General features: G+C 54.5%; 52 protein-coding genes, 1 other RNA gene and 2 pseudogenes (2 of these 55 only partly in view). 17 read left to right on the top strand and 38 right to left on the bottom strand.

Annotated features, from left to right (window positions below):
• Positions 1 to 704, bottom strand: the 5' end (the start) of a protein-coding gene (locus tag R3F50_13950) for a hypothetical protein (protein MEZ5491405.1). The gene continues 1,246 nt to the left of window position 1, outside the view; only the first 704 of its 1,950 coding nucleotides appear in the window; it begins with the start codon at positions 702 to 704; the stop codon falls past the left edge of the window.
• 596 nt (positions 705 to 1,300) lie between these two features.
• On the opposite strand from R3F50_13950, the gene R3F50_13945 reads away from it, so the two are divergent.
• Together R3F50_13945 and R3F50_13940 are read left to right on the top strand one after the other, a co-directional pair.
• Positions 1,301 to 1,714, top strand: a complete 414-nt coding sequence (locus tag R3F50_13945) for a prepilin-type N-terminal cleavage/methylation domain-containing protein (GenBank protein MEZ5491404.1) — start codon at positions 1,301 to 1,303, stop codon at positions 1,712 to 1,714.
• A gap of 185 nt (positions 1,715 to 1,899) precedes the next feature.
• Complete coding sequence (locus tag R3F50_13940; protein MEZ5491403.1) at positions 1,900 to 2,328, top strand: pilin; 429 nt, start codon at positions 1,900 to 1,902, stop codon at positions 2,326 to 2,328.
• A gap of 92 nt (positions 2,329 to 2,420) precedes the next feature.
• Here R3F50_13940 and R3F50_13935 read toward each other — a convergent pair whose 3' ends face one another.
• On the bottom strand, positions 2,421 to 3,128 hold the full coding sequence (locus tag R3F50_13935) for a hypothetical protein (GenBank protein ID MEZ5491402.1): 708 nt from the start codon (positions 3,126 to 3,128) through the stop codon (positions 2,421 to 2,423).
• 155 nt (positions 3,129 to 3,283) lie between these two features.
• Here R3F50_13935 and pilB point away from each other — a divergent pair, with 155 nt between their 5' ends.
• From pilB to R3F50_13910, 5 genes are all read left to right on the top strand, one after another.
• Entirely contained in the window at positions 3,284 to 5,068 is a 1,785-nt protein-coding gene (pilB, locus tag R3F50_13930; protein MEZ5491401.1) for a type IV-A pilus assembly ATPase PilB, read from the top strand.
• Between the two features lie 107 nt (positions 5,069 to 5,175).
• On the top strand, positions 5,176 to 6,393 hold the full coding sequence (locus R3F50_13925) for a type II secretion system F family protein (protein ID MEZ5491400.1): 1,218 nt from the start codon (positions 5,176 to 5,178) through the stop codon (positions 6,391 to 6,393).
• A 31-nt stretch (positions 6,394 to 6,424) separates the two neighbouring features.
• Entirely contained in the window at positions 6,425 to 7,327 is a 903-nt protein-coding gene (locus R3F50_13920) for an A24 family peptidase (GenBank protein MEZ5491399.1), read from the top strand.
• Positions 7,328 to 7,381: 54 nt separating this feature from the next.
• Positions 7,382 to 8,002 carry a dephospho-CoA kinase gene (coaE, locus tag R3F50_13915; GenBank protein ID MEZ5491398.1) on the top strand — a complete coding sequence of 207 codons (621 nt, stop codon included), beginning with the start codon at positions 7,382 to 7,384 and terminating at the stop codon, positions 8,000 to 8,002.
• Positions 7,999 to 8,208 (top strand): DNA gyrase inhibitor YacG, encoded by a 210-nt coding sequence (locus R3F50_13910; GenBank protein MEZ5491397.1) that lies wholly within the window; start codon positions 7,999 to 8,001, stop codon positions 8,206 to 8,208. The genes coaE and R3F50_13910 overlap by 4 nt, the downstream gene beginning before the upstream one ends.
• 67 nt (positions 8,209 to 8,275) lie before the next feature.
• On the opposite strand, the gene R3F50_13905 is transcribed toward R3F50_13910, so the two are convergent.
• The 23 genes from R3F50_13905 to rsmI all read right to left on the bottom strand — a co-directional run bounded on the left by R3F50_13905 (position 8,276) and on the right by rsmI (position 36,741).
• The gene (locus tag R3F50_13905; protein MEZ5491396.1) at positions 8,276 to 10,261 is read right to left on the bottom strand and encodes a hypothetical protein; all 1,986 of its coding nucleotides are present in this window, start codon (positions 10,259 to 10,261) and stop codon (positions 8,276 to 8,278) included.
• A gap of 397 nt (positions 10,262 to 10,658) precedes the next feature.
• A complete protein-coding gene (locus tag R3F50_13900) occupies positions 10,659 to 11,603 on the bottom strand; it encodes a Nudix family hydrolase (GenBank protein ID MEZ5491395.1) in 945 nt (314 codons plus the stop codon).
• Between the two features lie 26 nt (positions 11,604 to 11,629).
• The gene (argJ, locus tag R3F50_13895) at positions 11,630 to 12,868 is read right to left on the bottom strand and encodes a bifunctional glutamate N-acetyltransferase/amino-acid acetyltransferase ArgJ (protein ID MEZ5491394.1); all 1,239 of its coding nucleotides are present in this window, start codon (positions 12,866 to 12,868) and stop codon (positions 11,630 to 11,632) included.
• 2 nt (positions 12,869 to 12,870) lie between these two features.
• A complete protein-coding gene (gene secA / locus R3F50_13890; GenBank protein ID MEZ5491393.1) occupies positions 12,871 to 15,645 on the bottom strand; it encodes a preprotein translocase subunit SecA in 2,775 nt (924 codons plus the stop codon).
• Between the two features lie 111 nt (positions 15,646 to 15,756).
• Positions 15,757 to 16,683, bottom strand: coding sequence for a M23 family metallopeptidase (locus tag R3F50_13885; GenBank protein ID MEZ5491392.1), 927 nt, complete (start codon positions 16,681 to 16,683; stop codon positions 15,757 to 15,759).
• Between the two features lie 138 nt (positions 16,684 to 16,821).
• Entirely contained in the window at positions 16,822 to 17,733 is a 912-nt protein-coding gene (lpxC, locus tag R3F50_13880) for a UDP-3-O-acyl-N-acetylglucosamine deacetylase (protein ID MEZ5491391.1), read from the bottom strand.
• Positions 17,734 to 17,960: 227 nt separating this feature from the next.
• Positions 17,961 to 19,118 carry a cell division protein FtsZ gene (gene ftsZ / locus R3F50_13875; GenBank protein MEZ5491390.1) on the bottom strand — a complete coding sequence of 386 codons (1,158 nt, stop codon included), beginning with the start codon at positions 19,116 to 19,118 and terminating at the stop codon, positions 17,961 to 17,963.
• 118 nt (positions 19,119 to 19,236) lie between these two features.
• A complete protein-coding gene (ftsA, locus tag R3F50_13870) occupies positions 19,237 to 20,472 on the bottom strand; it encodes a cell division protein FtsA (GenBank protein ID MEZ5491389.1) in 1,236 nt (411 codons plus the stop codon).
• A 67-nt stretch (positions 20,473 to 20,539) separates the two neighbouring features.
• A complete protein-coding gene (locus R3F50_13865) occupies positions 20,540 to 21,205 on the bottom strand; it encodes a cell division protein FtsQ/DivIB (protein ID MEZ5491388.1) in 666 nt (221 codons plus the stop codon).
• Positions 21,206 to 21,363: 158 nt separating this feature from the next.
• Positions 21,364 to 22,305 (bottom strand): D-alanine--D-alanine ligase, encoded by a 942-nt coding sequence (locus R3F50_13860; protein MEZ5491387.1) that lies wholly within the window; start codon positions 22,303 to 22,305, stop codon positions 21,364 to 21,366.
• Between the two features lie 61 nt (positions 22,306 to 22,366).
• Entirely contained in the window at positions 22,367 to 23,809 is a 1,443-nt protein-coding gene (gene murC / locus R3F50_13855) for a UDP-N-acetylmuramate--L-alanine ligase (GenBank protein MEZ5491386.1), read from the bottom strand.
• The gene (murG, locus tag R3F50_13850) at positions 23,802 to 24,896 is read right to left on the bottom strand and encodes an undecaprenyldiphospho-muramoylpentapeptide beta-N-acetylglucosaminyltransferase (GenBank protein MEZ5491385.1); all 1,095 of its coding nucleotides are present in this window, start codon (positions 24,894 to 24,896) and stop codon (positions 23,802 to 23,804) included. Before murG ends, murC begins: the two co-directional genes overlap by 8 nt.
• A 12-nt stretch (positions 24,897 to 24,908) precedes the next feature.
• Positions 24,909 to 26,090 (bottom strand): putative lipid II flippase FtsW, encoded by a 1,182-nt coding sequence (ftsW, locus tag R3F50_13845; GenBank protein ID MEZ5491384.1) that lies wholly within the window; start codon positions 26,088 to 26,090, stop codon positions 24,909 to 24,911.
• The gene (gene murD / locus R3F50_13840; GenBank protein ID MEZ5491383.1) at positions 26,087 to 27,457 is read right to left on the bottom strand and encodes a UDP-N-acetylmuramoyl-L-alanine--D-glutamate ligase; all 1,371 of its coding nucleotides are present in this window, start codon (positions 27,455 to 27,457) and stop codon (positions 26,087 to 26,089) included. The genes ftsW and murD overlap by 4 nt, the downstream gene beginning before the upstream one ends.
• Before the next feature lie 17 nt (positions 27,458 to 27,474).
• Positions 27,475 to 28,557 (bottom strand): phospho-N-acetylmuramoyl-pentapeptide-transferase, encoded by a 1,083-nt coding sequence (mraY, locus tag R3F50_13835; protein ID MEZ5491382.1) that lies wholly within the window; start codon positions 28,555 to 28,557, stop codon positions 27,475 to 27,477.
• 21 nt (positions 28,558 to 28,578) lie between these two features.
• On the bottom strand, positions 28,579 to 29,928 hold the full coding sequence (gene murF / locus R3F50_13830) for a UDP-N-acetylmuramoyl-tripeptide--D-alanyl-D-alanine ligase (protein MEZ5491381.1): 1,350 nt from the start codon (positions 29,926 to 29,928) through the stop codon (positions 28,579 to 28,581).
• Between the two features lie 29 nt (positions 29,929 to 29,957).
• Positions 29,958 to 31,472 (bottom strand): UDP-N-acetylmuramoyl-L-alanyl-D-glutamate--2,6-diaminopimelate ligase, encoded by a 1,515-nt coding sequence (locus tag R3F50_13825; GenBank protein MEZ5491380.1) that lies wholly within the window; start codon positions 31,470 to 31,472, stop codon positions 29,958 to 29,960.
• 30 nt (positions 31,473 to 31,502) lie between these two features.
• Positions 31,503 to 33,224: a penicillin-binding protein 2 gene (locus tag R3F50_13820; protein MEZ5491379.1), complete on the bottom strand. Its 1,722-nt coding sequence runs from the start codon at positions 33,222 to 33,224 to the stop codon at positions 31,503 to 31,505.
• Complete coding sequence (gene ftsL, locus R3F50_13815) at positions 33,205 to 33,570, bottom strand: cell division protein FtsL (GenBank protein MEZ5491378.1); 366 nt, start codon at positions 33,568 to 33,570, stop codon at positions 33,205 to 33,207. Before ftsL ends, R3F50_13820 begins: the two co-directional genes overlap by 20 nt.
• A 21-nt stretch (positions 33,571 to 33,591) precedes the next feature.
• Complete coding sequence (gene rsmH, locus R3F50_13810; GenBank protein ID MEZ5491377.1) at positions 33,592 to 34,527, bottom strand: 16S rRNA (cytosine(1402)-N(4))-methyltransferase RsmH; 936 nt, start codon at positions 34,525 to 34,527, stop codon at positions 33,592 to 33,594.
• Positions 34,528 to 34,543: 16 nt separating this feature from the next.
• The gene (mraZ, locus tag R3F50_13805) at positions 34,544 to 35,002 is read right to left on the bottom strand and encodes a division/cell wall cluster transcriptional repressor MraZ (GenBank protein MEZ5491376.1); all 459 of its coding nucleotides are present in this window, start codon (positions 35,000 to 35,002) and stop codon (positions 34,544 to 34,546) included.
• A gap of 441 nt (positions 35,003 to 35,443) precedes the next feature.
• Positions 35,444 to 35,809, bottom strand: an RNA gene (gene rnpB / locus R3F50_13800) — RNase P RNA component class A.
• 53 nt (positions 35,810 to 35,862) lie between these two features.
• Positions 35,863 to 36,741 carry a 16S rRNA (cytidine(1402)-2'-O)-methyltransferase gene (rsmI, locus tag R3F50_13795; protein ID MEZ5491375.1) on the bottom strand — a complete coding sequence of 293 codons (879 nt, stop codon included), beginning with the start codon at positions 36,739 to 36,741 and terminating at the stop codon, positions 35,863 to 35,865.
• A 277-nt stretch (positions 36,742 to 37,018) separates the two neighbouring features.
• Between rsmI and R3F50_13790 the strand changes: the two genes are divergently transcribed.
• The 4 genes from R3F50_13790 to R3F50_13775 all read left to right on the top strand — a co-directional run bounded on the left by R3F50_13790 (position 37,019) and on the right by R3F50_13775 (position 40,774).
• Positions 37,019 to 38,866, top strand: coding sequence for a penicillin-binding protein activator (locus R3F50_13790; GenBank protein MEZ5491374.1), 1,848 nt, complete (start codon positions 37,019 to 37,021; stop codon positions 38,864 to 38,866).
• A 41-nt stretch (positions 38,867 to 38,907) separates the two neighbouring features.
• On the top strand, positions 38,908 to 39,294 hold the full coding sequence (locus tag R3F50_13785) for a YraN family protein (GenBank protein ID MEZ5491373.1): 387 nt from the start codon (positions 38,908 to 38,910) through the stop codon (positions 39,292 to 39,294).
• Positions 39,295 to 39,602: 308 nt separating this feature from the next.
• Entirely contained in the window at positions 39,603 to 40,196 is a 594-nt protein-coding gene (locus tag R3F50_13780) for a phosphoheptose isomerase (GenBank protein ID MEZ5491372.1), read from the top strand.
• Entirely contained in the window at positions 40,196 to 40,774 is a 579-nt protein-coding gene (locus R3F50_13775; protein MEZ5491371.1) for a BON domain-containing protein, read from the top strand. The genes R3F50_13780 and R3F50_13775 overlap by 1 nt, the downstream gene beginning before the upstream one ends.
• A 36-nt stretch (positions 40,775 to 40,810) precedes the next feature.
• Here the strand turns inward: R3F50_13775 and R3F50_13770 are convergent, their stop codons facing one another.
• The 7 genes from R3F50_13770 to zapE form a co-directional block, all read right to left on the bottom strand.
• Positions 40,811 to 41,206 carry a ClpXP protease specificity-enhancing factor gene (locus R3F50_13770; GenBank protein MEZ5491370.1) on the bottom strand — a complete coding sequence of 132 codons (396 nt, stop codon included), beginning with the start codon at positions 41,204 to 41,206 and terminating at the stop codon, positions 40,811 to 40,813.
• Between the two features lie 89 nt (positions 41,207 to 41,295).
• The gene (locus R3F50_13765) at positions 41,296 to 41,928 is read right to left on the bottom strand and encodes a glutathione S-transferase N-terminal domain-containing protein (protein ID MEZ5491369.1); all 633 of its coding nucleotides are present in this window, start codon (positions 41,926 to 41,928) and stop codon (positions 41,296 to 41,298) included.
• Positions 41,929 to 41,952: 24 nt separating this feature from the next.
• On the bottom strand, positions 41,953 to 44,004 hold the full coding sequence (locus R3F50_13760; protein MEZ5491368.1) for a cytochrome b N-terminal domain-containing protein: 2,052 nt from the start codon (positions 44,002 to 44,004) through the stop codon (positions 41,953 to 41,955).
• Between the two features lie 26 nt (positions 44,005 to 44,030).
• Positions 44,031 to 44,633: a ubiquinol-cytochrome c reductase iron-sulfur subunit gene (gene petA / locus R3F50_13755; GenBank protein ID MEZ5491367.1), complete on the bottom strand. Its 603-nt coding sequence runs from the start codon at positions 44,631 to 44,633 to the stop codon at positions 44,031 to 44,033.
• A 326-nt stretch (positions 44,634 to 44,959) separates the two neighbouring features.
• Positions 44,960 to 45,352: a 30S ribosomal protein S9 gene (gene rpsI, locus R3F50_13750; GenBank protein ID MEZ5491366.1), complete on the bottom strand. Its 393-nt coding sequence runs from the start codon at positions 45,350 to 45,352 to the stop codon at positions 44,960 to 44,962.
• Positions 45,353 to 45,370: 18 nt separating this feature from the next.
• Complete coding sequence (gene rplM, locus R3F50_13745; GenBank protein ID MEZ5491365.1) at positions 45,371 to 45,799, bottom strand: 50S ribosomal protein L13; 429 nt, start codon at positions 45,797 to 45,799, stop codon at positions 45,371 to 45,373.
• Between the two features lie 200 nt (positions 45,800 to 45,999).
• On the bottom strand, positions 46,000 to 47,124 hold the full coding sequence (gene zapE / locus R3F50_13740; protein MEZ5491364.1) for a cell division protein ZapE: 1,125 nt from the start codon (positions 47,122 to 47,124) through the stop codon (positions 46,000 to 46,002).
• A 167-nt stretch (positions 47,125 to 47,291) separates the two neighbouring features.
• On the opposite strand from zapE, the gene R3F50_13735 reads away from it, so the two are divergent.
• The 3 genes and pseudogenes from R3F50_13735 (at position 47,292) to R3F50_13725 (ending at position 49,638) form a co-directional block, all read left to right on the top strand.
• A complete protein-coding gene (locus tag R3F50_13735; protein ID MEZ5491363.1) occupies positions 47,292 to 48,113 on the top strand; it encodes a DUF1043 family protein in 822 nt (273 codons plus the stop codon).
• 125 nt (positions 48,114 to 48,238) lie between these two features.
• Positions 48,239 to 48,974: pseudogene (gene cysD / locus R3F50_13730) on the top strand (sulfate adenylyltransferase subunit CysD).
• A 154-nt stretch (positions 48,975 to 49,128) separates the two neighbouring features.
• Positions 49,129 to 49,638, top strand: a pseudogene (locus R3F50_13725) (adenylyl-sulfate kinase).
• 23 nt (positions 49,639 to 49,661) lie between these two features.
• On the opposite strand, the gene R3F50_13720 reads toward R3F50_13725, so the two are convergent.
• The gene (locus R3F50_13720) at positions 49,662 to 50,423 is read right to left on the bottom strand and encodes a Nif3-like dinuclear metal center hexameric protein (GenBank protein ID MEZ5491362.1); all 762 of its coding nucleotides are present in this window, start codon (positions 50,421 to 50,423) and stop codon (positions 49,662 to 49,664) included.
• 125 nt (positions 50,424 to 50,548) lie between these two features.
• Between R3F50_13720 and R3F50_13715 the strand changes: the two genes are divergently transcribed.
• A complete protein-coding gene (locus tag R3F50_13715; GenBank protein MEZ5491361.1) occupies positions 50,549 to 51,694 on the top strand; it encodes a trypsin-like peptidase domain-containing protein in 1,146 nt (381 codons plus the stop codon).
• Positions 51,695 to 51,702: 8 nt separating this feature from the next.
• On the opposite strand, the gene hisD is transcribed toward R3F50_13715, so the two are convergent.
• Genes hisD through R3F50_13690 form a run of 5 tightly spaced genes read right to left on the bottom strand, consistent with a single transcriptional unit; the run spans position 51,703 to position 55,940 of the window.
• Entirely contained in the window at positions 51,703 to 53,034 is a 1,332-nt protein-coding gene (gene hisD, locus R3F50_13710) for a histidinol dehydrogenase (GenBank protein MEZ5491360.1), read from the bottom strand.
• A gap of 59 nt (positions 53,035 to 53,093) precedes the next feature.
• Positions 53,094 to 53,744 (bottom strand): ATP phosphoribosyltransferase, encoded by a 651-nt coding sequence (hisG, locus tag R3F50_13705; protein ID MEZ5491359.1) that lies wholly within the window; start codon positions 53,742 to 53,744, stop codon positions 53,094 to 53,096.
• A 24-nt stretch (positions 53,745 to 53,768) separates the two neighbouring features.
• Positions 53,769 to 55,031 (bottom strand): UDP-N-acetylglucosamine 1-carboxyvinyltransferase, encoded by a 1,263-nt coding sequence (gene murA / locus R3F50_13700; protein ID MEZ5491358.1) that lies wholly within the window; start codon positions 55,029 to 55,031, stop codon positions 53,769 to 53,771.
• A 28-nt stretch (positions 55,032 to 55,059) separates the two neighbouring features.
• Positions 55,060 to 55,299 (bottom strand): BolA/IbaG family iron-sulfur metabolism protein, encoded by a 240-nt coding sequence (locus tag R3F50_13695; protein ID MEZ5491357.1) that lies wholly within the window; start codon positions 55,297 to 55,299, stop codon positions 55,060 to 55,062.
• Between the two features lie 17 nt (positions 55,300 to 55,316).
• Positions 55,317 to 55,940, bottom strand: a complete 624-nt coding sequence (locus R3F50_13690) for an ABC transporter substrate-binding protein (GenBank protein MEZ5491356.1) — start codon at positions 55,938 to 55,940, stop codon at positions 55,317 to 55,319.
• Between the two features lie 209 nt (positions 55,941 to 56,149).
• On the opposite strand from R3F50_13690, the gene R3F50_13685 reads away from it, so the two are divergent.
• Together R3F50_13685 and R3F50_13680 are read left to right on the top strand one after the other, a co-directional pair.
• Entirely contained in the window at positions 56,150 to 57,103 is a 954-nt protein-coding gene (locus R3F50_13685) for a calcium/sodium antiporter (GenBank protein ID MEZ5491355.1), read from the top strand.
• A 15-nt stretch (positions 57,104 to 57,118) separates the two neighbouring features.
• Positions 57,119 to 57,671, top strand: partial view of a KpsF/GutQ family sugar-phosphate isomerase gene (locus R3F50_13680; protein ID MEZ5491354.1) — the 5' portion only. Its footprint extends 422 nt past the window's final position; the window shows 553 of its 975 coding nt (coding positions 1-553); its start codon is at positions 57,119 to 57,121; its stop codon lies off the right edge, out of view.

Genomic DNA, 57,671 nt, shown 5'->3' with positions numbered 1-57,671 from the left:
CGATGCTGGTTGAACACTGTGATTTCCAGTGTCAGGATCGCCGCCAGCAGCAATGCCCCGTTTTCCTTGCTCAGCACTGCAAGCAATCCAAACGGGAATAGACACAGGCTCATCAACAGCAACCCCCGGTGAGATTGCTGGTCAACAGCGGCCCTGCCTTTCATATAGCAGATCAGGCCGGCCAATGAAAACAGCGCCATCAACTGCGTCATTCGCTGAACCACGTACAGCGTGGTCGAAACGTTAAGCGGGTGCAGCAGCCAGAGCGCTGCAACTCCAACAGCCAGTATGCGTGCCCTGGCCTCCCTGACTCCTGATACTCTGAATAACAGCAGGCCGAACCAGGCGGTCAACAACCCGGTCAGGATGTGCAGAAAGAGGTTCACCGCCTTGAACCCTAACGAGGCAGCAGGCCAGTCTCTCGCATTGAGCAAAAAGCTGGCTGTAGCTACCGGTCGGCCCGCCGGGCCGCTTCGGTTGCCAAAGATATAGTTCACAGCCGACTGCAGATCGGTCACTCCTTCGCCATCGCCTATCTGCTGAAGATTCACCAGATCATCCAGCAGAAAGGGGCCGTTCAGGCCCGGCAGGTAAACGAGCAGCGTCACAAGCGTGACTAAACCAAGTGTTGCACCCGTCAGAAGAGAGCCCGAAAACCTGCCATGGTTGCCAGTAGGGGAAATGCTGGTATTAGTTTTGTCCATCCGTGAGAGTCCCAGGTAAGGCGTTAGCTCGCCAGACAAAAATCAGTTGAGAAAACCCTGACCAATATCCGCAGGACATCACTGCGTCGTTGTCGTGCCTGGCAGGGGAGTGACAATTGCCTTCGCACGACGCCTGGCAGGAGCGCCCAACAGTCTGCCGCAGCACTTTGCGGTAAATAATCAGAAGTCCCTTAAGTATTCGGCCGTCTCCTTTAAGACTTGCCCTTGGGAGCGCAACATTTCCTATCACATTCCGACTTTCTCGATGGGGGGCGAAGGGTCATTGTCCGGGTTGCGCCTGACAGTGCGTTGCGGCAAATCACAGGCTGACTGAAAGTGACGTTTTTTGTCAGTGACTAACAATGGTTTACACCCGTCATACCGATCCTGAGCTTCTGGATTTATCCCAAAGAATTCTATTTATCGCTTACATATCAACTAGTTAACAAATTCTTTCAAAACCTGGCACGGAAACTGTAATCACGTGTGTAACCGTTATGGAAACTAAACGGAATTTATTGTTCTCAAAGCATCCTGCAAGAGCTTTTGGAATAACTCTAAAACTTTAAGTTAACTTGATAGATCGGAGTATTGAAATGAAGAACTCTCAACAAGGTTTTACCCTTATCGAATTAATGATCGTGGTAGCTATCATCGGCATCCTCGCCGCTGTGGCCCTGCCAGCGTATCAGAACTACTCTAACCGTGCCCGCTTCTCTGAAGCTGTTCTGTCCGTAACTCCGCGCAAGACAGCAATGGAACTGGCTATTCAGACTCGTCAGCCAGCCAACCTCGCGGCCCTCAATGCCGGCACCATGGGTATCCCGGCTAACCAGGCTCAGTCTACAACTCTGCACGGTATTGCTGTTGCTGGTGGCACCGTTACCGTCACCTGGCGCAACGACGGTTCCGACCTGGCTGGTGTGACATACACACTGACTGCCGGTGGAATCACTCCTCCAGTCTCCTGGACTGAGGGTGGCACCTGCCTGACCAGCGGTTTCTGCTAGAAACCGGTTTTCCGAGGCAGCCGCGAATCATCGCGGCTGCCGAGGAAACAGTAGGACCTGAACCCCCCAGGATAAGGCTTTTCACATCAACCGACAGATTTCTCCCTGCTTCAGTATCACGCCGGTTAATTTGAACAGCTCGAAACCAGACCCCTAGGATCAACACTGTAAGGTTTAGCGACGACATGAATCCCATGCAATCAAAACACTCTCAAGGCGGCTTCACTCTTATCGAGCTCATGATTGTGGTCGCTATTTTAGGCATTCTTGCCGCCGTAGCACTTCCCGCCTATAGGCTCTACACCGACAGAGCCCGGTTCTCCGAAGCCATGCTGCAAATCGATGACTTTCGCAACATGATAGTCGTTCACGCACAGATGAATCGCTTCGGCTCAATTGCAGATGTTGACGCAGGGACCAACGGCCTGCCCAACCCGATCCCCAGAACCGTCACACTCCATGGCCTCGATCTTGTGGACGGTCTTGTGACAGTCACCTGGAAGAACGACGGCACCGATCTGGACGGCGTCACCTTTACCCTGCAGGCCTCAGGAGTTATACCACCAGTGAACTGGACCGAAGGTGGTACCTGCAAGCCACTGGGCTATTGCTAACACTCACTCCATTGTTAAGGAACCTCTGACTAGATACCTTAAAGCATTGCGGTATCTAGTCACTCTCTCCCCTGTTCACACATGACACAAACTTATGACTGGAGCGGATAAAACCGCGTGAGCTTGCGCTTATCCGGGCTGTAACAGACAAACCCGCTGGCGTGAGCTGAAGCAAAGCGACTCAGGACACAACCCTGCCCGCCCAAGTCCGCCGTGCTACCGAGCAGACTTTCCGCCTCTTTTCGTACCGTTTCTTCCCGTTCGAACAAGGCTGCGCTTTCAAGCGGAATAGAGTTGAACTTGTCTGTCTGCATGAACAGCGGATCGTCGACAAACTGACTGCGGAGATTGGCAATTTCCGCCCCGAACTCGGTGTCCGGCAGCTCAGTGTAAAGCAACTTGGGCCAAGGACCCGAAAATTCCGCAATCACGCCAGGGTCTTTGCCATAGGCCTCAAACTCATTGGCGGCCAGGCTGTAGAAGGTGTCGTAGGCAAATACCAGGGCAATTGGGCGAGACTGGTAGACTATCCAAACGCCTGCCGCCATACAGGCAATCTGTAATGCGGCAATACAACCGAGGTCAAATTTCAGACCAGGCTTCCCTGCCCTGAAAACTATCAAGGTAAGCAATGGGCCAAGAATAACGTCAACCCCCATGACCAGCTTTAATCCAGACCAGCCACCGTCAATATTGAACAATACACCTGGATACCAGAGCATCATGATGATACCAAGCAGGCCCGTGAAAACGGCGATACTGACAGCAAAATGCAGCGTAAAGGCTTCCCACCTGTTCATAGAAACTTCCTCCTTCTGGAACGTTCGTGAATTCGTGTTTCAGGAAAAATCGACATATTAATCTATACTGGATTTACCAATAAGTTATCGAGTTCAAATTTTGCAATTTGAATCCGGCTACGAATCCAGCGATAAATCCAGAAATAAACCCTGAAATGAACTCCGATATCAAAGGTCTGGCACGGCACCTGGTAAATCTGGGAGAAATGTCTGAATCCCAGGCTCGCAGCGCGATCCTTTCCTCCCGGCGCCATAAGAACTCCTTCGTCAGACACTGTATCGAGAACAAACTTGTCGATCAGGGAAGGCTGGCCTCAGCTATCTCGACAACTTTTAATCTGCCCCTGATGGACCTGTCTTCCTATCGGCCTTTGCAGGACCCGGCGGTACTCGCAATCTGCCAGCTGATGGAGAAGCACAGAATTCTTCCCCTTGCCTTTCGTAGCAACAGGCTGGTGCTGGCGGTTACTGATCCGACCCAGACCGGAGCGATCCGGGAGTTCGAATTTCACAGCGGCAAAACCGCGGATCTTGTCATTGCTCCACATTCTCAGATTCGGGCCACTATCCATAACCTGTCCGGTCAGCGCCGCGTAGCGATCCCTGCCAAGGATTCTGAGAAACACCCTGCATCACCTCTGGAAACTTCACGGGGTCAGGATGGTAACCGGAGGCGGAGGGTTTACCGAAAGAGCAACCTTGAGGATGACCACGAGAATTTTCCCACCGGCTTCCGTGATAGTTTCCTGCAGGATGGCATCGGCATAAGAGATGACGATGATAACGAGGCCCCGGTAATCAGCGCAGTCAATCGCCTGCTACTGGAAGCCGTCAGCCTCAAAGCGTCGGACATACACATTGAGCCCTACGAAAAAATCTTCAGAGTAAGAGTCAGGATCGATGGTGTGCTGAGAGAATTGGCCACGCCGCCGATTCACCTGGCCGGCCGACTGATTTCCCGCCTCAAGATCATGGCCCAGCTGGATATATCCGAACGCCGCCTACCCCAGGACGGTCGCATCAGGCTGCCGCGCAGCGGCCAGCAGGCGGTGGACTTCCGAATCAGCACACTACCAACCCTATGGGGAGAGAAGACAGTACTCAGGATCATGGACCCCCAGCGCACCCGGCTTGATATCGATCAGCTTGGCTTGAGCGCTCAACAGCAAATCCACGTCATAGAAGCCCTCAGCAGGCCCCAGGGAATGATCCTTGTTACCGGCCCGACGGGCAGTGGCAAGACCGTGACCTTATACAGCGTGCTGGCCCGGCTCAACGACTGCACACGCAACATTTCCACCGCGGAAGATCCGGTCGAATTCAACCTGTCCGGGATAAACCAGGTACAGGTCAAGCCGGCTATCGGGTTGAGCTTCGTCACCGCGCTGAGAGCATTTCTCCGGCAGGATCCTGACGTGATCATGGTTGGGGAAATCCGCGACCAGGAAACCGTGCAAATAGCCATCAAGGCGGCTCAGACCGGACACCTTGTACTATCCACTCTGCATACGAACAGTGCCCCGGAGACGCTCAACAGATTACTCAATATGGGTATTGAGCCCTACAACGTCGCGTCATCGGTAACACTGATCATCGCGCAGCGCCTGGCCAGAAAACTTTGCCGCCATTGCAAAAAACCAGCGCCTGACTTACGCAGACGCCTGGCACGGCTATATCCCGATGAGTCCCTGACGATTCAGGGGGAGCTCTATCAGGCCAGAGGATGCGACCGCTGTCATGGCGGATATCAGGGCAGAGTCGGGATTTATGAAGTGGTTCCCATTTCCGAACCGATGACCCGTACTATCATTGCTGGTGGAAATTCCATGAACATTGCTGCGCAGGCGCGCAAGGCAGGCTACTTTAGCCTGCGTCAGTCAGCACTGGCAAGGATGACGGAGGGACTGATAAGTCTCGATGAAGTCAACAGGATAACCTAGGAAGGAATTATCGCCAACAACAGTCAACAACAGCGCTGAACCGGGCAGCCGCGGAGCCAGACAATCCTCCACGCCTGCCTGATTAAACCAAAGACTCGAGGTATTCCATGGCAACTGAAGCCGTACAACCAATTTACATCTGGCATGGCACTGACAAGAACGGCAAAAAGACCAATGGGGAAACCCCCGGCGCCAGCCAGGCGCTAGTCAAGGCGCAACTCCGAAAACAGGGCATCGTGGCGACCCGGGTCAAGCGCAAACCCAAGGCTCTGCTGAAAAAGCGGCAGCAGAAAATCAAGCCCATGGATGTTGCCATCTTCACGCGACAACTGGCAACCATGATGAAAGCCGGCATCCCTCTTGTACAGGCTTTCGAAATCGTCGGCGAAAGTCTGGATAATGCCTCGATGCGCGATCTGGTCTGGAAAATACGCGACGACGTGGCAGGTGGACACAACTTCGCCGACAGTATCCGCAAACATCCACGCTACTTCGATGACCTGTTCTGCAACCTCATCGATTCAGGCGAGCAGTCAGGCGCCCTGGAAACCATGCTGGACCGGCTCGCGACTTACAAAGAAAAATCGGAAGCATTGAAAGCAAAGATCAAGAAAGCCATGAACTACCCGATCGCAGTCGTGCTGGTGGCGATTATTGTTACCGGCATCCTGCTGGTCAAGGTAGTGCCTCAGTTTGCTGAAACGTTCTCAAGCTTCGGAGCTGATCTGCCAGCCTTCACCCTCTTCGTCCTCGGGCTTTCCGATCTGGCCATCGCTCACTGGTGGAAAATGTTAATCCTTGGAATTGGCCTGGGTTTCTTCTACAAGGAAGCCATGATCCGGTCCCGAAAATTCAGGGAGGCAGTCGAGCGACTGTCCCTTAAGTTGCCGATCATTGGCCCCATCCTCAATAACTCCTGTTTTGCCCGCTTCACAAGAACCCTGTCCACAACTTTTGCCGCCGGTGTCCCTCTGGTTGATGCGCTCGAATCAGTGGCGGGTGCCGCTGGCAACGTTGTTTACTACAAGGCCACCAGGCGTATTAAGGACGACGTGTCCACAGGACAACAACTGGCCTTCTCGATCCGGAACACTGGCCTGTTCCCGATCATGGTGATTCAAATGATCGGAATAGGTGAAGAGTCCGGCTCTTTGGACGATATGCTCGATAAGTGCGCCAACTATTACGAGGCAGAAGTCGATAATGCCGTAAGCGGACTGACTGCGCTGATGGAACCGATCATCATGGCCGTACTTGGCGTTCTGGTGGGAGGCTTGATGATTGCAATGTATCTGCCTATCTTTCAGCTTGGTCAAGTGGTGTAATTCGACTCCTACCAGGGCCAGATAACACACAATGACCTTCTTTGAACTCCTGTCGACCAGCACACCGCTGCTGGTCGTCTCCTGCTTGATACTTGGGCTGCTGGTTGGCAGTTTTCTCAACGTAGTGGTCTATCGCGTCCCTATCATGCTGTACCGGGAATGGACTGCACAGTGCCGGGAAATGCTGGCAAGTGACGACGCCGAGCCTGCCTTTGCCGACAGGACGGCTGCAGAATTTTCGACCTTTAACCTGATGAAGCCTGACTCACACTGCCCTGTGTGTAAGCATAAAATAACCGCGCTGGAAAATATCCCTGTGCTCAGTTACCTGTTCCTTAGAGGCAAGTGCTCACAGTGCAAAACCGGGATTTCCGCAAGATACCCGGGTGTTGAGCTGACGACCGGGCTCATGTCCGCGCTGATCGCCTGGTCATTTGGCGCCAATTGGCTGACCGTGGTTCTTCTATTGTTTACGTGGTACCTGATCGTACTGACTCTGATCGACTACGATGAACAGCTACTGCCGGACAACATCACCCTGCCGCTGCTGTGGGCGGGTTTACTGATCAACACAGTGGATCTGGGGATGGGTGTGTCGCTGCGGGATGCAGTAATCGGCGCCATGGCCGGCTATCTGTCACTCTGGTGTTTCTACTGGTCTTTCAAGCTGCTTACCGGCAAGGAGGGCATGGGCTATGGGGATTTCAAACTGCTGGCGGCTCTTGGCGCCTGGCTGGGCTGGCAAAGCCTGTTGCCCATAATTATTCTCTCGTCCGTTGTAGGCGCCGCTTTCGGCATTCTGAATGTCCTGGTAGTAAAGCGAGATAAAACCGCACCCATGCCATTCGGCCCATTTCTTGCCGGAGCCGGCTTCATCATGCTGATCTGGGGAAAGCAGTTGATTGCTTTCTACCAGCAGACTTTCCTGCTCTGAGTCTGCTAGGATACCCTTCAACCAAACGAAACTTCTGATTAATTGGTGTATTACATGCTGGTTATCGGCCTGACCGGTGGTATCGGCAGTGGCAAGAGCACAGTAGCAGAACTGTTTCAGCGCCACGGCATCGATGTGATTGATGCCGACTTGATTTCCCGGGAAGTGGTAGAACCCCCAGAGCCGGCCCTGCAGGCTATCGCCACTCATTTTGGTCAACAGATTCTAGACGAAGAAGGCAGACTCCGACGCAGTGCCCTGCGTAAGCTGGTCTTTTCGGATCAGGCCCAACGCCAGTGGCTGGAGCAGCTTCTGCATCCCCTGATAAACGAACGAATCCGGCAACGCATCATCGACAGCCGTTCCCCGTACTGTATCCTGATGTCTCCTCTGCTGCTGGAGACCCACCAGAGGGCGCTGACGGCCCGTATCCTGGTGGTGGACGTCAGCCGTGAAACCCAGCTGCAACGAACCATGCGACGCGATGAGAGCCCGAGGGCAACTATCGAGGCGATTATTGCGGCCCAGGTCCCCAGAGAAGTGCGTATCTCGGCAGCCGACGACATTATCGATAACAACGGAGAAGCCAGTGAGCTGATAGAACAGGTGGATGCGCTGCATGCCAGATACCTGTCGATGGCAGTCACTGGCAGAGGCAACGAGGTGACGACATGAGTAAGGTGAAATCGGTCAATTGCCCGAGTTGCCTGAAGCAGGTACCCTGGGATTCTTCGAATCCTTATCGCCCTTTCTGTTCCGAGCGCTGCAAATTACTGGACCTGGGCGACTGGGCCAGCGGCAGGCATGCCATTGTCGGAGAGCCTGCTGAATTCAAGGATCAGGATGAGGCCGGTACCGACGCCGAGGACATGCTTGACTGATGTCACCGTCGGCGGCGCCGAATCTCAGTCCACCATCAACTGCTCAACGGCGCGCTTCAGGTATTTTTCAGAGGAGCGGCGTCCCCTGGAGATCGGGCATCGGCATCCACAGCATTTTGCCATTCTCTGAATCCAGGTCATTTTCCAGAAATACCAGCAGCAGTTGCCCATCCCGTGACAGGCGGATTTTCTTGACTACGTCGCCGGCCGCTATGCCAAGATCGTATTTTTCCAGTAACAGGTGTGTGACCACATCGAAGAAGAACAGCTGATTACCATCAGTGGCAATCAACATATCGCCTGCCTCGCTGAAAGTGGCGCTGACCGGAGAAGACCCCAGGTACCACTCACCATCCGGGTTATGGTAATCAACGGGATCAAGATCGTGAATGGCAAATGGCGTAACGGTTTCGTTGTTGCCGTTCGGGCAGGCATAAGCAAGGCGGTTGCCATCAGGAGACACGGCGAAGTCCGTGCAGCCGCTGCCCACCGGGATGTCGGTTCCGTCCACAAAGGCAACTTCATTGCTGTCCGGGAAAAAATTGAAGGTCGCCAGATTTGACTCCGTGGTGAGGTACACCCGCTGCTGTATCTGATCGTAAACTACGCGAACAGGTGAATCGAGTGACAGACTGGGAACGACCGGATCAGCATTACCATCGAGAATTCCCAGCCACAATCCGTTTGCCGCCGGCGAATCCCCCGTCGATCTGTCATGCAGCAGGACAAAGAGGTTCCCATCTTCTCCCGGTACGATATCCAGTGGTGAGAATTGTCTCTCGCCTTCTATGATCCGGTTGTAGCTGACAATTCCATTGTTCAGATTCAGCTTGTACAGTCGCTCTGTTTCTGGATGGGTGGAGAAATACACAATATTGTTTTCGTCATCCAGAGTGAGCTGATCGGGTTGTGTATTGAAAAGGTAAGAGCCCGCAGTCTCACCGGTGATGACATTCCTTTCCACCAGGCGGTTTTTAGACGAATCACCTATCAACACCCAACCGTGGCACAGCGGTATGAAATCCTGGGTCGGCTCAATAATCGCTGTACCACCCAATGAAGATACCGTATTGAGGGGCGGTGTAGGCGACGAGATCTCAAGAGAAACAAGCCTGAAGAGAACCGATTGACTGTTATCGACCAGCGTAAACACCATGTCATATTGCTGGCCCTGAAAGCTTACGTTGGGCGCCCGCATCAACCCTGAAGAAAATGAAAAAGTCGCCGGGTCGACAGACGTTCCAGGCACCATGGGAGGACTGAAAGCCTCACAATTAAGCAACTCAACTCCCGAAAGCGCCTCGGTTGTTCCACTTTGAATCGGATAAACATCAGCCGCCACCAGCGTGAAAATACTGTTGTCCAGATCGGTCAGATTAAACTCAGCGTCAACCAAACCAAGATCGTCAATGCTGATTCCCGGTACGCTCAGACTAAATCCATCAAACACAGAGGCATCAGCACCATGGCGCGGCGCCTGACCCGGCGTGAATTCAAGGTTCGCCGCTAATGTATCAAACCTGGCTCCTCGAAATGCAGGAAACGAATCGCCCGGGATATCCGCCGGCTCCCAACCTGTGACTATCCTAAAACCTGCATAGCGACTACTTTGCAGTATAGCGTTCACGACTCCCGTAACATCGAGAACAACCTCGGTAAGGCTGGCGGCATCAACAGCCAAGACCGGGATAGTAAAACCGGCTTTGTAATCAAAAAGATCGATTCTTCCGTCATCAGCAAATGCGTAAATCTCTATGGGTATACTGCCACCCAGGGAATAGTACTCAGCAATCGGCAAGCGCAAGGTCGCCTGAGCGACGCTGCCGATTGCTCCAAGATCGAAAGAAATGCCGACAGCATCGATATATTCAGCACTGGTTACGACATAACCACCACTGCTCAAATAGGTAGCTCGGAATGCCGTTTCCTGTTCTTGTATGTCTCTGCTGACCATCACGGCGTCATCAACGAGTTTTGCCGTATCTGCCTGAACAGGAATCGCTCCTGTTAAGGTCAGAATGGCTGCTAGTGATAAAAGAATAATTTGTCGCATAAGAGAGTTACCTTGCCGTTCATCGAAGCTTTCAGTTGTGCGGCTCTACAATCGATTGATCACGCTTGAACAAGCGACAGAGAACTGTTCGTGCCCGCCTGCCAGCGCCTAGCATAATGATCTGAAATTATGCAATTTATCCCTCTACATTCAAAGGGTTACATGCACATGAAGGGTGACCCGCATCACAATACGCAAGCAAAGTTGCCGGTTTATGGCACTTTGTTTTCAGGCGGGCTGTTTTCACACTAGCCCCCTCCCTTGCTGAATCCGCTCCTGCCAGGAAATCGTTTTTACTGGTGGAGTCCGTGAAATTCTGACAAATGATTCGGAATGACCAGAACAACCGGATTGTTTTTACCTAATTGGTAAATAAACTTTGGGCCAGCGGGAAAATTCAGTGCCAGAAGGCGCCTATCCCGGCAATACCGTGCGCACCTGCCTGGCGGGCCACGCCAAGATCCCGCTCCTGCAAGCCCCCCAGCGCATAGACCGGCAGGCTGAACCGGGACGCGTGGTCCTGAAAACCACCCCAGCCCAAAGCCGCGGCGCCAGGGTGGGATGCGGTAGGCTGAACGGGAGATAACAGGGCGAAATCGGCCCCCAGCCTGGCAGCCCACTCGAGTTCGGTTTTATTGTGACAGGAGGCGCTAAACAGAGTATTTCCGTCAACGGGTCGCTCCTGGAGAGTCAACAAACGACTGGCGCTCACATGCAAGCCATGGGCCGGTACTTGCTGGAACAACTTCGGCGAGGAATTCAGCAGCAGGCGGGCATTGCATTGTTCGCAGAGTGTCAGTGCTTCAGTAATCCACAGCTTCGCTGTCGCGTCAGGCAGGTGAGGCTGTCGAAACTGAATCAATTTGATGCCCCTATCCAGGACAGCCGTGATTTTCCGAATGAACTCTTCCTTGCTGTCGCAATTCCCAGTGACAGCAAGCAGAGGTGGAAGCTGTAGCAGCCGAATGATCTCTCTATTTGCCGCGGGGAACTGCAGCGACTCCAGTTCGCCCGACAGGCACCACGCCAGCGGTTGATTCTCGCGTCCTTGCGCCACCCCCTGGTAACTGTCGACGCGCCAGATATCCAGCAGGACTGAGCGATCACCGTAACAATGAAATATTTTCTTTAAGGGAAAGCAACGCGCCGGGTCTATAACAATGCCCAGTTCTTCGTGCAGTTCACGCTGCAGGGCCGTTAAAGCGGTTTCTCCCGGCTCCAGCTTTCCCCCAGGGAACTCCCAGAGATCTCCCTGGTGAACATTCGGAGGGCGTCTGGCAATAAGGATACGACCGTCAGTGCCAAAAATAACCCCGACGGCGACATGCAGGGGTTCATCCATGGTCTGCGGATGCTGCCCGGCAGGTATCAGGAGCGGTAATCTGCGTTAATTCGCACATAGTCCTGGGATAGATCCGACGTCCAGACAATTTCCTTGCTTGTCCCCCGGGCGAGATTGACAGTCACAGTAATTTCTTCCCGGTCCATTTCCGTTTGTCCGGCTTCTTCAGTGTAACTGGCCGCCAATCCGCCATTTTCCACCAGCCTCGTTTCTCCGAGATCGATGGTAAGTCGGTCGATATTGAGCTCCTTCAGGCCCGCCCGGCCGATAGCTGCCAGAATGCGGCCCCAGTTAGGATCCGAAGCAAACAGGGCAGTTTTTACCAAGGGCGATTCAGCGATTGCATAGGCCACGGCCAGGCACTCGTCGCTGCTGGCTCCTCCCTCTACGATGACCGTAACAAACTTGGTCGCGCCTTCCGCATCGCGTATCAACTCCGTTGCCAGGGTGAGAAACACCGCTCTCAGGTTGCTGACAAAATCGTCGTGATCCGGCTGCCGGTTTGGAGAAATTTCAACACCCGAGACTCCAGTAGCCACCAGCAGGCAGGCGTCATTAGTTGAGGTGTCACCGTCTACCGTGATCCGATTGAACGACTCGTTGGTAATCTGGTTCAACATAACCTGCAATGACTGAGCTTCAACCCTGGCGTCAGTAAAGACAAAAGCCAGCATGGTGGCCATGTTCGGCTTCAACATACCGGCACCCTTGGCAATGCCGGTAATGGTGACCGTCTCGCCCGAGCTGAACGCAACTCGCCTGGAAACGGCTTTGGGGCGGGTATCGGTGGTCATAATACCCCTGGCAGCGGCAATCCAGTCATCTTCAACCAATGCTGCAAACGCCGCGGGGATGCCTGCGACGATAGTGGCGACCGGCAGTCGCTGCCCGATAACACCGGTAGAGAATGGCAGTACCTGACTGTCATCAACTGCCACGCCTTCCCGTTCTGTTGCCGATCTGGCTACCACTGCACAACAGGCCCTGGCGTCCTCCAAACCCTGAGGGCCGGTACCAGCATTGGCATTCCCCGTGTTCACCAGTAAGTAGCGACAGGTAGAGCCTTGCCAATGTTGCCTGGCGACCTGCACTGGAGCTGCGCAGAATGCGTTGCGGGTGAATACGGCCGCAACACTTGCGCCGGGCGTAAGTTCGAACAGAACCAGGTCAGCCCGATTCGCATAGCGAACCCCAGCCGCAACGGCTGCGAATCGGATCCCTTTTACGGGCCACAATGGACCGTCAATTTTTGACGTTACCGCCATTGCTAAGCTAACCGCCCGTGGCAGACTTTGTATTTTTTACCGGAACCACAGGGGCATGGCTCGTTGCGACCGACTTTGGCCATATCCCGCACGAACGGTGCGTTATTCTCTTCCTGTCCAGTATCACTCCCCCCCCGGGGTGGTGCGGCCTCTTCCGCAGCCAATGCGGACGCGGCGGCATGCTGGTATTGCATGCGCTCCTGGGCGAGTTCCCGTTCCCGTTGCCGCTCGATAGCCTCGGCATCATCTTCGCGCTTGACCTGCACCAGGCTGAGCATTTTGATGACCTCGGCCTGGATATTGGTCAGCAGTTCCTGGAACAGGGCAAAAGCCTCGCGTTTGTATTCCTGCTTGGGGTTCTTACCACTGTAACTGCGGAGGAAAATTCCCTGACGCAGCGAATCCATCGTTGCCAGGTGCTCTTTCCAAAGATTATCGATGATCTGCAGCACTATCTGCTTTTCAAACAGACGCATCTTTTCACCAACCGGGGCACATTTTTCAGCATACTGCTCTGCCAGCGCCCCGTTGATTTTTTCCTTCAACTTATCTTCATACAGTTCATCATCTTCCTCGAGCCATTGCTTGAGCGGCAGAGTACTGCCAAATTCCGTTTCAATGGCATTCTCAAGGCCTGCGATATCCCACTGTTCCGGAATACTCTGAGGGGGTATATGGGAATCGACAATACCGGCCACGACATCGCCCCGCATATCCGCTACCAGTTCCGACACATCGTCACTGGCCATAAGCTCGTTGCGCTGACGATAAATTATGGTTCGCTGATCATTGGCCACGTTGTCAAATTCCAGCAGTTGTTTGCGGATATCAAAATTTCTGCCTTCCACTTTACGCTGCGCCTTTTCTATCGAGCGCGTCACCATGCGATGCTCGATCGCTTCTCCTTTCTCCATGCCAAGCTTGCGCATGAAATTACGCACGCCATCCGAGGCAAAGATGCGCATCAGATTGTCTTCCAGGGAGAGATAGAAACGGGAAAATCCCGGATCGCCCTGACGACCCGCCCGGCCTCGAAGCTGATTGTCTATCCGGCGAGACTCATGCCGTTCGGTGCCGATAATATGCAGACCACCAGCCTCTATCACCTGGTCATGACGTTTCTGCCATTCTTCCTTGATGCTGGCAATCTTCTCTGCCGAAGGATTGTCCAGTTCAGCAACTTCCGCCTCCCAGTTACCCCCCAGCACAATATCCGTTCCGCGACCCGCCATGTTAGTCGCGATAGTAACGATGCCAGGCCGGCCGGCCTGGGCGATGATCTGTGCTTCCCTGGCGTGAAACTTGGCGTTCAGAACCTCATGAGGAATTTTTTCCTTGTTCAGGCGCGCCGAGAGTATCTCCGAGGTGTCGATCGAAGCGGTTCCGACCAGCACCGGGGCACCTTTGCCACTGAATTCCCTGATATCGTTAACAATAGCGTCGAATTTTTCCTCCATGGAAAGAAACACCAGGTCATTGGCGTCGATTCTGACCATCGACTGATTGGTGGGAATGACGACTACTTCCAGATCGTAGATCTGTTTAAACTCAAATGCCTCGGTATCTGCGGTGCCGGTCATGCCCGACAGCTTCTTGTAGAGGCGAAAGTAATTTTGAAAGGTGGTGGAGGCCAGTGTCTGACTCTCGCTCTGAATCTCTAATCCTTCTTTCGCCTCAAGCGCCTGATGCAGTCCCTCCGACAGCCTGCGGCCTTCCATGGTTCTACCGGTATGCTCGTCGATCAGGACAATGCGGTTGTCTTTGACGATGTATTCCACGTCTTTATGGAAGAGGTAGTGGGCCCGCAACCCCGAGTGTACATGGTGCAGCAGATTCAGATTGGTCGCGGCATACAGGCTCTCTCCCTCGTTCAACAACCCATTCTGAGTGAGAAGATCCTCAACGTACTCGTGACCTGCCTCGGTCAACTCCACCTGCCTGGTTTTTTCATCAACAGTGAAATGGCCACTCTCCTCCCGTTTATAATTGGGGTCGAGTTTTGCAGTCATTCGCTCTTCAGGACTAAGCTCGCCCTGCTGCATCTTAGGAATCAGCTTGTTGATCGCCACGTAGAGCTTGGAACTGTCCTGTGCTGCTCCGGAGATGATCAGGGGCGTCCTGGCCTCGTCGATCAGTATCGAGTCCACCTCGTCAACAATCGCAAAATTAAGCGGTTGCTGCATCTTGTCTTCCAGGCGGAAGGCCATGTTGTCGCGCAGGTAATCAAACCCAAACTCATTGTTGGTCCCGTAACTGATGGAACACCGGTATGCGGCGCGCTTCTCTTCCTGGCTCTGGCCTGACTTGATAACACCGACAGTGAGCCCGAGGAATTCGTAAACCGGACGCATCCAGTTTGCGTCACGTTCCGCCAGGTAATCGTTTACCGTAACGATGTGAACCCCTTCCCCGGTCAGACCGATTAGATAGGCCGGCAGCGTAGCCACCAGGGTTTTGCCTTCTCCGGTACGCATCTCGGCGATGTCGCCCTCGTAAAGGACAATGCCACCGATCATCTGCACGTCAAAATGCCGCAGGCCAAGGGTACGTTTACTGGCCTCGCGAACCAGCGCGAAAGCCTCGGGCAGCAGCTGATCCAGTGACTCGCCCGCCTTAAAGCGCTCTCTGAGGAGCGGCGTCCGAGCCTTCAGCTCCTCGTCGGATTGTGCCTCCAGTTCTGGCTCCAGGGCGTTGATAGCGCTGACCTTGCGCTGGATTTTCTTTAACTTGCGAGAGTTGCTGCTCCCGAATATCTTGCTTAACAGATTTCCACTCATGGTGATAAGTTTCTTTCCAGGTATTCAAATAAGTAAAGGCCGAGACCCAAAGTACATAGCAGAAAGTCCTGGCACCTTAACGGGCCAGGACCAGTAGACTAGAAGCAGGAATTAGCGGATTGTGCGATTAATGTAGGACGCCGGGTCCACCACACGACCGTTTTTGTACACTTCGAAATGGAGGTGGGGTCCTGTTGAACGACCGCTGGAACCCACCAGCCCGATAGTCTGGCCTTTGTCTACAATCTCACCGATTTCGACCAGTAACTGATCCGCATGGGCATAGCGTGTTTCGAATCCGTTTCCGTGGTTGATCTCCACCATCATCCCATAGCCGGACTTTTGCGCCGACCAGGTAACCACACCGCCAGCTACTGCCTTGATATGGCTGCCTTTTTCACTGGAAAAGTCGATTCCCTGATGATAAGTAAGCTGGCCTGTAAAAGGGTCTGTCCGGCGACCGAATCGGGATGAAACCCAACCCCGCTCCACCGGCCGCCCTTCCAGTCTGGCGTCGTCCCGGATCTGCCGGCCGGTCAGAATTTCTTCAAGAATTTCAAGTTGCTGCTGCCTGCTATCCAACTGGTTTTCCAGTTGCCCGATGGCGCTCATGAACTGCGGTATCGTATAGTCCACGCTGAAATCCGGCTCCGGCCCGCCGATCGGTACCGGCTGGCTGAAATCGAATTCTTCCCGGTCAAGCTCCGCCACCTCGACAACCCGCTCGCCGACTGCATCCAGGCGTAATAACTGTGCCTGCATCATGGCCAGGCGCCGGGTGAGGGCTTCAAGTTCCTGCCTGGACTGGTCGCGAATATCACCCAGTTGTTCTGCCTGATCCTGCAGCCGGGACTCCCAGTTGAGAGCTGCCTGGTCGTCAAAATGGACAGAATTATGGGAGATGGCAAGCTGGTAGCCAAGAAAACCCAAAGCAACCGGTGCCCCGAGCAAACACAGTGAAAGTGTTGTTTTTAACCAGCCTTTGAGCACAATGGTTCGTGAACGACCATGGCGCTGATCTACTAAAATTATCTTCATTACTCAGACTACTAAGCGAATCCCTTTAATACCTGAAGGACAATACCGGGGAGAGATGCGGACACGGACACACCAACGCCTAACACAACTAATGATAAATCAGCGGGTTAGGAGAGAAGATCGACGACCTGAAAGGAGTCAGGCAGCCAGCACCGGCTTCATGTAGGAAATTGGTACGCTGCTGTCGCTGTCGAAGCTGACAATTTCCCAGGCATCCTCATTCACCTCAAGCATCCTTAATAAGGCATTATTCAGCGCATGTCCAGACTTATGGCCTTTGAACTCACCAATGAGGCTATTTCCCAGCAGGTATAAATCACCGATCGAATCAAGAATCTTGTGCTTCACAAACTCATCTTCGTAACGCAGCCCATCCTCATTGAGGACCTTGTAGTCACCGACGGCAATGGCATTATCCATACTCGCACCCAGCGCCAGATTTCGATTCCTGAGTTCTTCAAATTCATGCATAAAGCCGAACGTTCTGGCGCGGCTCACTTCTTTCACAAAAGAAGTGCTGGAGAAATCGATAGTCGCAGACTTGGTGTGCTTTCGGTAGACAGGGTGATCGTAAAGCAGTGTATAGCTGACCTTGAATCCGTTAAACGGCTCCAGGCTTACGGACTTATCCCCTTGTTCCAGCTTGATGGCGCGCTTGATTCGAATGAATTTCTTGGCCGCTTGCTGTTCCTCGATCCCGGCGGACTGGATCAGAAAGACGAATGGCCCGGCGCTGCCGTCCATGATGGGCACCTCAGGCGCGCTAAGATCGACATAGCAGTTATCGATGCCGAGTCCAGACATGGCTGACATCAGGTGCTCAATAGTGGAGATGCGCACATCACCCTTCACCAGGGTGGTGGAGAGCGTGGTGTCGCCGACATTCGACGCCTTCGCGGGGATCTGTACGACCGGATCGAGGTCAACCCGGGTGAAGACTATCCCGGTATTAACGGGGGCTGGCCTTAAGGTCAGATAAACTTTTTTACCGGTGTGCAGTCCGACGCCGGTAGCCCTGATTACGTTCTTAAGAGTTCTTTGTTTTAGCATGTATTTTTTCTTGACCGCCCGCTCCGGACTGCTGAGTTTGGGGCGGCCTATCAACTCCTCTCGTTGAGATTATAGTCCAGGCCGCGAAATCGACGCGCATATTATCATTATTGACTGGCCAACCCAAGGTTAGTTCCCCGATTCAGCAGCCAGCTTCGACACGAAGTGTCTGAAGTCACGAGCCTGCTGGCAGGGACAGCAGCCGAGTCCTGCTGCCCCTGTGCCTGCTAGTCCACCTGCTTACGCAGAAATGCTGGTATGTCCAGGTAATCCATATCAGGAATATCGCCCACAGCCTTTGCCATGACCGGCTCTCTGGTTGGCGCATACTGGTCGTTCTTGCGCATTACAGTCGGTTTGTCGAGCCGACGATAATCCCGATCCCTCATAATATCGCTGTTATCGACAACCTTGGTCGGCCGCCCTATCTCCTGCCCAAGGCCGGTTGCGACGACTGTGACGTGCATATCTTCCTTGAGGCTTGGGTCGATTACCGTACCCACGACAACAGTGGCATCATCGGACGCGAATTCTTCGATCGTGTCGCCAACTTCTGTGAACTCCCCGAGAGAAAGGTTCTCTCCAGCGGTGATATTGACCAGAATACCGCGTGCTCCCTGCAGGTTGACATCTTCCAGAAGCGGGCTTCTGATGGCGGCTTCCGCTGCTTCCCGGGCACGATTCTCACCACTGGCAAAGCCGGTACCCATCATCGCCATCCCCATTTCCGACATGACTGTCTTCACATCGGCGAAATCCACGTTGATCATGCCTGGGTTCATGATCAGGTCAGCGATCCCCTTGACGGCACCCAGCAATACATCGTTGGCAGCGCGGAAGGCCTCCAGCAGAGACGCCTGGGCTCCCAGAACCTCAAGCAGTTTCTCGTTAGGAATGGTAATCAGGGAATCCACGTGCTGCTGCAACTGCTCTATTCCCTGATTGGCAACCTTGATGCGTTTTTTCCCTTCGAAAGGAAAAGGTTTGGTCACGACGGCTACCGTGAGAATGCCAAGCTCTTTAGCGATTTCAGCCACGATGGGAGCGGCACCGGTTCCTGTGCCCCCGCCCATACCAGCGGTAATAAATACCATGTCGGCACCCTTGAGAACTTCGGCGATTGCTTCTCGGTCCTCGAGCGCTGCTTCACGGCCGATCATAGGATTGGCGCCGGCACCGAGCCCTTTGGTAATGGCATTGCCTAACTGCAGTATCGTCTTGACATTCAGATTGCTGAGCGCCTGGGCATCGGTATTGGCGCAAATAAAATCAACCCCATCGACCTCGTTACAGATCATGTGGGCAACGGCATTGCCGCCACCACCGCCAACGCCGATGACCCTTATAACCGCGCTTTCGGGTACATTTTCGACTAATTCAAACATTTTATAGCCCTCTTAGTTAGTAAGCCTTGCAGACAGCGCCTTAACAATTTCATTTGCCCAAATGAATCACAACTGCCTGGTAAAGTTTTTAGATACAAACGGTATGCTTTTCCCCTGTTTAAAAATTGCCCTGAAACCAGCCTTTGACTTTGTCTACCAATTGAACCTGCGGCTCTTTCCGGGTTCCCAAACCTTCTCTGTCCTGATGCTGCTTTAGTCCGTACAGCAATAACCCCACGCCGGTGGAGTAAATCGGGTTTCTAACAATATCGGCCAGTCCCTTGACATTATGAGGAGCCCCAATCCGGACCGGCGCATGAAAAATCTCCTCCGCCAGATCCATGACACCTTCCATTTTGCTGGTGCCCCCGGTCAAAACGATTCCTGCTGCCAGCAGACTTCCATAGCCACTACGTTCCAGTTCATTCTGGACCAGCGAAAACAGCTCGGCGTAGCGTGGCTCAACCACCTCGGCCAACGCCTGCCGGGAAAGTTCTCTCGGTGGCCGGTCTCCGACGCTTGGCACCTTGATCCGGTCTTCCGGGCTGGCCAGCTGCGTGAGTGCACAGGCATATTTAATCTTGATTTCTTCGGCATTCTCGGTGGGAGTCCGCAACGCCATGGCGATGTCGTTGGTTACCTGGTCACCGGCGATTGGAATGACACCGGTATGGCGAATGGCCCCTTCGGTGAATACGGCTATGTCCGTTGTACCGCCGCCGATATCCACCAGACAGACCCCAAGTTCTTTTTCATCTTCAGTCAGCACGGAGTAACTGGATGCCAGTTGCTCCAGAATAATCTCTTCGGTCTCCAGGCCGCAGCGCTTGATACACTTTTCGATGTTCTGCACGGCATTGATTGCACAGGTGATCAGGTGGACCTTGGCTTCCAGCCGCACACCGGACATCCCCAGTGGTTCCTTGACTCCTTCCTGACTGTCTATGATGTATTCCTGGGGCAGAATGTGTAGCACTCTTTGATCCGCAGGAATAGCCACTGCCTGAGCGGCGTCAATTACCCTCTCGATATCGGCACGCATCACCTCGCCATCCCGGATCGCCACAATGCCATGGCTGTTCATGCTGCGAATGTGACTGCCGGCGATACCGGCGTACACTGAGGTGATCTGGCACCCGGCCATCAGCTCCGCCTCTTCTACCGCCCGTTGAATTGAATCTACCGTGGACTCAATATTTACCACCGTGCCTTTCTTGAGGCCTCTGGAACGGTGACTGCCGATCCCGACGATATCCAGGCTGCCATCCCCATTGATGTTGCCAACAATGGCAACGACCTTGGACGTCCCGATATCCAGGCCGACAATAATGTTTTCCCCGGCCGAACTGCTCATGGATTGAATCCTGATAAAGTGATCGATGCACCACACATCAATTCGGTACCAATGAACCAGATTGCTTTCACCGAACGGCTACCTCAGATAAGTCGTGCTGTTTTTTCTTCACCGTGAAGCCATTGCTGTAACGTAGATCAATTTCTTCGATGTCAGCTATATCGTTTCCAATCCACTTATCATAAATAGAAGCGAATCTTTTTAGCTTGTCCCGCACAGCGGTTCTGCCTGCCACCAATCGTAACCCGCCACTAACAGCGATCTCCCAGCTGCCACGCTCACTAAGAATCAATTTTTCGATTCGCAGACCAGAGGCATACAGAATCTGGTTAAAAGCCTGGAACTGCTCCATCATCCTGGTCTCGGACCCTTCCGGACCCGCAAGCAATGGCAGCGAAACAGCATCATCCAGCTGAGACGGAGTAAAGATCTGACCCGATTGGTTAAGCAGTGACTCCTCACCCCATCGGGCAATTGCCGTTTCCTCGGTGAGCGCAATGACCATAGTATTTGGCCAGATCCGCTTGACCTCGGCACGGGCCGCCCACGGGTGAGATTCAAGCTGCTGTTTCACAACAGAAACGTCGATATCGAAAAAGCCCTCATGCATATAAGCGGCAAGCAGTCCCGTAACTTCACTCTCATTGACACGATTAAGCAAAGTCGTGAGTTTTACAGCTTCGATCGGCCTGTTCACATAACGCCCAATAGCGTCTCGATTCGGAATCGCCACCCCCGCGCCTAGCAGGCAAATCAAACCCACGCCCAGCCACGCCGGCCAGTTAACCCCCCGCGGCTTCAGGGGCTGGTCGTTGCCCGGCAGGCGCCGCCTGGCCCCAGGAGTCTGGGGTGCGCGTCTATTGTCAAATTGCTGACTGGTTGCCATTGGTCTTATTCCTGATCGATGCCCTTGGCGAATAGAATCTGCAGCAGTAGATCCTCAAAACTGATTCCTGCCTGTCTGGCGGCCATCGGAACCAGGCTATGGTCTGTCATGCCGGGGACGGTGTTAACCTCCAGCAGATAAAACCGGCCCTCACCGTCGCGCATGATATCCACGCGCCCCCAGGCCTCGCAGCCCAGCGCGTTGAATGCGCACAGAGCTAGACTGTTCAACTGGCTCAGGGCTTCCGGCGAAAGGTCGACGGGACACAGGTACTGGGTATCATTGGCTAGATACTTGGCATCAAAGTCATAGAATTCGTGATCGGTCTTCAACTGAATCGCCGGCAGCACTGTCTGTTGCAAAATCGTCACGGTAAATTCGTCACCGGCAATATATTGCTCGGCGAGGATGGTCTGATCGTATTGCCTGGCCTTTTGAAAAGCCTCCTGCAAAGCAACAGCGGAATCGGCAATGGACATGCCGATACTGGATCCTTCGTTCACCGGCTTAACCACTGCAGCGCCAAAATCTGCGATGATGGCTTCCCAGTCACTGTCCTTGTTGAGCGTCACGAAATCCGGCGTGCTCAGCCCCAATTGCCGCCACACCAACTTACTGCGCAGCTTATCCATGGCCAGTGCCGAAGCCAGCACATCGCTGCCGGTAAAGGGAATGTTCATAGAGCGCAACAGACCCTGGACCACCCCGTCTTCCCCGCCCCTACCATGCAGCAGATTAAAGACCCGCGCTGGCCTCACCTCCTGCAACTGACTGACCAGGTCATTCGCAGCATCCACTGGCACCACGTCCAGTCCGATAGTTGCCAGCACGTCCGCCACTGCCTTACCGCTCAAGAGGGATATCTCCCGCTCGGCGGAAGTGCCCCCCATTAACACCGCAACCCGGCCGGCTTTTTCGATCAGTCCTGCTAGTTCCGAAGATTCCATAGGTTCACTTCAAAGTTTTTGTTATGGGCATATCGGCCCTTTTCCCTTTGCTCTTTGCTCTTTACCCGACACTCTTAACGTCGAACCCTTCCTCTTCCAACTGTTTCGCCAGAGCCCCAACGCTGCCTGCTCCCTGGGTAACGACTATGTCCCCATCACGCAAAAGTGTAGCCAGCAGGTTCGGTAATTCTTCCTGTCTCTGGACATACACCGGGTCTACCTGGCCGCGCAGCCGAATACTGCGACACAGGCTCTTGGAATCTGCTCCGGCAATCTTGGCTTCACCAGCCCCGTATACTTCAAGCATGAGCAGGACGTCCACATCGGAAAGTACTTCGACAAAATCCTCATAAAGATCTTTCGTGCGGCTGTACCGATGGGGCTGGTAGATCATCACCAGCCGCTGGCCTGGCCATCCGGCCCTTATGGCGGCGATAGTTGCCTGCACTTCCCGGGGATGATGCCCGTAGTCATCAACCAGCATCACAGTGCCACCCGTGGTCAGCGGAAAATCCCCCAGCATTTCGAAGCGACGCCCCACGCCGGAAAAATCGTTAATTCCCTGCACGATCGCCGCATCAGAAACGCCTTCGTCGCTCGCCACCACGATGGCTGCAGTCGCATTCAGGGCATAGTGACGTCCGGGCATATTGAGGGTCAGCTCGAGTGGAGCCAGCCCGTCAGGCCTCTCCACCCTGAACTGCGTCACCTGTCGATTCTGCCGTAACTCCGTCAAGCGAAAATCCGCCTGCTCGGCAAATCCATATGTGAGTATGGGACGCGAAACCCTGGGCAGAATCTCCGCCACCACTGGATCGTCGATGCACAACACCGCCAATCCGTAAAAGGGGAGATTGTGTAGAAAATCGACAAAGTAGTTTTTCAGCTTGTCAAAATCCCCTTCGTAAGTTGACATATGATCTTCATCAATATTGGTGACAACTGCCACCATCGGCTGAAGATGCAGAAACGATGCATCACTCTCATCAGCCTCAGCCACCAGATACCGACTTTCACCCAACCTGGCATTGGTCCCTGAACTGTTCAGCAGGCCGCCGATAACGTAAGTCGGGTCCAGTTTCTCAGCCGCGAAAATCGCGGCCAGCAGGCTGGTTGTCGTGGTCTTGCCATGAGTCCCGGCAATGGCTATTCCATGCCGATACCGCATCAACTCGGAGAGCATTTCGGCTCTCGCGATTGTTGGCTTGCCCAACTCTCTGGCAACCATTAACTCAGGGTTCTCAGCAGTGACAGCACTGGAGAAGACAACCACATCGGCCTGATCGACATTTTCAGCCTTGTGCCCGATAAATATCTGCGCCCCCAACCCCTCCAGACGGAAAGTGTTTCTGGATGGCCTGATGTCTGACCCGGTTATTTTATAACCTTGATTCAATAATACTTCGGCTATTCCACACATCCCGGCACCACCTATCCCGACAAAGTGAATGGTGTTGATTCTCCGCATCTCGGGAATCTGGTACATGCGCTTGGCATCAAACATCGGCAGCCTCCAGGCATCGGTCAGCAATGCGCTCGTCTGCATCCGTGATCGCGAGGCGTATTGCTGCACCGGACATGGCCTTGAGTCGCGCCCTGTCATGATCGAGATTGACGACTACTGTCGTCAGACCCTCAGCTGTCAGAACTGCCTGTTCCATGACTAACGCAGCACCCTCGTCTGCGAGCCAACGGGCATTTTTGAGCTGCTGCCTGTCCTTGTGATGAGGGTAAGGAATCAAGATTGCGGGCAGTCCGGCAGCGGCAATTTCTGCCACGGTGCTCGCACCGGAGCGGCAGATGACGAGATCGGCCCATTGGTAAGCCGCCGCCATATCATCGATAAAATCCACCACCCTGATCTGCTCTCCTGTACTCACGTTATGATTCCTGTAACCAAGTTCGGTTTCTTCCAACTTGGCTCTTCCCGCCTGGTGCAGGATTTCCGGCCTTTTCCCTTCTTTCCAGTTAGCCAGTAGCGCTGGTATCACCTTGTTTATGGCCTGCGCCCCCTGACTGCCGCCGAGCACCAGTACCCGCAAGGTTCCGGCTCCGCTCGGTTGTCGTCCCCGACCGACAGCAGCAACAGTCTGCCGTACCGGGTTACCAACCAACTCTGCCCTGGCCGAAGCGGGAAAAGTGTCCGGAAAAGCCTCCAGGACCTGGTGCGCCAATGGCGCCAGCAACTTGTTAGTCAACCCAGGCACGGCATTCTGCTCGTGTATCAGAAGCGTTCGCCGCCGCAACCTGGCCGCCACCCCCCCTGGTCCGGTTACGAATCCTCCCATCCCCAGCACACAATCCGGATTTACCGCACCGATTATTCGCGACGCCTGAGCAGTGGCCCGAAAAATCATCATTGGCGCCAGCAACAGACTCAGCCACCCCTTGCCCCGCAGGCCTCTGGCCGATATGAGATGCAGGGGAATAGCTGTTCTACCCAGAATTTCCTTCTCCATTCCCGCATCGGAACCGAGCCATTCGACGTGTGCACCACGAGCCTGTAATTTTTCGGCAATCGACAAGGCAGGGAAAATATGCCCTCCAGTGCCACCGGCCATGATCAACACCGTCACATCCTTGCGCCCCATTAGCCGATGCACCTACTTTCTGCGAGGTGCCGGAACACGGTCAGTCTCATATTGAATTCGAATCATTATCGCCACCATCATGCAGCTGATAATCAGACTGGCACCACCGTAGGAAATAAACGGTAGAGTCAGCCCCTTGGTAGGCAACAGGCCTGTATTGACGCCTACATTGATGAGTATCTGGCTGGCAAAAACGACGGAAATTCCGTAGGCGGAATACGCCTGAAACCTGAGCCCTTTACGCTCGGCTGCCCTGCCAATCGACAGTCCGCAGTAGACCAGCAGTGTCAGCAGCGCCAGCACCACTGAAACGCCAAGCAGCCCTAACTCTTCGGCCAGGATAGCGAGAACGAAGTCCGTGTGTGCCTCGGGGAGGAAATAAAGCTTCTGAATACTGTTGCCAAGCCCCACGCCAAACCATTCGCCCCGCCCGAAAGCGATAAGCGCCTGTGTCAACTGATAGCCACTTCCGTAAACGTATTCATCGGCCCAGGGATTCATAAAGGAGGTAAATCGCTCGATTACATACGGGTACTTAATCGCCAGCACAACGACCGCGGAGACACAGGCAGCCACTACCAGCAGGAACCTGTGCAACCTGGCGCCGGCAAGGAACAGCATGCTGAAGGTGGCAGCCAACAGGATGACTATTGCGCCATGATCGGGTTCCCTCTGCAGTAAAACAACCGCGGGCCCGATCACCAGCAAGGGCTTGAAAAAACCTGACCAGCGGTCACGAACCTCTTCCTGATGACGCTCCAGAAAGGCAGCCAGATACAACACCAGGAATAGCTTCCCCGGCTCAGATGGCTGCAGATTAAACAATCCCAGGGGAATCCAGCGGGCACTGCCATTAACCACTTTCCCGATACCTGGAATCAACACCAGCACCAGCAGTATGTAAGCAAGCAACAACAGCAGTTTGCTTGCGGAGTACCAGCTCCGGGTCGGAATATTGACGGTTACCAGCATGACCAGCAACCCGACAGCAGCAAAGATGACCTGGCGCTTGAAGTAGTGCAGTGGATCTGAATACTGGCCACTGGATATCTCTATCGACGCCGAGGTCATCATCATCAGACCCACGACCAGCAGCAACAGGGAAACCAGCAACAACCCATTGATCGGCAGCGCAGCGCCATTACCCTGCAGCAGGCCTGATCCCGGCCGGACACCGACAGAACGAGCTGTCATTGCAAACTCCTTACGGCTTCCGTGAACACCTGTCCACGATGATTAAAGTCCCTGAACATATCGAAGCTGGCGCAGGCTGGCGAGAGCAGGACTGCGTCACCGGGTAGAGACTCCTTCCTGGCCAGCCTGACCGCCTCGTCCATGTCACCGGCAAACTGAATTCCAGTCTGCGCCTTCAGGGTCTCGGCAAGCTCCCTGGCCGCGGCCCCGATCACTATCACCAGCCTGACATATCGTTCAACAACCGGCCGCAGGGGAGTGAAATCGGCGCTTTTACCAACCCCGCCGGCAATGAGCACGACGCGCCCGCTAATGGCCTGCCCCACACCGTCTATAGCGGCAACGGTGGCTCCAACATTGGTACCTTTTGAATCGTTGTAATAGTTCACGTCGTCGACCCTGGTTACCCATTGGCAGCGATTTGGCAGACCACGAAACTCCCTCACCGCCGCGCCGATAGTTTTCAGGTCCACACCCAGTGCATGGCAGATAGTCATTGCCGCCAGCACATTGGCGACGTTGTGCCGGCCCGCCACTTTCAGCTCATCCACCCGCGTCACTGCGGTGTCACCGAAGCACAGGTGCTGAGTCCCATTCAACTCGGAGAGACCAAACTCACCGTCGACGGCCTCACCCACGCCGAACCTCAGGATTTGCGCGCTGCCGGGGTCCGGAGGTTCACTGAAAGGATTATCCCGGTTAACCACTATCTTCCTGGCGCCCCTGAAGATCCGCTGCTTGGCCTGCCAATACCCGTCAATATCATCGTAACGGTCCATGTGGTCTTCACTCAGATTCAAAATCACTGCGACTTCAGCACGAAGATCACTGGTAGTTTCCAGCTGGAAACTGGAAAGCTCCAGCACAAAGACGTCCCACCTGGTCTGCTTCCTGAGCAGTAATTCCAGGGCCGGCCTGGCATTGGCGCCATCAAGATTTCCGCCCAACCCCACCTTCTGACCTGCTGCTGATAAAATTTCGGCCACCAGGGAAACCACTGTACTTTTCCCGTTCGAACCGGTCACTGCCACTACGGGTGCAGTCGCATACTGGCTGAACAGATCGATGTCACCGGTGACCAGCACACCCCGGCTCCTTGCCTCGACTATGGCCGTTTCACGCAGGCTGACGCCCGGACTGACAATCAGCTGCCTGGCGTTGTTAAAAGTCGAAGAGCGAAAGCCACCCAGCTCAAGCTGGACTTCCGGAAATTCCTCCACCAGCTGCTGCATTCCGGGCGGATCAATCCGGCTGTCCACTACCATAAAAGGCAGTCCCCGGTCCTGTAGAAATCTCGCACAGGACAGCCCGGTTTTTCCTGATCCGACAATCACCGAAATTTTCTCGTCGCTCGATTTGTTCGCCAACTTGTTTCAAACCGTCCCTATCGCAACTTCAGCGTTGCTAACCCAAACAGCACCAGCATTACGGTAATAATCCAGAAGCGCACGATAACGCGGGGCTCCGGCCATCCCTTCAACTCAAAGTGGTGATGCAAGGGTGCCATTCGAAATATCCGCTTGCCCGTAAGCTTGAACGAGGCCACCTGGAGAATTACTGAAACCGTTTCCATCACGAAGACCCCCCCCATGATGAACAGAACAATCTCGTGACGTGACACGATCGCCAGCGCACCCAGGGCCGCGCCCAGGGCCAGAGCTCCCACGTCTCCCATAAACACCTGGGCTGGATACGTGTTGAACCAGAGGAATCCGAGACCGGCACCCAGCAGCGCGCCGGAAAAAATCACCACCTCACCGGCGCCGACTATGTAGGGAATGTTCAGGTATTCGGAAAAAACCACGTTGCCACTCAAGTAGGCGATCGCACCCAGGGCGCCCCCCACCATCACGGTCGGAAGAATTGCCAGCCCGTCCAGGCCATCTGTCAGATTGACAGCGTTGCTGCTGCCGACGATCACAAAGTAACTGATCAGAATGTAAACAACGCCGAAGTCCAGGGCTACATCCTTGAAAAACGGAATTATATAGGTGAGTTCCGCGGGCCCCGGAGCGGAGCTGTAGAGCCAGTATGCTGCAGTCACTCCGATGACAGACTGCCAGAAATATTTCCATCTGGCCGACAGCCCTCTGGGATCTTTCCTGAAGACCTTGCGGTAATCGTCCACCCACCCGATGGCGCCAAAGGCCAGCGTGACCAACAGTACAATCCAGACGTAATGGTTCTGCAGGTCACCCCAGATCAACGTGCTGAGTCCAATACTGACGAGGATCAGTGCACCGCCCATAGTCGGAGTGCCAGCCTTGCTGAAATGGGTTTCCGGTCCATCGTCTCTCACTACCTGACCTATCTGGTGATAGTTGAGACGTCGAATCATGAACGGACCAATCAGCAGAGAGACACCGAGAGCCGTAAGGACACTGAAAATCGTCCTCACGGTGATGTACTGCAGTACAGCGAAATTGCTGTCGATCTGCATTAAATAGTCAGATAACCAGACGAGCATTATTGGGCCCCTAAGTTATTTTCAAACACCGTGACTGTCACCCAGTGCCCGGACAATCTCGTCCAGGCCCGCCCTTCTGGAGCCTTTGATCAACAAGGTCACACCAGGTCTCAGGCTGGCCTTACAGTGCTCGACAATCTGCTTCTTGTCTTCAAACTGCCGGCCACCCTGGCCAAAAATTGTCGCACTGGTACCGCTTGCCTGGCCGACTGCCCAGAGCTCATTCACCCCCGCGTCGCGGGCGTAAACACCAATTTCCCGGTGCGCGTCCAGCGTGGAGCTGCCAAGCTCAGCCATATCTCCCATTAACAGAATCCGGTGTCCCTCGAGCTCGGCCAGCACATCAATCGCCGCCTTAAACGACTCTGGACTGGCGTTATAGCTATCGTCGATAAGCCGGCCACCGAAAACGTTATCGACAACATGCAGCCGCCCCTTGACCGGCCTGATGCTTTCCAGACCCGCCCTGACCTGTTCCAGGTTCGCACCGGTTTCAATTGCCAGCGCAGCTGCTGCCACGGCGTTTCCCACATTGTGCCGCCCCAGAAGAGCCAGCCTCACCGGGACCTGCACTCCTCGACCCTGGAGCAGAAAGCAGGTCCGACCCGAAGCATCGGTTTCAATTCTGCTGGCGAAATAATCAGCCTTGGAATTCTCGCAGGAAAAGCTCACAACCCGTCGGTCTCCGGCTCGCTCCTTCCAGGTCGCAAAGAATCTGTCGTCATAATTAAGCACCATAGTACCGTCCGGACCGAGGCCCTCGATGATCTCTCCCTTGCCTTTGCATACGCCTTCTAAACTGCCAAACCCTTCGATATGGGCTCGCGCCGCATTGGTAATAATGGCGACATCCGGCTTTACCAGGTTTACGCTGTAGGCAATTTCTCCGCCGTGGTTTGCACCCATTTCGATGACTCCGAAGCGGTGTTCGGTATTGAGCTGCAGCAGGGTCAGCGGTACCCCGATCGCGTTGTTGAGATTGCCTTGTGTCACCAGCGTCTCACCGGCAACCGACAGGATGGCGCCGGCCATTTCCTTTACCGTTGTCTTACCCTGGCTGCCGGTGATACCTGCCACTCTTGCGACGGAAGCCTGCCGGTTAAGTGCCGCGAGCTGGCCAAGCGCAAGCGTGGTATCCTTCACCACCAGTTGCGGCAGCTCCACCGGCACCGAGTGACTGACGATGGCCCCACAGGCCCCGTTCCGCTCGGCGTCTGCCACGAAATCGTTGCCGTCAAAGTTCGCGCCTTTGATGGCTACGTACAAGTCACCAGCCCGCAGACGCCGGGTGTCGATTGAGACCGAAGTAAACTGCCCGTCGCCGCCCAGCAAATTGCCACCCAGCGCACCGGTAATCTCACTTAAAAACATCGCCCCGATCAATTTCGCCTCGCCTTGTCTCAACGCCCTGCTGAGCGTCGCCGTAAAGCCAGCCGTACCTGACTGGCGTCACTGAACACGGTTCTTTTTCCGCCTATATCCTGGTAGTTTTCATGCCCCTTGCCTGCGATAAGCACAATATCCCCAGGGCTGGCTGAGGCGATCGCCTGATCGATTGCCTGGGCTCTGTCGCGTATCACCTCGACACCGGTTGCCCCGTCGATGCCGGACATGATATGCCGAACAATGTCCTCGCCACGTTCGTTTCGCGGGTTGTCGTCGGTGATTATCAATCTGCTGGCATAGGCCCTGGCAATCTCCCCCATCATGGGGCGCTTGCCCCGATCTCGGTTTCCACCACAACCGAATACACACCAAACCTCACCGTCAAAGTGGTCCCTGATCGCTAACAGGGCACTTTTCAGCCCTTCCGGCGTATGTGCGTAATCGACAATACAGGTCAACTCATCGCTACTGCCGATTATTTCCATACGTCCATGGACCGGCTTCAGGCCGGACACCGCGGCAAACAGTCTTTCCAGGTCGACAGCCCCCAGCCGCTCGAAGTGGCTCATCAGGGTTGTAACTACCGCCAGGACGTTGCTGATATTGAAGTTGCCGAAAAGTGGACAACTGATCCTGCCCTCACCATGTGGCGTGACAATTTCCGCCTCGAACCCATGCCGGTTGAGCACAATGCTCCTGGCATGAACTGTCGCGGTGTGATTGCAGAGGCTGTAGGTATAAACCTGCACATCTCTGGACACAGCATCCATCATGTACAGGCCATAACTGTCGTCAAGATTGATCACTGCCGCTTTCAACCCGGGGAAGGAAAACAGCTTCCGCTTGTTGACGGCATAGACTTCCATGCTTTTGTGATAATCGAGATGATCGCGCGAAAGGTTGGTGAAGATTGCCGTGTCGAAGCTGACCGCCTGAACGCGGTGCTGGTGCAGGCCGACGGAAGAAACCTCCATTGCCACGGCATCCGCCCCGTTTCGCTGCAACTCCGACAGCGCAAACTGAGTGAATACGCCGTCGGGCGTGGTATGAGAGGTCTCCCGTAGCTCATTCACTGTACCATACCCCAGGGTGCCTATCACTCCACAGGAGATGCCGCTGGCTTCCAGCGCCCGGGCAATAAACTGGCAGCAACTTGTCTTACCATTTGTTCCAGTAACACCTATAACCTTCAAACGTTCGCTGGGATTACCGTAAAACTTCCCGGCGATCTCGCTGATCCTGGTGGTCAGATTATCAATTGGGATGACTGGCACATTGTCCAGCCATTGAATACCCTGCCACTTGCCGCCTGACTCGGCCAGCACCGCCACAGCACCCAGCTCCAGCGCATGATCAATGTACTCCCTGGCATCGTGATTCTGACCGAAACAGGCTATGAACAGGTCACCTGGCTGCAACAGCCGGCTGTCCATTTTTACGCCGGTCACCCGCACGTCAAATCCAACCGGCAGTGGCGCCGGCATTTCTATCAGGCCTTCAATCAGTTGCCCGAGCGATACACTGTTCATTACTTTTTCTGCCGTATTCATAACACCGCGTCAGGTTTCCCCTGAACCTCCTGGATCGCCCATCCTGTCTGGCGGAACATTCAGCAGACGCATGGCCCCGGCTGCGATACGGGAAAATACCGGGGCAGCTACCTGACCACCATAATGCTCGTCACCCTTGGGCTCATTAACCACAACCACCACAACGATCCTGGGGTTGGCTGACGGCACCATTCCGACAAAAAGCGAGTTATGAATATTCTCTTCATACCCGAACTCGCCAACAACTCTCGCCGTTCCGGTCTTACCTGCCACGGAGTAGAAAGGCACCCGCGCGTCAGCGGCGGTGCCCCCTTTTTTCGGGTCGACTACTGTTTCCAGCATGTCAATAACCTGGCGGCTGATACCAGCCTTGAGCACCTGTTCACGAGGTAATGCCGCAACCTCCTCTTCACTGATGTGGAGAAGGGATAACGGCTTCTTGATGCCTTGATCGGCCAGTACCGAGTAGGACTGGGCAAGTTGCAGCGCGGAAGAGTTAAGACCATAGCCAAATGACAGGGTTGCCGTTTCTATTCGACTCCAGCCGGTTCTTATGGCTGGCAGGCTGCCCCCGCTTTCACCTGGAAAACCACTCCCGGTGACCTCACCGAAGCCTACCCGGGCAAACATGTCCCGCAGGGTTTCCGGGCCAAGTTGCAGCGCTATCTTGGCTGATCCTACGTTGCTGGACTTGGTTATAATTTTTTCCAGGCTCAACACACCGTAGTTAAGACTGTCCCGGACTTCGTACCCACTGACCATCATCCAGCCCCGAGTCTCTATCTCGGTGGCAGGCTGGTAAAGACCGCTCTCAAGTGCCGCCGCAATGGTAAAAGCCTTGACCGTTGAACCCGGTTCAAAAACGTCGGTGACAGCCCGATTCCGCACTACGCTGAAATCCCTGATACCGGCCTTGTTATTCGGGTTATAGGAGGGTTGATTAACCATCGCCAGCACTTCGCCACTTGCCACATCGAGAACCACGGCGGTGGCGGATTTGGCCCGACGTTTAACGAATTCCTCCTTGAGTTCCCGATAGGCCAGGTTTTGAATTCTGGCATCAATACTCAGGCGCAGATTGTTCCCCGGTTCAGCGGTTTCCAGGATCATTAACTCTTCAATGATATTGCCACGCCGGTCTTTCATGACGCGCCGACTGCCCGGTTTGCCACTCAGCCAGTTGTCGTAGGCGAGCTCCAGCCCTTCCTGCCCCTCATCGTCCACATTGGTAAACCCAACCAGATGTGCAGTGACTTCGCCCTGGGGGTAGTAACGCTGATATTCCTGCTGCGCGTAGACACCAGAAATTCCAAGTTCCAACACGCGATTGGCATCAGCCGGTGGCAGGCGTCGTTTGACATACAGAAATTCCCTTTCCCCGTTAGCGGCTATATTGTTCGCCAGCACATCAGGATTAAGGTCCAATTGTTCGGCAAGGCGCCGTATGGAGACCGAATCTCCATTGATCTGCCTGGGATTCAACCAGATTGACTTAACCGGAGAACTGACCGCCAGTGGCTCACCATTGCGGTCTCTGATAATACCCCGATGCGCTATTATCGGTTCGGTGCGGATAGTCCTGGCATCCCCTTGCCCCTGTAGAAAATCCCGTTCAACAATATGCAGGTTGCCGACTTTCCAGCCGATCAGACCGACACACAGGGCCAGACAGAAATACACCAGGTACAGCCGCCAGGCACCGACGGCGTGCTTATTTTCCTGCTTGCTCATTTATCACCATCACTATTTTTTCAATTTCCGGAACCCGCATTTCCAGCACTTCGGTGGCGCGCTGTTCAACCCGTCCCCCGACTCCCAGAGTGCTCTGCTCAATCAGCAACTGCCCCCATTGCACATCCAGCTCGTTGGCCTCATCCCGCAGTTTTTGTAGCTCGTTAAACAGCACTCGGTCCCTGTGAGTGAGATAAACGACGGATAAGCCCGAAACCAGCACCAGTGAGAGAAGGGTCAACAGGTGCAGGGAGGCAACCCGGTTCAGCCCTAACCAGGCCAACACGGAATCTGGCGCCGTGGCAGAACGGGTCGATGCTCTTTGTTGTCTCCGGGCGACTGTCATTTCCGTTGTTTCTCTATCGACTCAGGCAATTCGCTCAGCAACTCGCATAATCGCGCTTCGCGAACGGGGATTTGAGGCAATTTCCTGTTCACTGGGACGCACCGGTTTACCTATTGTCCGGAGCGTCGGATGCAATTGGCTGTGCATCACCGGCAGATCTCTTGGAAAGCTATCTCCCTTTGTCTGCAAGGATATGAATTTCTTAACTATTTTATCTTCCAACGAATGAAAGCTGATGACCACCAGGCGACCCCCGATGCACAAGACCTGCAGCGCATCATTCAGCGCCTGCCGCAGTGCTTCGAGCTCCTGGTTTATAAATATCCGAATACCCTGGAACGCACGGGTTGCGGGGTGCTTGTCCCGTTCCCAGGCCGGGTTGGCGAGCTTCACTATTTCCGCCAATCGCCCGGTTCTGGTAATCGGCTCTTCGGCCCTTGCTGCAACAAGCGCTCTTGCTATGCGACGGGCAAATCGTTCCTCCCCGTACTCCTTGAGGACAGAGGCAATCTCACTCTCTCTCGCCGTGTTCAGCCACTGCGCCGCGCTTTGCCCGGTATCCGGGTCCATACGCATATCCAGTGGCCCGTCCTGCTGAAAACTGAAGCCCCGGCTGGCATCGTCCAACTGGGGAGAAGAGACGCCGAGATCAAGCAGAATTCCGCTCACCCTGCCCGTCAGCTGATGGTTGGCGGCCATCGCGCCCAGGTTGGCAAAACTCTGCCGCACCATGAGGAACCTCGGATCCTGACGGGCCAGTTCGTCACCGGCGACTACCGCCGCCGGGTCCCGATCGAGGCCGAATAGACGCCCCTCCTGCCCGAGCCGGTCCAGAATCATTCGCGAATGTCCTCCCCGACCAAAGGTGCAATCCAGATAACACCCCGACTGATCCACCAACAGGGCCTCTACTGCCGGTTCCAGCAATACGCTTCGATGAGCAAATTCATTTCCCATGGCGCTTCTCAAAAAGTTACAACGAAAGGGACTGCAATTCTTCGGGAATTTCGCCCCCCTCGGCTTCAGACTCTGACAACCACTCTTCCCGCTGCGTGGTCCAGAGATCCAGATCCCATAGCTCAAGCTTTTTGCCTTGCCCAATCAATGCCACGTGCTTGTCCAGCCCCGCGTACTCGCGCAGCGTCTGGGGCAGAAGAATACGGCCGCTGTTATCCAGCTCCAGATCGGTGGCGTGACCGATAAGCAGGCGTTGAACTCTGCGGGCGGTGGCATTGAAGCTTGGAAGCGCTTCGACTTTGCGCTGAATCTCTTCCCATTCGTGGACCGGGTAGAGCAACAGACAACGGGCGCAGGTATCAATGGTCGCCACCAGATGACCGGCACAATGGCTCTGTAATTTATCCCGATACTTGGCGGGCATTGCCATGCGGCCCTTCGCATCGAGATTTATGGTGTTGACACCACGAAACACAGCTTTCCCCGTCTTGCTGACTATTGTTCTGGCGCGGGGTGTCTTCTCTTTCCACCCACCAGAGTCCCACTGGCGTGCAGATTCTCCCACTATTCCCCACTTTTCGACACTATAGGTTCAGGTCTGACCGAGTGCAAGTACTAATTGGGAAATAATTAAAGAGTTTGGCGGGTGCGGACGATAATCTAGGGTTGCCCTGATGACTAATCGGGAGAGACGATCGCCTGATCATAGAATAACGGGCGTATAGGGGCAGTCTTGAGGGGGAATGGAGAACTTCGCCCATTACACGCGCAACACCTGACGAAGCGTTACCGGCGTGCTATGTCCAATGGGCCTGGCAGCAGTAGCCGATTAACGACCCTGCCATCTCTACCTGAATACTCTTGCTGTGACCGATAACTCACCCAAGAACGAGTTATCAGACAGCAGGGGAAAAATAAATTGAGCCAGCCTGTAAGCCGGGTTTTGTCGAGGACAGTTATTCATCTACAACTCGTGTCACCACGAGCTTCTAGCAGCCTACCCGAACCCAGTGCGAGCCACACCGTAGGATTCCTATTTGGCCTTGCTCCGGATGGGGTTTACCTTGCCACGTCCTGTTACCAGTCGCGCGGTGCGCTCTTACCGCACCATTTCACCCTTACCTGCACCTCTTTCGAGGTAGCCGGCGGTTTATTTTCTGTTGCACTTGCCGTGGATTCACATCCCCCAGGGGTTACCTGGCATCCTGCTCTATGGAGCCCGGACTTTCCTCTCCCCATTACCTTTTGCAAGGTAACAGGCAGCAACTGCCCGGCTGACTCGCGCACAGTCTATTGCAGTTGGGCGCCGCCCTCAAGCAAATTACCGGGCCGGCTTCAAGGTGGATCCTGAGTGTCGGCAGCATTATTCTCCAATGCTGCCTTGTACAGCGCATTTCTGGGCGCCCCGGTGATTCCGGCTGCTAGCCGGGCGGCACTTTTCAAAGACAGTTCGCCGGCCAGCAAATTCAGTACCCTGAGACCTTCAAGCAGTTGCGCCTCTTTCATTGCAGCCCTGGGCTTACCTGCCAGCACCAGGACGAACTCACCCTTTTTCTGCTGGGGCTCGTCTCGCACCCAGCGCAGAATCTCTGCCACATTCGCTAACCGGGATGTTTCAAACTTTTTGGTCAATTCCCGCCCCAGGTACAGCTCACGCTCAGGCCCCATCACTTCCAACAGATCTTCCAGACAATCCACAATGCGGTGTGGGGACTCATAGAATATAAGTGTGCGCTCCTCTTCCACGAGGTCGGTGAGACGCACCCTCCGAGAGTGCCCTCTGGCGGGCAGAAACCCCTCAAAGACAAACCGGTCGCTGGGCAGACCGGACACAGAAAGCGCCGCCACTACCGCGCTGGGACCCGGAATCGGGACCACATCAACGCCCTGCTGCCGCGCTAACCGCACCAGCTCGTAGCCGGGATCTGATATGCACGGAGTGCCGGCATCCGACACCAGCGCCAGCGATTGATCCAGTTGCAACTTTTGCAGCAGGGATTGAAGTCGCTCCTTAGTGCTGTAATCGTGAAAGGAGATTAACGGCGTGGGAATAGCCAGCACATCCAGCAGTCTGGCGCTGTGACGGGTGTCCTCCGCGGCGATAAGATCCACCTCCGCGAGAGTTGCAACCGCACGCTCACTGATATCCGCCAGGTTTCCCAGCGGTGTCGCAACCACATAGAGCGTGCCGGGTACGGTAACTTTTCTGAGCATGTCGAATGTCTTCTTCTGTGGTGATTCAGAGGTTCCCCGGGGCCTGTTCACACAGTTTTGATTGTCGCCGTTGTGCCTAAAAAAGCGCCAATCAAATCTGTGTGAGCAGCCCCTAAGCTGCAGGCAGCCATTATCACTCATCAAAGCGCGTCTTGATACGACAACACCGTCCAGTGGTATTTCTGCTGATTTGTTGCTGTAGCAAAGCTTCTGTATTAGTCTTTCGTCACTGGTATCACCGCCTCAATACCAAACTGCAATCCTGAAGCTTAACAGCATGAATATCCCCAGACCCGGCATCAGTCACCTGCTTTGCCACTTCATCACCATGGCTTTGCTGGTTGCCTGCAACGTGGCGGCCCCCCCCGCCCCCATTCCGCAGATTGTGGAGCAGCGCGAACCCCGCAGCATCGATGAGTTTCTTCAGCTCGCCGAAAGCAGCCGGGAACCGCTGGCCAGCGAGTACCGAATTACTGCCGCCGAACTGCTGCTCCAGGACCAGCAGCCGGCACGGGCCGCTCAGGTCGTCGCTGCAATTTCTCAGGAAAATGTCCGCGATAACCGTCTGCGTATCCGGCTGTCAATTCTGCAGGCCGATCTGGCACTGGCCTCCGATGAGCCGGAAGCCGCCCTCAACTGGCTGGACGAAGATCTGCTGAGGGCACTGACGCAGCGGCCTGCACTGCAACAACAGGTCAATCAACGGCGCGCAGAGGCCCTGCTTGCGGCCCGCCGTTATGCTGAGTCAGTGCTGATCCTCTCGGAATCCGGAGGCTATGGCCTGCCTGCCGACAGACAGAAATCCCATGATCTGCTCTGGCAGGGCCTGCAACGCGTCTCGGAGCAGGAACTGACACAGCTTGCGGAACAGGCTGACTCCTACCAGCTCCGCGGCTGGATAGAACTGGCCCGCGCGATGCACAGCGAGGAATACAGTATCCCGGCACAGCAGGCAGCTCTGGAACGCTGGCAGTCCGTCTGGAATCGTCACAGCGCCGCCTCCATGCCGCCCACGGCGCTGCAGCGCCTCGCTGCGGTCTGGGATCGCCGACCAAAGCACCTCGCCCTGTTGCTGCCGGTTCAGGAGCCGATCGGCCGGGCTGTGCAGGACGGCTTTCTGTCAGCGTATTATGAGGCCATGGAGTCTGACGGCAACGTTCCGCAAATCACCGTATTCGATACCAGTGGCGTCGCTGAGATACGAGAGTTGTATCAGAGAGCAGTCGATTCTGGTGCAGATCTGATAATCGGGCCTCTGAACAAAGAGCTTGTCAGGCAGTTAAACAACCTGCCCTCGTTGCCGGTACCGACACTGGCACTCAACTACACTGACTTAGAATCGCGCAATTCAGAGTTCTTCTACCAGTTCGGCCTGGCCTTGGAAGATGAAATCCGGCAGGCGGCGAACAGGGCCTGGCAGGCCGGTTTTCGCAATGCAGCGGTTATCGCTCCCGACGACGCCGACTACTCGCGCCTCCAACAGGCCTTCACCCGCACCTGGGAATCTCTGGGTGGCAGCGTTGTCTCCGCGGTCAACTACTCCAGCGAAGGCGACTATGCAGACACCGTCAAGGGCTTGCTTGCCATTGATGACAGCGAGGCTCGGGCTGCACGAATTCGCGCGCTACTGCCAAGAGAGGAGATTGAGTTTATTCCGGTCAGGCGTGGGGATATCGACTTTATTTTCCTGATGGCCAACGCCAGACAAGGCAGACAGATCAAACCGACACTGGCGTTCTATTTTGCAGAGGATGTCCCCGTCTACGCCGTGCCGTCAATCAACGATGGCAGCGGCAACGAATTGGTCAATCGTGACCTGAACGGGATCATTTTTACCGACATCCCCTGGCTGCTGGAACAATGGCCTCTCAGGGCCACTATCGCCCAGAGCCTGCGACCAGCACAGGGTGCTTTGCAGCGACTCCGTGCCCTGGGAGTGGACAGTTTCCGCCTGTATGCCCGACTTGATCAGCTGGCACAGGGCGAATTGATTAATTTCCGGGGCGCCACCGGACTGTTATCCATGAAAGAGACTGGCGCCATAGAGCGTATCCCGCAGACCGCTGTTTTTATCGACGGCCGAACGGTGCGACTGGAAGATACCGGGTCTCTGGTAACGAACTGAACAATGCCAATGTACCACTGACCTCGCTCACGGAAGAGCCTGTGAAAATCCCTCACCACCTGCGCCGCACTGCAGGCAACAGTGGCGAAAAACTCGCCGCCAGACATCTCGCCCGTCACGGTCTGAAGCCTGTGGAGAGCAACTACCAGTGTCGCCAGGGGGAAATCGACCTCATCGCCATGGATGGTGAAACCCTGGTCTTTATCGAGGTGAAGCTGAGACAGGGTGACTCTCACGGCAGTGCCATCGAAACAGTCACGAAACAGAAGCAACAAAGGATTATCTTGTGTGCCCGACACTTTCTCATGCAACATTCCCGCTTTGCCAACTGCCCATGCCGGTTCGATATTGTAGGGATCACGGCCAGTCAGGGTGCTCAGGGTTATGAGATTGTCTGGCTTAAGGACGCTTTCCAGGCCGCCTGGTAAGCGGTCGGGTTCAGAGAGGATTCAGATAAACAGCGGGGAACCCGACAACTTAGCTGGCGGATATCAGGGAGTAGATAAAACAAGTTCTGACTGCGGCCGATATTACTGGGGAACTTCTGATTTATTACCCAAACGCTCTGACCTTCAGACGAACCCGCTGGCAAGGCACATTGCCGCCGGCATGCTCGGGCCTGTCAAGACAGTGCAACGAACCCAGCGGACTTGTCTGAAGGCACCGCAGAGCGCTGAGGAACCTGGTCAGCGGTTTCCCGGGGAATTAACCCATGGGTTTTCAAGGAAAATACGTAGTGGATTTACAAAAGCGCGTCGCGCAGCATTTTCAAGCCAGTATAGAAGCCAAGCAGAAAGCCTTGGAATATCTCGTACCGGCGATAAGTAACGCCAGCATCATCTGCGTGCAGGCATTACTGGATGGCAACAAAATACTCAGCTGCGGGAACGGCGGCTCGGCAGCGGACGCCCAGCACTTTGCGGCGGAACTGTTGAATCGATTCGAAATCGAGAGGCCTGGATTACCGGCACTGGCTCTCACTACCGACAGCTCAACATTGACGTCAATTGCCAACGACTATGACTTTAATGAGATTTTTTCCAAGCAGGTTCGCGCCCTTGGCAAGGAGGGCGACCTGCTGTTAGCCATTTCAACCAGCGGTAACTCGGCAAACGTCGTGCAGGCAATTCACGCGGCCCATGAGCGGGAGATGAAGGTTGTCGCCATGACCGGTCGGGACGGAGGCGAAATCGCCGGCTGCCTGGCAGGCACCGATCTTGAAATCCGGGTGCCCGTGCAATCCACAGCAAGAATTCAGGAGGTTCATATACTGGCTTTACATTGCCTCTGCGACCTCATAGACATCCAGCTATTCGGAGGTGACGAATAATGCACATTATGAAACGGGTTCTGCTCCTCTTGACCTTCTCCATGGCTACAGGGTGTACCACCATCCTGGTCGAGACTACCGGACCGGAGGGTATTCAGGAGGACCCTGGGAAACGCACCACAGGCGCCCGGATTGAAGACCAGTCCATTGAAACGAAAATAATCGTGAACATGAAATCTCAGGAGCCGGAATTCAAAAACGCCAACTTCGATGTGGTATCTCACAACGGCGTGGTGTTGATTGTTGGTCAGGTTCAGTCGGAACAGATGAAACAGCGTGCCACCGAAATCGCTGCAGAGGCCAGCACCAAGATCAAACGCATTCATAATGAGCTGGAGATAATCGGGAAAACAGGACTGCTGGCGCGCAGCAACGATGCCTGGATAAGCACCAAGGTACGGGCGCAGTTACTGGCAGACAAATCGGTGCCGTCGTCTCAGGTTCGGGTAATTACGAAAAACGGTTCAGTGTTTCTGATGGGACTGGTAAATCAGCAGCAGGGGGACAATGCTGCGGCGCTGGCCAGGAACATATCCGGTGTCACCCGGGTTGTTAAGGTGTTCGAATACATCAACTGAACCGGGCCGTCGTCAGCCTTTCCTGCGAGCTGAAGGTTATTTGACGACCCGGAGAGAAGGCTTTCCGGGCTTGGGCCTCTGGGCTTCGGCGGACTTCCCCGGTCCCGGGGGCGGGGGTTCACTCTCGCTCAATTCGAAAAACATCCCCTGGCCGTTTTCCCTGGCATAAATGCCAAGCACGGCCCCCACGGGCACAAACACCTGGAACGGAACCCCGGCAAACCTGCCTCGGAATTCCAATGCGTCGTTGTCAATGCGGAGTGCCTGCACTGCAGTGGGAGATATGTTGAGGATAATCTGGCCATCCTTGACATGCTCCTTCGGCACCTGAACATCGTCACCAAGGGCGTTAACAAGAATGTACGGCGTGCTGCTATTGTCCAGTATCCACTCGTAAAGAGCCCGCATCAGGTAGGGGCGACTCGAACTCATTGTCATGCCAACACCCCAGATCTAGTCATGCTCTGCCACCGGAAAAACCTCGCCGGCGCATTATACCCGGACACAGGCGCCTGACTGAGTTAAACCATCTCCTTTTCCTGCTCAGACAGGCTGTCCAGTATGGAATCCCGTTCGAACAGTCGATCACGATACGCCAGCAATGGTTTCACTGTTTTGGTATTGGGTAACTCAATGCCCATTGCGGGCAGGCGCCACAGAATCGGGGTAACACAGCAATCCACTATACTGAACTCGTCGCTCATAAAGAACGGCTTTTCCGCGAAAATAGGCGCGATAGAGACCAGGCTCTCCCGCAATTCTTTCCGGGCCTTCTCCAGTACCGCGGCACTGCCCTTCCCTGCCATCAGAGTATCAACCAACGAACACCAGTCTTTGCCGATCCGATACATCCACAGACGACTCTGCGCCCTGGCAACCGGGTAGACAGGAAAGAGCGGCGGATGGGGAAACCGCTCATCCAGGTATTCCATCATAATGTTGGGCTCGTAGAGCACCAGGTCCCGGTCCACCAGCGTAGGCAGACTGTTATACGGGTTCAGGGTAGTCAGGTCTTCAGGCTTTTTGTCCGGGTCAACGTCGATTGTTTCGACGGTAACACCTTTTTCCGAAAGCACGATGCGCACGCGATGACTGTAGTGACTCCTGCCATCGGAATAAAAGGTCATAGAAGACCGTTTCGCTACCACTCCCATAATTTATCCTCTATCCATGAACCGTCAGTGGTAATCCTTGCTGAACTCTCTGGCCGTCGCCCAGATGAAACCATAAAGCACGGCGAGGAACAGCAGGACCCATATTCCAATATCCTTACGCCGCTCTCTAACGGGTTCACCTATGTAATACAGGAAGTTAACAATATCATTGACCGCCTGATCGAACTCTTCCTCTGTCAGAGAGCCGGTCCCTTCCACATGGTGCAATTCACAGACTTCGCCACCATGATCATCAGCGTGCAGCTCACACTCCACATCCCCCTGCAGTTCATGCAGAACATTGGGCATACCAACGTTCGCGAATATCGTGTTGTTGGTTCCCAGCGGCCTTGACTCATCGTTATAAAACGATTTCAGGTAAGTGTAGAGCCAGTCTGCGGAGCGTACCCGGCCGACCAGGGTGAGATCTGGCGGCGCCGCACCAAACCATACCTTCGCGTCGTCAATGCTCATGGCATTTTCCATAAGATCTCCGATAGCCGCGTCGTCGAACACCAGGTTTTCCATAACCAGATCCAGAGGCACTTCGAGATCATTGGCCGTTCTTTCATAACGGGCATATTGCAGCGAGTGACAGCCTACACAGTAATTCATGTAGTTCTTCCAGCCTCGCTGCAATGAATCCTTGTCATCAAAATTCACCTCCGCGTGCTCCAGAGCCAGATTCCCCGCTTCGGCGGCCACCGCTCTCAGCGGTATGAATACCAGGGCAATCAAAAGAGCAAGGGTAATCGCCAACTGTGGCCAGGTGATCCAGCGGCCCATGGTGACCCTTTCCGGCACTGGAAAGGTACGCTCTTTGCGGGTGTACCACGGCATCAGGAAAAAGTATCCGAAATACACCACGGTCATAATCTGCGCAAGCAGTGTCTTGCCCGGGCTCACCGACTGAGTACCCAATACGCCGAGAATCAGGAAGCTCACAATGAACAGCAGCAGGGCAACCCGGCTGTACCAGCCCTTGTACCGCATCGAATTGACCGGGCTCTTGTCCAACCACGGCAACACGAACAGGATAGCGATGGCACTGAACATCACAATGAGTCCCCAGAACTTCGCGTCAATTCCGAATAGCGGATAGGTGACGGCTCTCAGCATGGAGTAGAAAGGCGTGTAGTACCAGACAGGGGGCACATGTTCCGGCGTTTTCAGCGGATCGGCTTCCTGAAAGTTGGCCACCTCAAGGAAGTAACCCCCCATTTCCGGGGCGAAGAACACCACGAAACAGAAAACAAACAGGAAAACAATGATCGCGGGCAGATCGTGGTACATCGTGTAATAAGGGTGAAAGGGTACGCTGTCTACAGGTACACCATCCGGCCCCTTGTTCTTCTTGATGTCTACACCATCTGGATTATTTGACCCGACTTCGTGCAGGGCCAGGATGTGCAACACAACCAGGGCCAGCAGAACGATCGGAAGCGCAACCACATGGAGGGCAAAAAAGCGGTTCAGTGTAGCATCGGAGATCAGGAAATCCCCTCGCACCCAGACCAGCAGGCCGTCACCGATAATGGGGATCGCACCGACCAGAGACACAATCACATTGGCACCCCAGTAGGACATCTGGCCCCAGGGCAGAACGTAACCCATGAAGCCTTCCATCACCAGCACCAGGTAGATGGCCATGCCGAAAATCCAGATGAGCTCACGAGGCTTCTTGTAGGAGCCATACATGAGACCGCGGAACATATGCAGATAGACCACCAGAAAGAACGCTGAGGCACCGGTGGAATGCAGGTAGCGCAGCAGCCAGCCGAAATTGACATCACGCATGATGTATTCGACGGAAGCAAAGGCATCCTCTGCACTGGCGGTGTAATTCATGGTCAACCAGATGCCGGTCAGCAACTGCAGAACCAGAACAACCATCGAAAGTACGCCAAAGAAGTACCAGAAGTTAAAATTCTTTGGAGCATGGTATTTACTTAGATGCTTCTCCCAGGCATTGACTATGGGAAGACGAGCGTCAACCCAGTCCCTGAGCCCAATCAGACCAGTTACCAGTTTACCCTGGCCGGCAGTATTGCTGGATTCAGTCGGTGTCTCATTCATGACGTTTTGTGTCTCGCTCATATCGCTCATGCCGGATTCTCCTCGTCTATACCGACAACGAGAACATTGTCACTTTCATAGGAGTAGGGAGGGACTTCCATGTTTCGTGAAGCCGGTGATCCACTGTAAACGCGGCCGGCCAGATCGAAACGGGAGCCATGACAGGGGCAGAAGAACCCGCCATTCCAATCGGCATCAAAAGGCTCCGGCTGCAATTCGATATGGGGCGTGGGCGAGCAGAACAAATGCGGGCACAAGCCGACCAGAACCAGGATCTCGGGACGACGGGAGCGGTACTCATTCTGCGCATAGCCTGGCTGCTCGGGCTGCTCGGAGGCAGGGTCTGTCAGGCGGTCGGCCATGGTGGTGAGCGCGCTGAGCGCCTCTTCGGTGCGTTTAACCACGAAGATTGGTCGTCCGCGCCAGGCAGGAATTGGCCCAAGAATTTCGCCTTCCTGGAGCCGGCTCACATCTATACGTACCGGTGCACCAGCTGCCCGCGCCCGGGCGCTCGGGTTCCAGGAGCCGACAAACGGTACAGCGGCTCCCACGACACCTACTGCACCTACGGCAGAGGTTGAGCCCACTAAAAAACGCCTGCGGCCAGTATTAGTACTGTCGTCAGTCACCTTATAAATCTCCTATCAGAGCTAGCTATTTCAAAATCAAGCATTGAGCCGGGGTGCAGCCTTCAGTTACTTAGGAGAGCCGCTGTCTGGATCAAACTACTTAAGTGTTCACGTGTGGAATCGGGTTATGGCTGCCCGCGATGAGGCCAGCAAAACCGGCAGCATGTTAGTTAATTTTGCCTTTTTTTTCAAGTGGATTTTGTTGGGCGGCGCCACTTCCCGACTCGAACTAAAGACCCTAACGCCTTGAAAGAAATAAAAAAACGCCGAATCCTGCGAGCAGGACCGGCGTTGAAAATAGATTCAGGTTTAAAATCTTTAAACGCTTAACGCTTGGAAAACTGAGGCTTCTTCCTGGCCTTACGCAGACCGACTTTCTTCCGCTCCACTGCGCGTGCATCACGGGTGACGAATCCGGCCTTGCGCAAGGTTGGCCGCAGCTCCTCATCGTATTCCATCAGAGCCCGGGTAATGCCGTGTCGAATTGCACCAGCCTGACCAAAGCTGCCACCGCCCCGAACTGTGACGTAAACATCGAACTTCTCAGTCATTTCGACCAGTTCCAGAGGCTGACGCACAATCATCCTTGCCACTTCCCGACCAAAAAAGCCGTCCAATGGTCGTTTGTTGACGGTAATGATGCCAGAGCCGTTCTTCAGGAAGACCCTTGCAGTAGAGGTCTTGCGCCGACCTGTGCCGTAGTATTGAGTCGCAGCCATAGAACGCCTGATGCCTCGTTAGATCTCGATAGGTTGGGGTTGCTGGGCACTGTGGGGATGCTCTGGCCCGGCATACACTTTAAGTTTTTTGAACATGGCACGCCCCAGTGGGGTGCGCGGTAACATCCCTTTTACAGCCAGCTTAATGGCTTTTTCCGGCACTCGTTGCTGTAGTTCTCCAAAAGATTGGGACTTCAGGCCGCCCGGATAACCGGAGTGAGCGTGGTACATCTTGTCAGATACCTTGTTTCCGGTCACGTGAACCTTATCAGCATTGATCACAACGACGAAGTCACCGGTATCCACGTGGGCGGTGTACTCAGCCTTGTGCTTGCCCCGCAAGCGAGTGGAAATCGCGGCCGCCATACGGCCTAAAGTCAACCCGTCTGCATCAATAAGCAGCCAGTTTTGCTCTACCTGTCCGGGTTTTGCACTGAAAGTCTTCATCGTCTAACGCCTAAGTCCTGGAGCCTTTGTACAAGGAGCGCGAATACTACCGGAGCGTTCGTGAACTTTCAATAGCCCTGCCCAAGAAAATTCCACCCACGGTCACTTTTTCATACCTGGCCTGAGTCACGCTGATCCTGCCATGGCAGGCCCGAAAGGAATTAACGCCGGAACCACCGCGAGAGACCGGGAAAATAATTTCACGGCCTATGCGGACGGGCCAGGTAGTCGTGTGACTGCATCTCAAGCAGGCGGCTACCCGTCCGCTCAAACTCGGCCCTGAGACCGGTCCCATTATACAGATCCGGCAATGGGACAGCCGCCGTCATAATCAGCTTCACACCCCGATCATACAACTCATCGACCAGATTGACAAAACGCCGGGCCTGATCACCCCGCTGATCACCAAGCTGGGGCACATTGCCCAGCAACACGGCATGGTAAATTCGGGAGAGCTCGATATAGTCGTGCACGCTTCTCGGACCGCCACAGAGCTGGTCAAAGTCGAACCAGGCCACGTCGTCCGAGACATAGCGACTGACAATGGGCCGTCCGAGTATTTCAATGACCTGATCAACCTGTGCCTCTGCGTAATCCGGTGCTAGATTGGCGAAATTACGTTGCAGCGCGGCGTCACCCTCGGCATTCAGGGGGTAGTGGTAAAGTTCGGCGCGGGCCAGGTTACGGAGCCGATAGTCAGTGCCTCCGTCCAGGTGAAAAGTTTCCAGATTTTCACTTAACAGCTTGATCGCCGGCAGAAACCTGGCACGCTGCAAGCCATTCTCGTAGAGCCTGTCAGGTTCAATATTGGAAGTGGTGATCAGCACCACGTGGCGCTCAAACAAAGCCTCAAGCAGCCCTGACAGAATCATGGCATCCCCTATATCGGAAACAAAAAACTCGTCAAAACAGACTACCGACGCCTCGTCCGCGATACGGCCTGCGACTTTTTTCAGCGGATCTTTTTCCCCCTTCAGACCGCTGAGTTCATGGTGAACCCGCTGCATGAAGCGATGAAAATGAGTGCGGAGCTTGTTGGGGAATGGTAAAGACTCATAAAATACATCCATCAGGTAGGTCTTCCCTCTCCCCACGCCACCCCAGAAATAAAGCCCACGCGGCGGGTTGGGATCTTCCCTGTTGAGGAACATCGCTATCCGGCCCAGTGGCCCGGACTGCATCCTTTCCCGCCACAGCAGCAGGTCCCGATGCAGAGTGTCCAGTCGCTTTACGGCTTCGAGTTGCGCCCGGTCCAGCTGAATCACCTTCGTATCGAGATCCCGCTGATAGCGCTGCCGGGGTGACTTGAGTTGCTGTGATGCCATTAAAGTCCGGAAGGATCGAAAGCGGCCGAAAGGGCTGAATCCAGGGATTGTAAAGTAAAACTTTTTACGGCGAAATGCCGCCAATGCGGTTATACTACCCGACTCCGCATAATTCAAAATACTCAACAATCTTATAAAAACTAATCTATTCAAAGGCTGCATAATTTATGTTTTGGTTAATTGGAATTGGCTGTCTCGCCCTTGGCGTAATCATTGGTGCTTTGTCCGCGAATCGCCTGAGTGGTACCCCGACACGAATCAAGGAACTGGAGGGGCAGGTTAAGAGCCTCGAAGAGCGCCATGATCAATACAAAGACGACGTCAGCGATCACTTTAACGTCACTGCCGATCTGGTTCAGCAAATGACCCAAAGTTACCGGGACGTCTATCAACACCTGGCTACGGGCGCACAGGACCTGTGTACTTCTGAGGTAGCCAACAAATTACTGCCGGCCGGGGCGGATGCGGTGTTCGATACTGCGGGCTCAGGCAGCAGTGCACTTGGCTTCAATCCTCCCAAGGACTATGCCACCAAACAGAGCCCCGACCAGAAAGGTGCGTTGGCTGAAGATTTCGGTATCGAAAAGACCAGCGTTGAAGAAGACGAGCCTGTGCTGAGTGAGGAACTGGAGGACAGCGAATCATCCCAACAGGAAGAGCAGGACAGTCAGGGTGACAATCAGGAAGTTTCCGATTCTGACTCCGATGAGGCCGAGTCCGAGAAAACCGCCGCTGAAAACCTGGCGCCGGCTGATGACGACGAGGACGCTGAAGCCGCTTCTGAAGAAGAGATCTCTGGATCGGAGAGTGAAGAGGAAGAGGAAAATCCAAAGGTTGCTGGTGCTGATCAGGAAGTCCCTGGCGAAGAAGTCCTGGAGCTGGAGACAGAAAGTCAGACTGACGAGGATGAGGAAGACGACGAGAAGGATGACGATGCTGGCGACGAAGACGAAGACGAAGACGAAGATAAAAAAAACAGAGCTAACTAAGGTTTCAATGATAAAAAAACAGTAACCAGGGCCGGCGGTGGGGGCTAACAGCCTCCACCCCGCTTCCGGCCTTCAGGCAATTCCTGACCACTCCCACCGATATTCGACCGCACCTGTAAAGCACGATGGTCGAATACAACCTGACACACCTCAAGCAACTTGAAGCTGAGAGTATTCATATAATCCGGGAATTCGCTGCAGAGTTTAACAACCCGGTGATGCTCTACTCAGTCGGAAAAGACTCCTCGGTAATGTTACACCTAGCACTGAAGGCGTTTTATCCAGGCAAGCCACCGTTCCCGTTCATGCATGTGGATACGACGTGGAAATTTCGTGAAATGATTGAGTTCAGAGACCGCCAGATGGAAAAACTGGGACTCAGCCTGCTCGTACGCATTAACCAGGAAGGAGTCGCGGCCGGCGTTGGCCCGTTTACTCATGGCAGCGAAAAACATACCGATATCATAAAGACCCAGGGCCTCCGACAGGCACTGGATAAATACCACTTCGATGCCGCTTTTGGCGGCGGGCGTCGTGATGAAGAAAAATCACGGGCCAAAGAGCTAATATTTTCCTTCCGAGGTTAAGAACCACCAGTGGGACCCAAAAAATCAGCGCCCCGAGCTATGGAATATCTGCAACTGCAAAGTGAACAAGGGCGAAAGCATCCGCGTGTTCCCTCTGTCAAACTGGACGGAGCTGGATATCTGGCAGTGCATCCATCTGAACAATCTAGACATTGTACCGCTCTACTTCGCCAAACCCAGAACAGTAGTGAATAGGGACGGCGTGAAGATACTGGTTGATGACGAACACATGCCCATTGACGACAAGGCGGCAATCAAGATCAAAACTGTTCGATCCGGCACCAGGTAGATGTCAACACGCTGGCACAGCATCCGGCACCCGGGCTGGAGCTGAACGAAATAGGCTTCTGTGAAATTTCGCTGGAACGAAAAGTCTGCTTTGATGACTATGAAAACAATCACGGTACGATCAGCGCCCGGTAACTGTTATGTTCATTGGTGTTTCAGGCTCAGGAAAATCCACACTCACCCATGGCCTGGAACGCAGGTTGTTCGACATGGGCAGGGTCAGTACGGTACTGGACGGAAAAACCATGCGGCTGGGCATCAGCAAGGACCTCCCCCATGATGCCGAGGGGCGCGCGGAAAACCTGCGGCGCAGTGCCAATGTCGCGAAATTCCTGAACGATTCGGGATTGATCTGATGCGCCTCTTTTGTCGCCCCTAATCGTGACTCGCGGGAACACGCGCTAAGTGTAATCGGCAAGGACAACTGCCTCATTATTTACCTGAACCCACCCATGGAGGTGTGTATTCAGCGTGACCCTAGCGGCCTCTATGCAGCGGCCGACAACAGCGACTCTGTCGATGTGCCTGGCCTGTCATTCCCCTACGATCCGCCGGAACATACGAATCTGGAACTGAATACGGCCAGCCTGTCGGTAGAAGAATGTCTGCAGCGGGTAATCCAACTGCTGCGGGAAAGCGGGATCCTCTGAAACCGGTACCGGTCTCCCCAGGTTCAAACGGGATTGTCAACATCGATGAACTGGTGCTGCAACTGGAATTTCTCAGCCAGGTAGTGGCCCAGGGCCTGAACACCATAGCGTTCTGTGGCATGGTGGCCCGCGGCGATGAAGCAGATGCCTGACTCCCGGGCAATGTGAACCGTAGGCTCTGAAACCTCACCTGTAACAAAGGCATCCGCCCCCGCGGCTACCGCCTCTTCGATATAATTCTGGGCTGCACCAGTACACCAGGCGATCTTGCGGATCTCCGCCTCCTTCCCCTGAATAACAAGTGGCATGCGGTGGAGACGCGATTCCACCAGGGCTGCCAACTGATCCGCAGAACAAGCCGTTTCCAGGCTGCCCAACAGCCCGATATTCTTACCCTGGTAGCAGGCAAATTCACCTGTTACCTGGAACCCTAACAGCTTTCCGAGCTGCGCGTTGTTACCCAGCTGCGGATGGACGTCCAGAGGAAGATGGTAGGCGAACAGGCTGATCTGATTTGCCAGCAGGGTTTGTATTCGAGCCCGCTTGATGCCCGTTACGGTCGGGTCCTCACCTTTCCAGAAATAACCATGATGGACCAGTAACATATCTGCACCCTCGGTGACGGCCCGGTCTATCAATGCCTGACAGGCGGTGACGCCACTCACCAGCCTGCTGATCTGGCTGCGCCCCTGCACCTGCAACCCGTTGGGACAATAATCGTTGAATAGCTCCGGCCTGAGTACCGAGGCCAATTCCGATTCAATGGCATTTAACGTGGCTGGCATGACAACGACTCCTATGACACGGTATATTGACGGTAGGCTGCGTAGCCTGGCTGTAAGCGTAGAGGGCCTCAGTTAAGCAGAGGCACCTCCTAAAATTGCGGATCAGCAACAGGCTGTGGCCCCGGATGCAAGATCAAAATATGATGGAACAATTAAGAAAAATTCTCCAGTTCAGCAGCTGGCCGGTCCTTGCCGGTGTGCTGCTGGCGGTTACCGTTATGCAATACCAGCAGATGCAGAAGCTTAACGAGCTTAGCCTGCTGCTGGAGACTGTCAACAGCCCGCCGCCCCAGAACCTGACGTTCTCAGACGCGATCAGCCGGGCCGCGCCGGCAGTGGTCAGCATCCACGCAATACCCGCGGTCCTCGAGAGTGTCGAACAGATATCTGAGGACCAGATTACCTTTTACTTCGGAGAACAGGACAGCAGTCTTGGATCCGGAGTTATTGTCAATTCTGATGGCTTCGTACTGACAAATTTCCATGTCGTCAGTCAGTGGCTCTCGGAGTCAGTCATCACCCTTGCCGATGGCCGCAGCACCCCGGCCACCCTGGTGGCATTCGATAAAACCCATGACCTTGCCGTTCTACACATCAACATGGACGACCTGACGCCTATCCCAAGAGGAGACGACACGACGCTGAGCGTGGGCGACGTGGTGTTCGCTATCGGCTACCCCCGCAACATAGGCCAGTCTGTGTCCCAGGGCATCGTCAGCGCCAGGATCGATAATCAGGCCGGAAATACCGATTCCTACCTGATTCAGACTGACGCCGCCATAAATCCCGGCAATAGTGGTGGAGCTTTGATCGACAGAAACGGAAATCTGGTTGGGATCAATTCGTCCATCTTTTCCGAGACAGGTCGCTTTGAGGGCATAGGATTTGCAACGCCGGTGAGTACCGCGATAACTATTATGGAAGAGTTGGTGGCAGAGGCGATTGCCAACAACCCGGGCTATCTGGGCGTATTGACGGGAGAGGTTTTAAACGCAGAGACCAGCGGGCTGTTTTTCGGCGTGCCGGATATTCGCGGCATGCTGGTAGAAAACGTGGATGACGGCGGGCCCGCCCAAAGGGCCGGGATCTTACCCGGTGATGTAATTACCCGCGTGGGCAATACTGCCGTGGTAGATGAGGAAACCATCATCCTGGAATTTCAGAATAAACGCCCCGGAGACGCGGTGGTGGTGCAGGTATACCGTGACGGGCGCTATCTCAACCTGCCCACCGTTTTGGGTTTTGGCCAGGCCATGGTGTTCACCCCATGACCCGACGACTACGGCTTCTTTTCGCCAAGGCGATATTCTGCTGACAGGGCGTGCGCCTGCAGCGATTCACGCCTGGCCAGTGTCGCGGCGGTTCCAGCAATACTGGCCGCTCCGGCGACCGAGCAGTTGATCACCGAGCTGCGCTTCTGAAAGTCATAGACTCCCAGTGCTGAGGAGAACCTGGCCGTCCCCGAAGTAGGCAATACATGACTGGGGCCGGCACAATAGTCACCGAGCGCCTCCGCAGTATGGCTGCCGAGGAATATTGCTCCGGCATTCTCTATGCGGTCCAGCAACTGTCCGGGATCCAGCACCGACAGCTCAAGGTGTTCCGGAGCGATCCGATTACTGACTTCGGCTGCTTCCCGCAAATCTCTGACCTTTATAATCACACCACGGTCCTGCAGTGACGTCCGAATGATAGCCCTGCGATCCATGCCCGGCAGCAGTTTGCTGATGCTGCGTTTTACCGCATCGATGTATTGAGCATCCGTCGCGATAAGAATAGACTGGGCCTGCTCATCGTGCTCCGCCTGGGAGAACAGGTCCATTGCGATCCAATCTGGATCGGTGCTGCCGTCACAGATCACGGTCAGCTCTGACGGACCGGCGAGCATATCGATTCCTACTATGCCGAAGACCTGTCGCTTGGCTTCAGTGACGTAAATGTTTCCAGGTCCGGTGATTTTATCGACACGAGGAACAGACTCGGTGCCAAAGGCCAGAGCAGCCACCGCCTGGGCACCACCCAGGCTGAACACCTTCTCCACGCCGGCCAGTGCCGCTGCGGCAAATACCAGGTTCTGTACTCTGTCACCCTCCCGGTACTCGGTAGGCACGGTGGCTATTATTTCATTAACGCCCGCTACCTGCGCGGGGATCGCCAGCATCAGCATGGAGGAAGGATAGTTTGCTTTGCCGCCTGGAACATAAACACCAGCGCTGGTAAGCGGGGTGATTTTCTGACCATACACAGAGCCGTCTGCTTCCTCGTACTGCCAGGACGATTGTTTCTGTTTTTCATGGTAGCTGCGTATCCGATCTGCTGCGTGGCGCAATGCCTGGGCATCATCTCGGCTGCTACTTTCCAGAGCAGCCTGAAGCTGGTCTGCGGTGACAGTCAGATCAGCCATGCTGGCAGCCTGGCGTTTATCAAACCGGTTGGTGTAGTCGACCAGCGCGGCATCACCACGCTCTCGAACGTCCTTTATTATCGCCGCTACAGTGCTGGCAACTTCCGCGGTAACCAGGTTGCCGCGCTTGAGAGCGGCATCAAGCGCAGCGGTAAAACCCGCCTCTGCTGAATCGAGTACTTGAATTGAAAGCTGTTCGGTAAGCATCTACTTAACTTCCTTTACGGTAAAAACCTACTGGTAATGGTCTGGAAAGCGAAAAGAAATCAGGAATCAACGGCGGCCTTGAGCTTGCCGAGGATTTCGCGGATAGCCGCGTTCTTGATTTTCAGTGAGGCCTTATTCACGATGACCCGGGAACTGACATGCGTGATCAGGTCCAGTGCTTCCAACCCGTTCGCTTTCAGAGTCTTGCCGCTATCGACAATATCCACAATGGCATCTGCGAGCCCCAGAGAGGGAGCAAGTTCCAACGCGCCGTTCAGCTTGATCAACTCAATCTGACGTCCCTGCTCGGCGAAATAACGCCGCGCGATATTGATGAATTTGGTAGCCACACGCAGCCGGCTTCTGGAGCGCCAAAGGACATCCAGGTCGCGCCCCTCCGGCGCCGCGGTCATCAGACGACAATTGGCCAGCTTCAGGTCCAGAGGCTCATAAAAGCCTTCCCCGCCGTACTCAAGTATCAGATCTTTTCCAACTACCCCCATATCCGCACTGCCGAATTCTACGTAGGTGGGGACGTCTGAACCGCGAATGATCATCAGACTGACATTTTCCAGATTGGTGGGAAAAATGAGCTTGCGACTGTTGAAAATATCTTCGGCAGGGACTATTCCCGCTTTCTCGAAGAGGGGCAAGACTTCCTGCAATATACGCCCTTTGGTCAGGGCTATTACCAGTTTAGGATCGTTCATAATCTGCTTTGCGCCCCGGGTCTGTCAGGACGGCACCCGCCGGATCCTGGCACCCAACAGCTGCAGTTTTTCCTCGATGCATTCGTAGCCACGATCAATGTGATAAATACGGTCAACCACCGTTTCGTTTTGCGACACCAGACCGGCGATGATAAGGCTGGCGGACGCCCGTAAGTCAGTTGCCATTACTGGTGCGCCTTTCAATGATTCGACACCATCGACAATCACCGTATTGCCCTCTACCCTGATTGACGCTCCCATGCGATTCATTTCATGTACATGCATGAAGCGATTTTCAAATACCGTTTCAGTGATAGACCCCGTGCCTTCGGCGACTGCATTGAGAGCCGTGAATTGGGCCTGCATATCGGTTGGAAATGCAGGATAAGGCGCCGTTCTTAAGGAAACACTCTTCGGGCGTCTGCCATGCATATCCAGTTCTATCCAATCCTTACCAACCTTGATATCAGCTCCGGCCTGTTCCAGTTTCGCAAGCACTGCCTCCAGGATGTCAGGGCGGGTATCCTTAACCCGGACACGACCACGCGTGGCGGCCGCCGCAATCAGGTAGGTGCCGGTCTCTATTCTGTCCGGCATTACCGCGTAGCTGCAGCCATGCAGCGCAGGAACCCCATCGATGACAATGGTATCGGTACCCTGGCCCTCTATTTTTGCGCCCATTTCCACCAGGAAGTTAGCCAGGTCCACTACCTCAGGTTCCCGAGCGGCATTCTCGATCACGGTTCGTCCTTCGGCCAGCGTTGCAGCCATCAGAACATTCTCTGTTCCCGTAACTGTCACCATATCCATGAAAATATGGCTTCCTTTCAATTTGCCGTCTACAGAAGCTTTTATGTAACCGTCCTCTACCTTTATCTGTGCTCCCATAGCCTCAAGCGCACTGATATGCAGATTGACCGGGCGACTGCCGATGGCACAGCCGCCTGGGAGTGCGACCTCCGCCTGCCCATAGTGGGCCAGCAAGGGCCCCAGCACGAGTATTGATGCCCGCATAGTCTTGACCAGTTCATACGGGGCACTGAAGCTCTTGATTGTGCTGCTGTTTATTTCGACGCTGAGCTTTTCATCGACAATGGGCTCAACGCCCATGCAGCCCAACAACTCAATCATCGTGGTTATGTCATACAGATGTGGCAAATTGCGAATTTCTACCGTTTCTCGCGTCAATAGCGAGGCAGCCAGAATCGGCAAGGCAGAGTTTTTCGCACCGGCGATGCGAATTTCCCCATTAAGAGAAATGCCGCCATTAATGATCAGCTTATCCATCGAAGCCCTCGTATGAAATCAATCGCTGTCACGAAAGCGCATTGAATTCGTTCTGTGTAAACAGCCGCATGGTTACGGCGTGAATAGCTCCGCTGGTGATATGCTGGTTGAGAATCCGGTAGATTTTCTGTTGCCGCTTGACAGCGTTCAGACCGTCAAAACTGTCGCCGACGGCGGTGACCAGATATTTCCCGTCACCACCCTCTACCTTGATGTCACATTCAGGAAGTTGTTCGGTAAGTAGTTGTGAAATTATTTGCGAATTCAATGTCAGGCCTCGAGTTACTACTTCCAGTTGTCCAGTACCGTGTCGATATCGTTATCGTACTGTGCCATGGCGGCGGCAAACTGGGTATAGTACTGACGCCCGAGATTGATCCCCCCGAGGCTCAGATTCTTCAGTTTCCATTCTTCGTTCTCATTGAGAAACATCTGGTACTGAAGCCTGAAAGAGCCGTTACCGTTGCCGTTGCCGCTACCGATTCCCTTGATTTCCATGCCTACGATCCTATCGGCCCTGGGGTCAGTCGGTTCATTGTTCGAAGGCACAAACTCCAGCTCCTGGCCGGTATAGGAAGCCAGGGCCGCTCCATAGAATCGCGTCAGCGTAGTGCGAAGAATAGTTCCGAAGCGGCTGATCTGGGCTTCCGTAGCAGACTCTGCGTAGCGGGACATCACAACAGTTGCCACGGCTTCAAAATCAACGATAGTGACCAGAGCGGACTCAATAGCACCGAAATAGCGCTGCTGGTCGGTCAGGAAATAGGGCTTCGACTCCTGGACAGTATCGAGCAATTCCTGCACGCCACCCTGAACAGTTGCCAGCGCGGTCATGGGTGGTTCCTGGGCATTGCTCAGGCCGGTCAGTAACAGCACGGCAGTAAAAACTAACTTCTTCAATGTATTCATTTGGTTATCTCCGACCAATATGCCCTGGACAACATCCTGGTGTGGTATCGGTGGTAAATGGAATCAGCACGACTCCTGATGACGGAAGTTGCAGGGACTCCGCGGGGTGGATTGTACAATATTTGACCGCCCCAATAAATTATTACTTGCAAACTGGACTAAACGCCATTGTAATTGAGCGCTTTATCAAATTTCGCGCTAAAAATTCCATGGTATTAGACGTAGTTATAGTCGTGCTGGGCTTTGTCGGGCTGATCTGGGGTGCCGACAAATTCGTTTTCGGGTCGTCCGCCCTGGCGCGAAATATGGGCGTCTCTCCACTGATGATCGGCCTCACCATCGTCGCCTTCGGGACATCCGCCCCGGAGATTTTTTCGTCCGCCGCTTCGGTGGTGGAAAATGAACCTGAACTGGCTATCGGAAATGCGCTGGGCTCAAACATCTTCAATATAGGAATTGCGCTGGGAATAGCTGCACTGATCAGCCCGCTTAGACCCCCCAAGTCTCTGTTTCATAAAGAAATCCCCGCCCTGCTTTTAGTCACCATCGTGACCGGCATTCTGTTCGCCAACCTATATCTCGGGTTTGTTGATGCCATTATTCTGATGTCGATTACGGTCTTTTTTGGCTACAAGCTATTCCGAAACCGAGTCAAGTCCAGCAGCCTGCCCGAACTTGAAGACGACAACCTCATGCATCTCTCCAATGCCCGGGCGTCAATTTATCTGGTTCTCGGGCTGGCCCTGCTGGTACTGAGCGCGGATGCCATTGTCACGGCCTGCTCATCCCTCGCCCAGGCCCTGGGGGTATCGTCAGCAATAGTCGGTTTGACCGTGGTAGCCCTGGGGACCAGCCTGCCGGAGGTAGCCGCCTCAGCTGCCTGCGCCCTGAAGGGTCACCATGATCTTGCTATCGGAAATATTGTTGGATCGAACATTCTAAATTTGTTAGCCGTACTGCCATTCCCCGGCCTTTTCGCACCCGTAGAGCTTGAGCCCATGTTGCTGCAGCGAGATTTTGTTGCAATGCTGCTGATGACTATTCTGTTGGCCTGGCTGTGTTTCCGATCAACAAGAAGTGACATGATGATCGGCAGAGGCTATGGTGTCATTCTCATATCCTGCTATTTAACCTGGTTTGGCATCATGGCCTTCCAGATGTAGAGCCGCACCCCGAACATGATTCCTACTGAACAATTCCTTAATAGCGCCAGGCGAACTATCGAGATTGAATACCATGCGGTAAAGTCTCTGCTGGATCGTATCGACTCCGACTTTGAAAAGGCTTGCCGGATAATGTTGTCCTGCGAGGGCCGGGTGGTCGTGACTGGCATGGGAAAGTCGGGTCACATTGCACGAAAAATTGCCGCCACCCTGGCGAGTACCGGTACCCCGGCAATGTTTGTCCATCCTGGAGAAGCCGGTCACGGGGATCTGGGCATGATCACGGAGAAAGACGTGGTCATGGTCCTGTCAAATTCTGGTTCCACCGAAGAATTGATTACCCTGCTACCGGTTTTGAAACGAAAGGGTATCCCATTGATCAGCATGACTGGCAAGCCTGAATCGCAGCTGGCCAGGGCTGCCGATGTGAAACTGGACGCCAGAGTGTCTGAAGAAGCCTGTCCTCTGGGTCTGGCCCCGACTTCCAGCACCACCGTAGCGCTGGTCCTCGGTGATGCACTGGCCATGGCGCTGCTCGAAGCACGCGGCTTCACCAGCGACGATTTTG

The sequence above is a fragment of the Gammaproteobacteria bacterium genome, from assembly GCA_041395725.1.
Lineage (GTDB): Bacteria > Pseudomonadota > Gammaproteobacteria > Pseudomonadales > Pseudohongiellaceae > NORP240.
The sequence above is the reverse complement of the archived record's forward strand: the minus strand, read 5'-3'. Positions and strand labels throughout refer to the sequence as shown.

Bases quoted from the DNA above. Each gene is read 5' to 3' on its own strand.
- R3F50_13940 (MEZ5491403.1), top strand. From the start codon at position 1,900: ATGAATCCCATGCAATCAAAACACTCTCAAGGCGGCTTCACTCTTATC.
- murG (MEZ5491385.1), bottom strand. From the start codon at position 24,896: ATGGGGCGCAAGGATGTGACGGTGTTGATCATGGCCGGTGGCACTGGA.
- R3F50_13760 (MEZ5491368.1), bottom strand. From the start codon at position 44,004: ATGAATGAGACACCGACTGAATCCAGCAATACTGCCGGCCAGGGTAAA.
- ftsA (MEZ5491389.1), bottom strand. From the start codon at position 20,472: ATGAGCAGTTCGGCCGGGGAAAACATTATTGTCGGCCTGGATATCGGG.
- R3F50_13920 (MEZ5491399.1), top strand. From the start codon at position 6,425: ATGACCTTCTTTGAACTCCTGTCGACCAGCACACCGCTGCTGGTCGTC.
- R3F50_13945 (MEZ5491404.1), top strand. From the start codon at position 1,301: ATGAAGAACTCTCAACAAGGTTTTACCCTTATCGAATTAATGATCGTG.
- ftsW (MEZ5491384.1), bottom strand. From the start codon at position 26,090: ATGACAGCTCGTTCTGTCGGTGTCCGGCCGGGATCAGGCCTGCTGCAG.
- R3F50_13820 (MEZ5491379.1), bottom strand. From the start codon at position 33,224: ATGAGCAAGCAGGAAAATAAGCACGCCGTCGGTGCCTGGCGGCTGTAC.
- rsmI (MEZ5491375.1), bottom strand. From the start codon at position 36,741: ATGCTCAGAAAAGTTACCGTACCCGGCACGCTCTATGTGGTTGCGACA.
- ftsL (MEZ5491378.1), bottom strand. From the start codon at position 33,570: ATGACAGTCGCCCGGAGACAACAAAGAGCATCGACCCGTTCTGCCACG.
- coaE (MEZ5491398.1), top strand. From the start codon at position 7,382: ATGCTGGTTATCGGCCTGACCGGTGGTATCGGCAGTGGCAAGAGCACA.
- secA (MEZ5491393.1), bottom strand. From the start codon at position 15,645: ATGAGTGGAAATCTGTTAAGCAAGATATTCGGGAGCAGCAACTCTCGC.
- R3F50_13790 (MEZ5491374.1), top strand. From the start codon at position 37,019: ATGAATATCCCCAGACCCGGCATCAGTCACCTGCTTTGCCACTTCATC.
- R3F50_13690 (MEZ5491356.1), bottom strand. From the start codon at position 55,940: ATGAATACATTGAAGAAGTTAGTTTTTACTGCCGTGCTGTTACTGACC.
- hisD (MEZ5491360.1), bottom strand. From the start codon at position 53,034: ATGCTTACCGAACAGCTTTCAATTCAAGTACTCGATTCAGCAGAGGCG.
- R3F50_13860 (MEZ5491387.1), bottom strand. From the start codon at position 22,305: ATGGAATCTTCGGAACTAGCAGGACTGATCGAAAAAGCCGGCCGGGTT.
- murF (MEZ5491381.1), bottom strand. From the start codon at position 29,928: ATGTTTTTAAGTGAGATTACCGGTGCGCTGGGTGGCAATTTGCTGGGC.
- ftsZ (MEZ5491390.1), bottom strand. From the start codon at position 19,118: ATGTTTGAATTAGTCGAAAATGTACCCGAAAGCGCGGTTATAAGGGTC.
- hisG (MEZ5491359.1), bottom strand. From the start codon at position 53,744: ATGAACGATCCTAAACTGGTAATAGCCCTGACCAAAGGGCGTATATTG.
- R3F50_13900 (MEZ5491395.1), bottom strand. From the start codon at position 11,603: ATGGATGAACCCCTGCATGTCGCCGTCGGGGTTATTTTTGGCACTGAC.
- R3F50_13825 (MEZ5491380.1), bottom strand. From the start codon at position 31,472: ATGAACAGTGTATCGCTCGGGCAACTGATTGAAGGCCTGATAGAAATG.
- rpsI (MEZ5491366.1), bottom strand. From the start codon at position 45,352: ATGGCTGCGACTCAATACTACGGCACAGGTCGGCGCAAGACCTCTACT.
- argJ (MEZ5491394.1), bottom strand. From the start codon at position 12,868: ATGGCGGTAACGTCAAAAATTGACGGTCCATTGTGGCCCGTAAAAGGG.
- R3F50_13765 (MEZ5491369.1), bottom strand. From the start codon at position 41,928: ATGGGAGTGGTAGCGAAACGGTCTTCTATGACCTTTTATTCCGATGGC.
- R3F50_13935 (MEZ5491402.1), bottom strand. From the start codon at position 3,128: ATGAACAGGTGGGAAGCCTTTACGCTGCATTTTGCTGTCAGTATCGCC.
- murC (MEZ5491386.1), bottom strand. From the start codon at position 23,809: ATGTTTGATGCCAAGCGCATGTACCAGATTCCCGAGATGCGGAGAATC.
- R3F50_13685 (MEZ5491355.1), top strand. From the start codon at position 56,150: ATGGTATTAGACGTAGTTATAGTCGTGCTGGGCTTTGTCGGGCTGATC.
- pilB (MEZ5491401.1), top strand. From the start codon at position 3,284: ATGAACTCCGATATCAAAGGTCTGGCACGGCACCTGGTAAATCTGGGA.
- R3F50_13770 (MEZ5491370.1), bottom strand. From the start codon at position 41,206: ATGAGTTCGAGTCGCCCCTACCTGATGCGGGCTCTTTACGAGTGGATA.
- rsmH (MEZ5491377.1), bottom strand. From the start codon at position 34,527: ATGGGAAATGAATTTGCTCATCGAAGCGTATTGCTGGAACCGGCAGTA.
- R3F50_13735 (MEZ5491363.1), top strand. From the start codon at position 47,292: ATGTTTTGGTTAATTGGAATTGGCTGTCTCGCCCTTGGCGTAATCATT.
- lpxC (MEZ5491391.1), bottom strand. From the start codon at position 17,733: ATGCTAAAACAAAGAACTCTTAAGAACGTAATCAGGGCTACCGGCGTC.
- R3F50_13910 (MEZ5491397.1), top strand. From the start codon at position 7,999: ATGAGTAAGGTGAAATCGGTCAATTGCCCGAGTTGCCTGAAGCAGGTA.
- rplM (MEZ5491365.1), bottom strand. From the start codon at position 45,799: ATGAAGACTTTCAGTGCAAAACCCGGACAGGTAGAGCAAAACTGGCTG.
- R3F50_13775 (MEZ5491371.1), top strand. From the start codon at position 40,196: ATGCACATTATGAAACGGGTTCTGCTCCTCTTGACCTTCTCCATGGCT.
- R3F50_13905 (MEZ5491396.1), bottom strand. From the start codon at position 10,261: ATGCGACAAATTATTCTTTTATCACTAGCAGCCATTCTGACCTTAACA.
- murA (MEZ5491358.1), bottom strand. From the start codon at position 55,031: ATGGATAAGCTGATCATTAATGGCGGCATTTCTCTTAATGGGGAAATT.
- mraY (MEZ5491382.1), bottom strand. From the start codon at position 28,557: ATGCTCGTCTGGTTATCTGACTATTTAATGCAGATCGACAGCAATTTC.
- R3F50_13885 (MEZ5491392.1), bottom strand. From the start codon at position 16,683: ATGAAGATAATTTTAGTAGATCAGCGCCATGGTCGTTCACGAACCATT.
- zapE (MEZ5491364.1), bottom strand. From the start codon at position 47,124: ATGGCATCACAGCAACTCAAGTCACCCCGGCAGCGCTATCAGCGGGAT.
- R3F50_13925 (MEZ5491400.1), top strand. From the start codon at position 5,176: ATGGCAACTGAAGCCGTACAACCAATTTACATCTGGCATGGCACTGAC.
- R3F50_13715 (MEZ5491361.1), top strand. From the start codon at position 50,549: ATGCAAGATCAAAATATGATGGAACAATTAAGAAAAATTCTCCAGTTC.
- R3F50_13720 (MEZ5491362.1), bottom strand. From the start codon at position 50,423: ATGCCAGCCACGTTAAATGCCATTGAATCGGAATTGGCCTCGGTACTC.